This is a genomic window from Microbacterium sp., assembly GCF_026393345.1.
In the GTDB taxonomy this organism is placed as follows: domain Bacteria; phylum Actinomycetota; class Actinomycetes; order Actinomycetales; family Microbacteriaceae; genus Microbacterium.
Window position 1 is genome coordinate 1 of sequence record NZ_JAPLAI010000037.1, and the last position, 54,164, is coordinate 54,164.

Genomic DNA, 54,164 nt, shown 5'->3' on the forward strand with positions numbered 1-54,164 from the left:
GGCGATCATCGCCGCGCTCCTCGCGCCGGATCACCGCGGCGGCGTGAATCCGGGCGGCATGCTGCAGGTGGCGGTCGGGCCCGCCGGGGTGCACTCGGACGCGGAGGCGACGTTCCGGCTGCTCGGCGAGGTCGCGGCGCGCCACGGACTGCGCCGGCGCACCCAGGCGAATGAGCAGGTGGACACCGAGATCGCCCTCGAGCGGTACGGCCGGCGGCCGCTGGACCTGCTCGAGGAGTGGGGGTGGCTCGCACCGGACGTCACGATCGCGCACCTGTGCGACGTCACCCCCGCCGAGATCGACCGGCTCGCCGCGGCGGGGGTCACCGGCACCCACGCGCCCGGATGCGATGTGCCGATGGGGTGGGGGATCGCGCCCGTCGCCGCGTTGCGGGACGCGGGCGTGGTTGTGGGGCTCGGTACGTCGGGCGGCGGATCGAACGACGCCGGGCACCTCCTGGCCGATGCCCGGCTCGCGCTGCAGGTGTCGGGGCTCGTCGGCCCGCAGCTCACGGCCCGCGCTGTGCTGGGCATGGCAACCGAGGGCGGCGCCCTCGGACTCGGCCGAGACGACCTCGGTCATCTGCGAACCGGTGCTCGCGGCGACGCCTGCGTCTGGGACGTGTCGGGCGTCGCGGATGCGGGGGTCGCCGATCCGATCGCGGGGCTGCTGTGGGCCTCGCCCGGGCGTCGCCCGCGCCACGTCATCGTCGGCGGACGCGTCGTGGTGCGCGACTACCGCCTGGTCGCCGCGGACGAGTCCACGATCGTCGCCGCGCTTCGCGCTCGCGTCGGCCGCTGAACGCTCGCGTCGGCCGCTGAACGCGCATAACTCAGGCAGAACGGCGTGCGGCCGGTCCCCGTCGCAGGCCTCGGGTCGATCTGCCTGAATTGTGAACGCCCTCAGAGGTCGAGGACGAGACGCGGGCACGCGGCCCGCGAGACGCACACCATCATCACAGTGTCGCCCTCCTGCTCCAGCGGGGTGAGCACCGAATCGCGGTGCTCCACCTCGCCCTCGAGCACGCCCACCTCGCACGTCCCGCAGGTGCCGCGGCGGCAGCTCGACAGCACCATCGCGGCGGGAGCCTGCTCCTCGATCGCCGCGAGCACGGACTGGCCCGGCGACACCGTGACGATGTCACCGCTCAGGGCGAGTTCGACCTCGAAGTCCTCGGTCCAGACCGGCTCGCCGAACTCCTTCGCCTCGAACCGCTCCACATGGAGCTGCTCGACGGGGACGAGGGCGTCCAGGGCGTCGATCAGCCGCGGCGGACCGCACGCGTACACGGCCGTCGTCTCGTCGATGCCGCTGCAGAATGCCGCGACGTCGAACCGGTCACCGGCGTCCGCCGCGTGCACTCGCACCCGGTCCGGGTGGGCCGTGACGAGTTCCTCGACGAAGGCCATGGTGCGGCGGGAGCGCCCGGTGTAGTCCAGGGTCCAGTCCGCCCCGCCCGCATCCGCCGCCGCCACCATGGCGCGAAGCGGGGTGATGCCGATGCCGCCCGCGACGAACCGGTACCGGGTGCCGGGGGTGACCTCGAACGAGAAGTGGTTGCGGGGCCCGCGCACCCGCAGGCGCTGGCCTGCGACCACCTCGTCGTGCACCCGCAGTGAGCCTCCGCGACCGCCGTCCTCGCGGAGCACCGCGACCCGCCAGGTCGACCGGTCGCCCGGGTCGCCGCACAGCGAGTACTGCCGCTCCACCCCGGGCTCGAGGATGAGGTCGACGTGCGACCCTGGCGTCCAGGCGGGCAGGTCGCGGCCGTTGTGCGCGACGAGGTCGAGGGCGACGATCCCGTCGGCGACGGGGGTTCGGGCGGCGACGACCAGGTCGCGTTCGACATCGCTGAAGTAACTCACAGCCGCACACGTTATCCGGGCCGTGTGTCGGGCACGTGACGGCGCCAGCGGGTGTCCGCGTTACCCGGGGGAAACGCACGGGGCCTAGCGTGGGCCCGTTACGAGGAAGGCGGAGCGGATGCAGTCGAACGAACGGGGTCCCCGGCAGCTGCGGCGACTGATCGGGGCGACCCTCCCCGACGGCAGGCGCGTCGACGTCGAGCTCGACGGCGCCACGGTCGCAACGGTCACCCCCGCGGCGGTGTGGGAACCCGAGCCTGACGCGCTCGACCTCACCGGCTTCGTCCTGCTGCCCGCCGCGGCGGAACCCCACGCCCACCTCGACAAGGCCCTCAGCTGGGACGCCATCCGCCCCCCGATGGGCGACCTCCGCGCCGCGATCACGGCCTGGCGCGCCTACGCCGCGACCATGACGGTCGAGGACGTCGCCGCTCGCGCCCGCCGGCAGGCGCTCCGGATGCTGAGCCAGGGCACGACCGCGATCCGCACCCACGTCGACGTGCTCCTGGGCGACGAGCCGCTGCGGGGCATCGAGGCCCTGGTGCAGGTGCGGGAGGAGCTCGCCGCGCTCATCGACATCGAGATCGTCGCGCTCGCCGGGCCCGATATCGCGGATGCCGCGATCGAGGCGGCCCTCGACGCCGGCGCCGACGTGCTCGGCGGCGCATCGCACCTGGCCGACGACCCGCTCGCGGATCTGAACCGGCTGCTCGACATCGCCGAGCGGCGCGGTGTGCCGATCGACCTCCACACCGACGAGGGGCTGTCGGCCGCGGTCACGCTCGACGCGTACGCCCGGCGGACCGCGGGGTGGGCGCAGAACCGGTCGGCCGGGCACTGCGTGCGTCTCGGCACTCTTCATCGCCCCCGCCGGGACGCGGTCATCACGGATGCGGTGGCATCCGGGATCGGGATCATCGCCAACCCGATCACCAACCTGTACCTGCAGGGGTGGGATGACGACATCGCCATGCCCCGCGGCATCGCCCCCGCCCGCGCGCTGCTGCAGGCCGGAGCCCGGTTCGCGGCCGGCGCCGACAACGTCCGCGACCCGTTCAATCCGCTTGGCCGCGGCGACGCGCTGGAGACCGCCATGCTGCTGGTCGCCGCCAGCCACCTCACGGTCGACGAGGCCTACGCCGCGGTGTCCACGGGGGCTCGCGAAGTCATGGGGCTTCCGGTCGCGGGGGTCGTGCCCGGTGCGCAGGCCGACCTCCTCGCCCTCCGCGCCGACTCGCTGGTGCAGGCGGTCGCCGAGGCCCCGGCGGAGCGCCTCGTGCTGCGCCGGGGCGCCCTCGTCGCCGCGAGCACCCTTGACAGCTGGGTCGCTCAGCCGCGCTGCGCCGCATCCGGTCCGTCCCTGTTTCCTGGCCGAAACATCGACGCGCCATGATGGTGCCGCGCGATGAGTGACTCATCACCCGGCTCGCCGCGCACCGCCTCCGGGAGATGCACCGTGAAGGAGGACACCATGACCGCGCCCGACTATTCCGCCCTCGACGCCGACCTGCGGGAGGTCCTCGGCCCCCGAGGCGTGTCCCGCGACATGCGCCAGCGAGAGAAGGCGTCGGTCGACGGCGCCCGGATGTCGCCCATCATCGCCGAGCTGCTGCCGCTCGGGATCGCCGACATCGTCGCGTTCCCCACGAACGCCGAGGAGATCGCCCGGGTCGTCGGCATCGCCGTCCGCCACGGGGCGCCGATCACCCCGCGCGGCAAGGGCACCGGCAACTACGGCCAGGCCATCCCGATGCCCGGCGGCCTCGTGCTGGACACCTCGCGCGCCCGTGCCGTCATCGAGGTCGGCGACGGCACGGTCACCGCCGAGGCCGGCGCCCCGATGACCGCGATCGAACAGGCCGCCCGCGCGACCGGACAGCAGCTGTGGATGTACCCGTCCACCGTGCACTCCACCCTCGGCGGGTTCCTCGCCGGTGGGTCCGGCGGCACCGGCACGATCGCGCACGGCAGCAACGACATGGGCTTCGTCGTCGCGCTCGATGTCGTGACCCCCGTCTCCGACGGCGAGCTCGTGCACCTCGAGGGGGATGCGGCCCAGGCGTTCGTCCACAACTACGGCACCGCCGGCATCATCGCCCGCCCCACGGTCCGGCTCGAGCCGCTGCAGGACTGGCGCGGCCTGTACGCGTCGTTCCCCGACTTCGCCGGATCGCAGTCGGTGCTCCGCGAGCTCGGGCGGCTGCGTCCGGCCCCCCGCCTGGTCTCCGCCGACACCGTGCACATCACCGCGCAGCTGCCGCCCGACCCCGCCTTCCCGGAGGGCCGCAGCTCGCTGCGCATGATCGCCGACCCCGCGATCGTCGCCGCGGCCACAGCGATCATCGAGGGCGCCGGGGGCCGCATCGAGGATGTGCGGGAGGGCCCGCAGGCCTCCCTCGCCCTCTCGGTGCTCAGCTACAACCACCCGATCGAGTGGCTGCAGAAGTCCGAGCCCGGCGTGTACTTCCACGTCGAGGTGTCCGGCGACGCGCTCATCGACCGGATCGACGAGGTCCACGCCGTCTACCCGGGCGGGCAGCTGCACATCGAGGCCGGGCACACCGTGCCGATCGGGATGCTCGCGGGCATCTACGAGAGCCCGGATGCGGTGTATCAGGGCATCGCAAGACTCGGCGAGCTGGGCGTCGGTGTGCACAACCCGCACCAGTGGAACGTCGACTTCCGGCTGCACGAGACCGTGGCCCTTGCCCGCACCACCGACCCGCACGGCCTTCTCAACCCGGGGAAGCTCAACCCCGACTACGCCGGCCCCACGAAGGGAGCGATCCGATGACGACGCCGTTCGTGCCGCCCGGCCGTGTGTGGGCCGACCTCCCGGGGTCCGCCATCCCGGCCGTCACCTCGGAGCGCTCCCTCGCGGTCGTTCCGGTCGGCGCCATCGAGCACCACGGTCCGCACCTGCCGCTGCGCACCGACGCGCTCATCGCGGAACGGGTGGCGGCCGCCGCCGTGGCCCGCGCCGCATCCGAGGGCATCGACGCGTGGCTCTTGCCGACCATCACCATCAGCAAGTCCGACGAGCACCACTGGGCTCCCGGCACGCTGTGGATCGAGGGCACGACACTCCTCGACCAGCTCGTGCAGCTCGGCCAGTCGCTGCGCATCACCCCGGTGCGCACCGTCGTGTTCGTCAACGGGCACGGTGGCAACGTGGCGTTGCTCGGATGGGCGAACCGTGAGCTGCGGCGCCGGTTCGGGCTCCGGTCGTTCGCCATGCCGGCCGGGATCGTTCCCGCCGGCGACGGCACCGACGGCTCGCCGGACGAGCGCGGGCAGGGCATTCACGCCGGCTGGGCCGAGACGTCGCTCGTCATGCACCTCGCCCCCGAGCTCGTCTCCCCCGACCTGCCGCCACGGAACGTGCCGGAACGGATCGCCGGGATGCGGCACATCGGGTTCAACGGCAGACCGGTGACGTTCGGATGGACGAGCGACGACTTCGGACCGACCGGTGTCATCGGCGACCCCACCGGGGCGACCGCAGCGGCGGGTGCCGCGCTCTTCGACCGGGGGGTCGCATTCGTTGCCGAGGCGCTCGCCGAGATCGACGGATTCGAGTTCGCCTGATGCCGCGCCCGATGCTCCTCACCATGGAAGGACCCCGCTGATGACCGCCACCCTCCCCGCAGCCGCCGTTCCGGTGCTGGGCGACGCCCCGATCGATGACCCCGCAGTGCTCGCCGCATCCTGGCTCCCGCCGCTCGGGGCGGAGCCGCTGCGCATGACGCTGTCCACGATCGATGCGGACGGGTTCCCGCGTGCGCGCACCGTCCTTCTCAGCGAGTTCGATGGGGAGCGGTTCTTCTTCCACACCGATGCGCTCAGCCGGAAGGTCGCCGATCTCGCCGCGAACCCCCGGGTCGCGCTGACCGTGCTGTGGCCGGACTTCTCGCGGCAGCTCGTCGTGCAGGGCACCGCGACGCCCGCGCCCGCGGCGGAGCTCGCCGATGCGTTCCAGCGCCGCTCGCCGTACCTCAAGCAGCTGGCGTGGCAGAACACCGACGAGTATGCGCAGCTGCCGCTCCCCGAGCGGGAGGACGAGTGGGCGCGGTTCCACGCCGAGGTCCCCGAGCCCGCCCAGCCGCAGGGGTGGGCCGGGTACGGGGTGCTGCCGCACCGGATGCTGTTCTGGGCGGCGCATCCGGCCGGAGAGTCCGCGGCACGGCGCGTCGAGTACGTGCGCGACGGCGCCGGCTGGGCGCGACGCTACCTGCCCGGCTGACCGGTGCCCGCGGAGCTGGCGAGGCCCGGCGGCGCGTAAGATCGGTGGGGCGCGACAATTCGTTCGTGTCCGGAAGGGAAACGTCGTGCGCGTGACATCAGGGGCCGACTGGCGGGAGACCATCCCGTTCGAGACGCCGGTCAACCTGGCTGAGTACGCACCGGGGGAGCCCGCCCGCTGCTTCGGCTGCGGCACCGACTCCGAGCCGCTGCCCCGCGAGGAGCTGCAGGCCTACAAGCACCGGCATCCCGGGAACCACGACGGCTACGTCCGGTTCTACTGCGCCTACCACGCGCCCGCCGCCCCGGCGAAGCCGATCGAGCCGGCCGCAGCCGCGCCGACGTCCCGCAAGCTCAAGGCCTCCTCGAAGCGCGTTCCCGGCGCCCCGCGTCGCGAAGAGACGGGGCCTCGCCCGGCCTTCACGCCGGAGCGCGCCCGCCCGGTGTGCCCGGACTGCTTCATGGAGATCCCGCCGACGGGCCTCTGCGGCAACTGCGGCAAGACCATCGCCCTCGACTGACGCTCCCAGGCCGACAGCGGCCGCAGCGGTCTCAGTACGAGGCGCGGGTGGTGTCGTCGGATGCGGGGAGGTACGTGCGCGCGAGGTTCTCGGCGCCGCGGGCCACGAGGCCCACATCCGCGCCTACCAGCAGGAAGTCCGCACCGGCGGCGGCGTATCCCTTCGCGGTCGACTCCACGAAGGCGTTGACGCCGACGGGGACGCCGGCCTCCTGCACGCCCGCGAAGGCCCGCTCGACGGCGGCGACCACGTCGGGGTGCGTCTGCTGACCGATGAGGCCCATGGATGCGGCGAGGTCACTCGGTCCGACGAACACGCCGTCCACACCCGGCACGGCGGCGATCGCCTCGGCGTTCTCGACGCCCTCGGCCGTTTCGATCTGCACGATCACCGAGGTGTACTCGGCCGCGTTCGCGAGATAGTCGTCGACCCGGTTCCAGCGGCCGGAGCGGGCGAGCGCGTTGCCCACGCCGCGGTGGCCGCGCGGCGGGTAGGACGCGTGTGCGACGGCCTCGGCGGCCTGCGCGGCGGTCGACACCATCGGGACCATGATCGTCTGCGCGCCGAGGTCGAGCACCTGCTTGATCCACACCGCGTCGTTCGCGGGGACGCGGACGATGGTCGTGATGGGGTAGCCGGCCGTCACCTGCAGCAGCACCTGCACGGTCTCGAGCGAGACCGCACCGTGCTCCATGTCGATCATCAGCCAGTCGAGCCCGGAGCCGGCCATAATCTCGGCCACGACGGGGGAGCCGGAGCAGATCCAGCCGCCGAACAGCGCCCGATCGGATGCGGCGATGTGGTCGCGCAGGGTGGGGGTCAGAGGAAGCGGCATGAGATGGTCCCCATCGGTCCGTAGTCGCACAGCACGCTGTCGCCCCGGGACACCCACATCGGCCGGGTGAAGGACCCCGCCAGGATGATCTCGCCGGCTTCGAGGCGTGCGCCGTGCTGGTGGAACTTGTTCGCGAGCCAGGCAACCCCCGTGGCGGGGTGGTTGAGAACGCCCGCGGCGACCCCGGTCTCCTCGATCGTCTCGTTGCGGTACAGCAGCGCGGAGACCCAGCGCAGGTCGATCTGTTCGGGGCGCATCGGCACCCCGCCGAGGACCATGCCGCCGTAGGCCGCATTGTCGCTGATGGTGTCGACGATCGTCCGGCCCTCGAGCTCGATGTGCGAGTTCAGCACCTCGAGGGCGGGGGTGACATACTCCGTCGCCCGCAGCACATCGAACAGGGTGCAGTTCGGGCCCTCGAGCGGGGCGTTCAGCACGAACGCCAACTCGACCTCGATGCGCACGTTCGAGAAGTCGTCGAACGGGATGATCGACCCGTTCTGGTAGACGGTGTCGTCGAACATGACGCCGTAGTCGGGCTCACTGATCCCCGTGGCCTGCTGCATGGCTTTCGACGTGAGGCCGATCTTGCGACCGACCAGGCGCCGGCCTGCGGCGACCTGCGCGTCGCGCCACAGCCCCTGGATGGCGTACGAGTCTTCGACCGTCGCGTCGGGGTAGCGCGCGGTGATGCGCGGGATCACGCCGTGCGTGCGGTCGGCCTCGGCGAGTTCCGCGGCGATCGTCGCAATCGTGTCGGCATCCAGCATCCGGTGTCTCCTCAGGGTCGGGGTGGGGGCGTTCCGTCTCGCCTCGCCCGCTCAACGACCGTAGCGGGTACGGTCGCGAGGCGACGAACGAGGCGAGACGAAACGCAGACGGGACGGGGTCTCAGAGCTGGTTGCCGAGCTTGTATTCGCCCTGCTTCCACTCCGGCATCGACTCCTCGCCCTGGTCGGGGCGGGTGTAGGAGAAGCCGTCGGCGCCGATCGTGACCGCCATCTCGCTCGAGTCGGTCCGTGCGATGACCGGCTGCGGGTTGCCGTCGAGGTCGAGCACCAGGCTGCCGTCGGTGTACCAGCTGGGGACCACCGGGTTCCCCCACCAGTCACGGCGCTGGTTGTCGTGCACGTCCCAGGTGACGACCGGGTTGTCCGGGTCGCCGGTGTAGTAGTCCTGGGTGTAGATCTCGACGCGGTGACCGTCGGGGTCGCGCAGGTACAGGTAGAACGCGTTCGAGACGCCGTGACGGCCGGGGCCGCGCTCGATCGCGTCGGAGCGGCGGAGCGCGCCGAGCTTGTCGCAGATCGCGAGGATGTTGTGCTTCTCATGCGTCGCGAAGCACACGTGGTGCATGCGGGGTCCGTCGCCGCCGGTCATGGCGGTGTCGTGCACGGTGGGCTTGCGGCGCATCCACGCCGCGTAGACGGTGCCTTCTTCGTCCTGGATGTCCTCGGTCACCCGGAAGCCGAGGTCCTGCATGTACTTCACGGCACGCGGGACGTCGGGGGTGATCTGGTTGAAGTGGTCGAGGCGCACGAGCTCGCCGGGGATGTGCAGGTCGTAGCGCCACGACATCCGCTCCACGTGCTCGGTCTGATAGAAGAACTCGTACGGGAACCCGAGCGGGTCCTCCACGCGCACCGAGTCGCCGATGCCCTTGGTGAATCCGCCCGGACGGCGCTCGACGCGGCAGCCGAGCTCCTCGTAGAACGCGACCGCCAGGTCGAGATCCTCGGGGGTGCGCACACGGTACGAGAACGCGGCGACCGCGGCGACCGGGCCCTTGCGCAGCACGAGGTTGTGGTGGATGAACTCCTCCGTGGAGCGGAGGTAGATCGCCTCGTCGTCCTCTTCCGTCACGTACAGGCCGAGCACGTCGACGTAGAACTGACGGGATGCGGCCAGGTCGGTCACCACGAGCTCCATGTAGGCGCAGCGCAGGATGTCCGGGGCCGGCGCCGAGGGCGAGGGGATCGGGTTGTCGGTCTGGATAGGCGCCTCCTGTGAGACGTAGAAGCCCGAGGAGGTCAGGGTGCGGTCGTTCATGGCGGTCATGTCAGCGTCCTTGCTTTCTCAGTTCTTGCCGAAGGTGGGGTTGTGCACCTCGCCGAGCGTGATGTGCACCGCCTGCTGGTCGGTGTAGAAGTCGATCGAGCGGTAGCCGCCCTCGTGGCCGAGGCCGGACGCCTTCACGCCGCCGAACGGGGTGCGCAGGTCACGCACGTTGTTCGAGTTCAGCCACACCATGCCGGCCTCGATGCTCTGCGCGAAGTTGTGTGCGCGCTTGAGGTCGTTGGTCCAGACGTAGGCGGCCAGGCCGTAGCGGGTGTTGTTCGCCAGGGCTAGTGCCTCTTCCTCGGTGTCGAACGGCGTGATCGCGACGACCGGGCCGAAGATCTCCTCCTGGAAGATGCGGGCGTCCGGCGACACGTCGGCGAACACCGTGGGCGCCACGAAGTTGCCGAACTCGAAGCCCTCGGGCTGGCCGCCGCCGGCGACGAGCCGCGCCTCGGACTTGCCGATCTCGACGTAGCTCATGACCTTCGCGTAGTGCTCGGGGTGCACGAGCGCGCCGACCTCGGTGTCCTTCTCGTGCGGGTAGCCGACCTTGACGCGCTTCGCCTGCGCGGCGTAGCGCTCCACGAACTCGTCGTACACGTCACGCTGGACCAGGATGCGGGACCCGGCGGTGCAGCGCTCGCCGTTGAGGGAGAACACGCCGAAGATCGTCGCGTCGATCGCGGCGTCGAGGTCGGCGTCGTCGAAGACGATCGCCGGGCTCTTGCCGCCGAGCTCCATCGACAGGCCCTTGAGGAAGGGGGCGGCGTTGCCGAAGATGATCTGCCCGGTGCGGCTCTCACCCGTGAAGGAGATGAGCGGCACATCGGGGTGCTTCACCAGCGCGTCGCCGGCGTCCTCGCCGAGGCCATTGACGAGGTTGAACACGCCCTGCGGCAGGCCCGCCTCCTCGAAGATGCCGGCCCACAGTGAGGCCGACAGCGGGGTGAACTCGGCGGGCTTCAGCACGACGGTGTTTCCGGTCGCGAGGGCGGGACCGAGCTTCCACGACTCGAGCATGAACGGGGTGTTCCACGGGGTGATGAGCCCCGCGACGCCGATCGGCTTGCGGTTGACGTAGTTGATCTGGCGGCCCGGCACCTTGAAGGTGTCGTCGGCCTGCGCGACGATCAGGTCGGCGAAGAACCGGAAGTTCTCGGCGGCGCGGCGGGCCTGGCCGAGGGCCTGCGTGATCGGCAGCCCGGAGTCGAAGGACTCCATCTCGGCCAGCTGCGCGTCGCGCGCCTCCACGAGGTCGGCGATGCGGTGGAGGATGCGGGAACGCTCGCGCGGCAGCATCCGGGGCCAGGGGCCCTCGTCAAACGCGCGCTTCGCGGCGGCGACGGCGAGGTCGATGTCGGCTTTCTTGCCGGCCGCGGCCTGCACGTAGACCTCGTTGGAGACGGGTTCGAGCACATCGAACGTGTCGCCGTCGATCGAATCCACGAAGGCACCGTCGATGTAGTGCTGGATGCGGGAGGGCAGGTTCTCCGGCACGTGGCGGCCTGCGGCGAGGATGGTGGTGTCGGTCATGATTTCTCCGAATCGGTCGGGGCGGCAGAGTCGTGGTGGCGGGCGGCGAGGAACGCGTCCATCGTGCGCCAGCGGTGGTTGCGCGCGGCCAGCTCGATCTCGAGCGGGTCCGCGCCGGAACGGATGAGGTCGATGATCTCCACGTGCTCCTCGACGGAGTGGTTCGCGCGCCCTGGCACGAACGCGAACGTGCTGTCGCGGATGTTGGCCATCCGGCCCCAGCCGCGGTGCACGAGATCGAGGATGTGGGGGTTCGGGCACGGCTCGAACAGCACGGAGTGGAACTCCTGGTTGAGCCGGGTGAACTCGTGCGGGTCGAGGTCATCGAGCATCGCGACCATGCGGTCGTTGACCGCGCGGGCACGATCGAGGTCGGCGGGGGTGAGCAGCGGCGCCGACAGTGCGGTCGCGGAACCCTCCACGAGACCCAGCGTCTGCATCGAGTGGACGTACTCCGTCTCGTCGAGGTACACGACGCGGGCGCCGACGTTGCGCTCGAAGCTGACCAGCCCCTCGGCCTCGAGGCGCCGGATGGCCTCTCGCACGGGGACCACGCTCATGTCGAGCTCCTCCGCGATGGCACCGAGCACGAGCCGGTGACCGGCGGCGTACTCGCGCTCCGCGATCCGGCCGCGCAGCCACGCGTACGCCTGCTCGGACTTGCTGGTGCTCCCGTCGGTCATGAGCGTTCGGCCTCGTACCGCTCGCGCCACTGCGCGTTCATCGGGAACAGCCCGTCGACCGGGTTGCCCTCGGCGACCCGCGCGGCGACCCAGGCGTCCTCGACCTCCTGGGCGAGGGCGGCGTCGGCCACCTCTTCTGCGATGGCCGGCGGCAGGACGATCACGCCGTCCGCGTCGCCGACGATGATGTCGCCGGGCTGCACGGTGGTGCCGCCGCATCCGATCGTGACGTCGACATCCCACGGCACATGCTTGCGGCCGAGCACCGCGGGGTGCGCGCCCTGCGTGTACACCGGGATGCCGACGGCGGCGACGGCGTCGTAGTCGCGCACTCCGCCGTCCGTGACGATGCCGGCGGCGCCGCGGGCGTGGGCGCGGATCGCGAGGATGTCGCCGAGCGTGCCGGAGCCGGCCTCGCCGCGCGCCTCGATGACGATGACCTCGCCCGCGGTGACGGCGTCGAACGCGCGCTTCTGCGCGTTGTAGCCGCCGCCGTGCGAGACGAAGAGGTCTTCCCGGCCGGGGACGAACCGCAGCGTCTTGGCGGTGCCGACGAGCTTCGCGCCCGGATGCATCGGGCGCACGCCGTCGATCGTGACGTTGTTCAGGCCGCGCTTGCGCAGCTGCTGCGAGAGACCGGCGACCGGGACCTGCTCGAGCTTGGCGCGCAGCTCCGGCGAGAGCCCGGAGGCTGCGGGCTCGACAGGGGGGAGTCCGGCGGCTTCGCGGGAGCCCCAGGCGTCCTCGCGCTGCGCGTCGTCCGCGGCGGGGAGGGAGCCGAGCTCCGGGTCGAAGGGCTGCTCGCCCTGGACGACCGTGGTCGCGAGCCGCCCGGAGGTGGGCCCGCCCGGCACGTCCACCTCAACCTCGACGAGGTCGCCCGGCACCGCGACGGAGGACCCCGCGGGGGTGCCGGTGAGGATGACGTCACCGGTTTCGAGGGTGAAGTGCTGCGCCAGGTCGGCGACGATCTGCGGCAGCGAGAAGATGAGCCCGGCGGTGGTGTCGTCCTGCATCAGGACGCCGTTGACCCAGGTGCGCACGCGCAGGGTGCCGGGGTCGACCGCGCGGGCGTCGATGAGCGCGGGGCCGATCGGGGTGAAGCCGTCGCGGCCCTTCGAGCGCACGTTCGAGCCCTTGTCGTTCGCGCGCAGGTCGTAGACGCCGAAGTCGTTGGATGCGGTCACCCAGGCGACGTGGTTCCACGCGTCCTCGAGTGACACGTGCCGGGCGGGCTCGCCGATGACAAGGGCGATCTCGCCCTCGTAGGCGAGGAGCTCCGTGTCGGCGGGACGCTCGATCGTGCTGCCGGTCGCTGCGACGGAGCTGGCCGGCTTGAAGAAGTAGGAGGGGTGGGCGGGCCTGCGGCCACGCTGGTCGGCGCGGGACGCGTAGCTCAGATGGACGGCGATGATCTTGCCCGGCCGCTGGGGGAGTCCGGCGAAACGCGGGTCGGCCGCATCCGTCGTGCTGGTGTCGATAGTCATGAGCTCCCTCGCTCTTGCGTGATGGCTCAGATCGTATATGATCTGAGCATCCACGGCAAGCCTCCCGGCGGCGCCTGGGCCGTATCCATGAGACGAAGGAGTCCCCGCGCATGAGCGCATCACCATTCACGACACCGGTTGCGACCGGCGCAGACATGAGGAAGGTGGCGGTCGCGACCGTCATCGGCACCACGATCGAGTGGTACGACTTCTTCCTCTACGCCAACGCGGCGGGTCTCGTCTTCGCCACCCTCTTCTTCCAGCCCGCGGGACCCCAGGCCGCGGTCCTGCTGTCGTTCGCGACGGTCGGCGTCAGCTTCCTGTTCCGTCCGCTCGGCGCATTCCTCGCCGGCCACTTCGGCGACCGCATCGGCCGTAAGGCGATGCTGGTGTGGACGCTGCTCCTCATGGGTGGCGCGACCACCCTCATCGGTGTCCTCCCGACGTACGCGCAGGTCGGCATGCTCGCGCCGATCCTGCTGGTGCTGCTGCGCGTGCTTCAGGGCCTGTCGACCGGCGGTGAGTGGGGCGGTGCCGTCCTCATGGCCGTCGAGCACGCCCCGCAGGGCCGCCGTGGCCGGATGGGCGCGTTCCCGCAGATGGGTGTCCCGCTCGGCATGCTGCTGGCCTCGGGGGTGCTCGCCCTGATGACCGGTGTCATCTCTCCTGGCGACGCGTTCCTCGAGTGGGGCTGGCGCATTCCGTTCCTGCTCAGCTTCGTGCTGATCATCGTGGGCATTATCGTCCGCCGCACCGTCGAGGAGAGCCCGGTGTTCGAGGAGCTCGCTCAGAAGCGCGAGCGTACCCGGATGCCGATCGTGCAGGTGTTCCGCAAGCACTGGCTGCTCGTGATCCTCGCCGCCCTCACGTTCGCCGGCAACAACGCCGCGGGATACATGACCACCGGTGGATTCCTGCAGAGCTATGCGACGACCCCGATCGCCGACGGCGGCCACGTCGGCATGGAGCGCACCCCGGTGCTGCTCGCCGTCGCCGCCTCCGCCGTGGTGTGGCTGTTGTTCACCTTCCTGGGCGGGGCGCTCTCGGATCGGATCGGCCGGCGCAACACGTACATCATCGGGTGGATCGTCTTCCTCATCACGGTGTGGCTGCTCTTCCCGCTGGTCAACACGGGTAACGCCTGGCTGTTCTTCGCCGGTATCGCCCTGTTCACGATCGGGAACGGCCTCACGTATGGTCCGCAGGCGGCCTACTTCACCGAGCTGTTCCCCGCATCCATCCGATACTCGGGGGTCTCGATCGCCTACGCCATCGGCGCGATCCTGGGTGGCGCATTCGCGCCGCTCATCTCGACCTGGCTGGTCCAGGTCACCGGCACCAGCTGGGCGGTCGCGTGGTACATCGCGGGGGTGATGGTGATCGCCTTCATTGCGACACTGCTGCTGCGTGACCGTACCAACATCCCGCTGGGGCTGAGCGCCGAGAAGGAGCAGTCCGCGAGCCCGATCTACGGGATCCGCAACAGCTGATCATCCACCCTCGAGGGCGTCGCACCGGTCCACCGGTGCGACGCCCTTCGTCGTCGGGGGCTCACGGCATCCCCGGGGCGGGCCAATGGATCGACTGCGCGAACTCGATGAGAGCGCGCACCCGCGGCGGCGGTGGGGTCGCGGCGGACCAGATGACATCTATGCCGACCGGGGGCACCGCGGGGGAGATCTCCTTCATGACCACCGGGTAGCCCTCATAGCTCGACATGTTCGCCGGCCGCTGCACGAGCACGCCGTATCCCAGCCCGCGGCCGACGAGTGTCCGCACGGCCTCGTAGCTCGTCGTGCGATGACGGATGCGGGGGGTGAGGCCCCGCAGAGCGAAGAGCGACAGGGTGTGCTCGCTGGACGGCGGCGCATCGAGCAGGATGAGGTCGCGGTCCACGACGTCCTCAAGCTCCACCACGGGTGCCGAGGCCAGTGGATCGTCCGCCGCGAGCAGTACGTGCGCGGGAAGTTCGAAGAGCTTCTGGCGTCGGGGGTTCCCCGGGATGAGCGTGTCGTAGACAAACGCGACGTCGACCTCGCCTGCTTCGATCCGCCCCTCCAACAGGTCGTGCGTCGTCTCCATGATGTGGAGTTCCACCCGCGGGTGCGCGGCGCCGAAGTCATGCAGGAGCGGTGGCAGCACCGTGGGCGCGAGGGTGGGATAGCACCCGATCGTGATCGGCCCGACGAGCTCGCCGTCCGTGCTGCGCAGGGACACGGACAGTTCGCGCGCTGCCGCAAGGAGTGGTCGAGCCTGCTCCACCACACCGGCGCCCGCGCTCGTGAGGGTGAGGCCGTGCGCCCGCCGCCTCACGCAGAGCGCGCAGTCGAGCGTCCGCTCCAGCTCCGTGATGGCGTCCGAGATCGCGGACGCCGACACGTGGAGCCGCGATGCGGCGGCGGCGATCGTTCCGGCATCGGCGGCGGCGACGAGGTAGGAGAGCTGTCGCAGGGTGAAGGCTGGCGGGTCCACGGCATCCATACATCGATTCTGCCGTGGATGAACCGCGGATGTCTCCGCTTTTCTCGGGCTATAGCGGGACCGCATACTCGGAGAGCGTACGAACTCTGACCACGAGGAAGTGTCATGTCGACCATCACCGCTCCCGTCGCCGACTGGGTGACGATCCCGGACCTCTATCGCGATCCGTTCCCCCTCTACGAGCGGCTCCGGGCCGAGGGGGGCGTGCACTGGGTGCCCAGCGTCGGCCGTTACCTGATCACGAGCTACGACGCCGTGCACGCCACGGAGCAGGATCAGGAGACCTTCTCCGCGAACGAGGAGGGCTCGCTGCAGATTCGGGCGATGGGCCACTCGATGCTGCGTCGCGACGACCCGGAGCACTATCCGGAGCGGAAGGCCTGGCAGCCGGTCCTGCGTCCGGGCGCGGTCAAACGCACGTGGACCGCGGTCTTCGAGCGGAACGCGGCGCGCTACCTCGATGAGACGATGGCGAAGGGGGCGGATGCGGACCTCATCTGGGACTTCGCCGCGCCCTATGCGGCGGAGAACCTGCGGGAGATCCTCGGTTTCCACAACGCCACGCAGCAAGACCTGCAGCGCTGGTCGCAGACGATGATCGACGCGACCGGCAACTATGCCGACGACCCGCAGATCTGGGCGAAGGGTGAGCGATCCTTCGCCGAGGTCGACATCGCGCTCGATGAGATGCTCAGCTGGCACGCGAAGAACCCGGACCATTCGCTGATCTCGGCGCTGCTGGCCATCCCGGATTACCGGATGCCGATCGAGCGGATTCGCGCCAACATCAAGATGACGATCGGCGGCGGATTGAACGAACCGCGTGACGCGCTCGGCGTCGCCGCCTGGGCGCTTCTGACGCACCCCGAGCAGCGGCGCGCGGTCGAGGCCGACCCCTCACTGTGGTCGGCCGCCTTCGACGAAACGATCCGTTGGATCTCACCGATCGGCCTCTACTCGCGTCAGACGACCCGCGAGGTCGAGCTGGCGGGGGTGACCCTCCCGGCGGGTGCGCGGCTGGGGATCTGCGTCGGTTCCGCCAACCGCGACGAACGGGTCTGGCGCGATGCTGATCGGTTCGACATCCGCCGTGAGGTCAAGCCGCATCTGGCCTTCAGCAAGGGCGTTCACGTGTGCCTGGGTGCGTGGGTCGCCCGGGCCGAGGTCGCGGAGGTCGGTCTTCCTCGCCTGTTCGAGCGGTTGCGCGGCGTCGAGCTGGATCCCGCCCGCCCCGCCCAGATCGGCGGCTGGGTGTTCCCCGGAATGCTGCGCCTCCCCGTGCGGTGGGACACCGCCGGCGTCACGGAGCCCGCCTCGGCTGCCCCGCAGCCGCCGGCGGCACCGCGGATCGCCGTGGTCGGCGCCGGCCCCAGCGGCTGCTTCGCCGCGCAGGCGCTCCGCCGCGCGATGCCCGGAGCTGTCCTCGAGGTCATCGACCGACTCCCCGTCCCTTACGGACTCGTGCGCTACGGGGTGGCCGCCGACCACCCCGGGACGAAGTCCGTCGCGCGTCAGTTCGAGCGGATGTTCCAGCGTGAGGGTGTGGCCTTCCGCGGCAACATCGCCGTCGGCGCCGACGTCACGGTCGCGCAGTTGCGCGACTCCTACGACGCCGTGATCCTGGCGACCGGGCTGCACCGGGATCGGACGCTCGACGTGCCGGGTGCGGATCTGACCGGCGTCGTCGGCGCCGGTCGCCTCACGCGTGCGCTCAACGGCCACCCGGAAGAGGCCGACGAACCGCGAGTGAGACGGTCACCGTCGTCGGCCACGGCAACGTCGCCGTCGACGTCGTGCGCCTCATCGCCCGGCACGCCGATGACTTCGACGGAAGCGATATCGACGACGCCGTGCGCGAGCGCATCACGGGCGGCGTTCGCGTCGTCCACGTGGTCGGGCGCTCCCGGCCCGGGCAGGCGAAGTTCGATCCGGTCATGGTGCGGGAGCTCGCCACCCTCCCCGGCGTGGCGCACGTGGTGCACGGCGCCGACCTCGACGACGTGCCGGTGGGAAAGGACGCACGGTGTGACGCCGTCCGCGCCCTCGCCGCGTCGGACGCTGCCGACCCGCGAGTGCGGGTCGAGTGGTGGTTCGGGCTTCAGCCCGAGGCCATCGAGGGGGATGTCTCGGTCACGGGCCTCCGCCTCCGCGGCACGGACGGCACGAGCCTCCGGCTCGCCACCGACACGGTAGTCACCGCGATCGGCTTCACCGCCGACCCCCATACGCCCGCCGTGGCGGCAGCGTCCGCGGACGGCCGCATCGAGCCGGGTCTCTACGTCGCCGGATGGCTGCGCCGGGGCGGCCGCGGCACGATCCCCGACCAGCGGACCGATGCGCGCGCGCTCGCGGCGACGGTCGCCGCCGACCTCGCCGGCGTCGGATCCCCGCGGCCGGGTCTCGAGCTCTCCGCGTCCGAGGTGGGCTTCGACGGCTGGCGCCGGATCGACATGCGCGAGCAGCTCGGCGCCGCGCCCGGACGCACCCGCGCGAAGCTCCGTACGCACGAGGATCTGCTGGCGGCGGCTCGAGACACCGCGATGGCGCTGCCGGACGCGGACCGCGCACAGGGTGCGAGCGCCGCCGACGGCGGGGGACAGCCCGTCACGGTGCTCTTCGGCACGGAGTCGGGCGGGGCAGAACTGGTCGCCGATGACCTACGGACCTATCTCGCCGGGCGCGCAGACGTCGAGGTGCGAGACCTCGCCGAGACGGAGCCGGACCAGCTCGATCCGGCACGGCTCCACCTGATCGTGTGCTCGACGTACGGCGACGGGGAGGCGCCGACCGCCGCGCGTCCATTCCTCGCGTCGATCTCCCGGGCACGCCCCGATCTCTCCGAACTCCGGTACGCCGTGTTCGGCATGGGGGACCAGAGCTACGCGCGCACCTATTCGCGGGGAAGCGAACTCGTCGACGAGGCGCTGGCCGCCTGCGGTGCGCGCCGGATCGGGGAGTATGGCCGGCATGACGCCGGCGGGCCCATGGATGCGGTGGAATCGGCACACGACTGGGTGGACGGCGTGCTCGCCGAGACCGAAGCGCTCCTCGCCGGACCGCGCGCCCAGGCCTGAGGCACCCTCCCGCTGTCTCTTCGCGGGCGTGCGCGTCAGTCGCGCACGAACGGGTCGTCGAGCGGCGTGCCGGCGGTGTACGGGCCGAAGAACAGGTCGGCACCGTCGGCGGTCAGCGTCGTCCCCGAGGCGATGAGGAAGCCGGCCTGCGGCGTGAGGGTGTCGATCCGCGCGAACGGGAGCCGCACCGCGGCGTCAAACGGGTCGGCGACCGTCAGCAGCCAGTGGTCGCCGTCCGGCACCAGCGCCGGGTCGGCGAGTGTGACGTCCATGAGGCCGCCGTGCGCGCTCAGCGACACCGCGCCGGTGAAGGAATGGCCGTCGCCGCCCGTATCCGGGAACGCGAAGCCGGACGGCTCCTGCGTCGCGCCGTCGAGGCGGACGTCGCCGTCGCCCATGCCGCGGACATACGCCAGGAGCGACTCCTTGATTCCCCACACCAGCGTGCTCATCGCATCCCCGTTTCTCGGCGCGCCGTGCGCCGGGCCCAGGTTAGCGTGCCAGTTCACCCCTCGAGGGCGGTGCGGATGGCATCGGCGGAGCGCTGCAGGCGCGCCGCGATGGCCGCCGGGTCATCGGCGCTCGCCACGTGCACGACCGCGATGGCGGCGGGCCGATGGCCGCGGAGGGGGAGCGGCACCGAGACCGCCTGCACGGTGGGGATGACCTCATCGTGACTGGTGGCATAGCCGCGCTCGGCGATCTCGGCGATCTCGGCGCGGAGCCGGTCCGAGACGCCGGCCGGCCACTGGTCCGGGGGCAGGAGCGAGAGGATCGCCTTGCCGGGTGCGCCGACCGTGACGGAGTGGCGGGCGCCCGGACGCTGCGCCACCGAGGCGACCGCGTGCCGCGGCTCGACGCTGGCGAGGGTGATGCACTCGTCCCGGTCGAGTACGCCGAGGAAGCACGTCATCCCGAGTTCGTTCGCGACCGCTGTCAGCTCGGGCAGCGCCTCGGACTGCAGGTCGGCGGCGACAGCTCCGGCGAGGGCGGCCATGCGGGCGCCGAGTGCCGCGCGCCCCGCCGAGTCGCGGACGACCAGCGCGTGGTCCTCCAGGGTGCGAAGGAGCCGGTAGGCGATGGACCGGTGCACCTCGAGCCGCCGGGCGATCTCGTCGATTGCCAGCGGCGCGCGTGCCTCGGCCAGGATCTCCAGGATCCGGATGCCGCGGCTCAGGGTCTGCGAGCCGGCGGCCCCCTTCCGCCCCGCATCCGACTGAGGCTCCACGAATGTCACGTTTTCGACCTCCGGACGGGACATCCGTGAGGTCTCGGCGCGCGGGGTCCTTGCCGGAGCGCACGAATGTCGTATACGATCTGTTCAATAGTAGAACGGTGTGTTCGAATATAGAACGCACCGGCCGCCATCGCAACACACCTCGACATTGCAGTCCGAGGAAAGGATCGACGTCGATGCAGTTCCACCACCACGGTTACATCTCGACGGACCCCCGGGTCCGTCCCGCCGCCGGCACCGGCATCGACCGCCCCGCGGACGTGCCCGACGAGGTCGACGTGCTCATCGTCGGCTCGGGTCCCGCCGGCATGCTCCTCGCAGCGCAGCTCTCCCAGTACCCCGGCATCACGACCCGGATCGTCGAGAAGCGCGAGGGACGCCTCGCGATCGGCCAGGCCGACGGCATTCAGGCGCGCAGCGTCGAGACGTTCCAGGCGTTCGGGTTCGCCGAGCGGATCGTCGCGGAGGCCTACACGATCAGCAGCATGAACTTCTGGACCCCCGACCCGCAGAACCCGCAGCACATCATCCGCACCGCTCGCGCGGCGGACGACCCGCACGGCATCAGCGAGTTCCCGCACCTCATCGTCAACCAGGCGCGGGTGCTGGACTACTTCGCCGAGGTCGCAGAGATCTCGCCCGCCCGCATCACGCCGGACTACGGCATCGAGTTCGTCGGCCTCACGGTCGGCGAGGGCGAGTACCCCGTCTCCGTATCGCTGCGCTACGTCGGCGGCGAGCGGGCGGGGGCGGAGCGCACGGTCCGCGCGAAGTACGTCGTCGGGTGCGACGGCGCCCGCAGTGGCGTGCGCGAAGCCATCGGCCGCAAGCACATCGGCGGCCAGGCCAAGCATGCGTGGGGCGTCATGGACGTGCTCGCCGTCACCGATTTCCCCGACATCCGGATCAAGTGCGCGATCTCGTCGCAGGCCGGCAGCATCCTCCACATCCCCCGCGAGGGCGGGTATCTCTTCCGCATGTACGTCGACCTCGGCGAGGTCCCCGAGGGTGACAACGGCAACGTCCGCAAGACGCCGCTGGAAGCCATCGTCGCCAAGGCGAACGAGATCCTCAGCCCCTACACGCTCGAGGTCAAGGACGTCGCCTGGTCGAGCGTCTACGAGGTCGGCCACCGCGTCACCGACAAGTTCGACGACGTCGACCCCGGCTCGGACCGTGCGCCGCACGTGTTCATCTGCGGCGACGCCTGCCACACGCACAGCGCGAAGGCGGGCCAGGGCATGAACGTGTCGATGCAGGACGGCTTCAACCTCGGCTGGAAGCTCGGCTCGGTGCTCACCGGCCGCGCGCCCGAATCACTGCTGGCCACCTACTCCGCCGAGCGCCAGGTCATCGCGCAGAACCTCATCGACTTCGACCGCGAGTGGTCCACCCTCATGGCCAAGAACCCGGAGGACTTCTCCAGCCCCGAAGAGGTCGCGGAGTTCTACACCCGCACCGCCGAGTTCCCCGCCGGGTTCATGACGCAGTACACCCCGTCGATGATCGTCGGCGAGGCGGCGCACCAGAACCTGGCCGAGGGCTTCCCCATCGGCAAGCGATTCAAGTCGGCTCCCGTCGTCCGTCTCGGTGACACCGTCCCCGCCCACCTCGGTCACCATGCGCGGGCCGACGGACGCTGGCGCATCTACGCGTTCGCGGATGCCGACGCCACCGCCCTCGGGGAGTGGGCCGAGTGGCTCGCGAACAGTGCCGACTCACCGGTGCGGACGTTCACGCCCGCGGGCGAGGACATCGACAGCGTCTTCGACGTCAAGGTCGTGTACCCGAAGGCGCACACCGAGATCGAGGTCGGCGACATCCCGGACATCTTCCTGCCGCGGGTGGGTCCGTTCGGTCTGATCGACTACGAGAAGATCTACGCCGTCGACCCTGCCCAGGACATCTTCGAGCTGCGCGGCATCGACCGCGCCGGCACCGTCGTCGTGGTCCGTCCGGACCAGTACGTCGCGCACGTGCTGCCGTTGACCGCGACCGAGGAGCTGGCTGCGTTCTTCGCGCAGCACATGGTCCCGGCCGCCACCGGGGCCTGACGCAGGTCAGCCGAGCTCTCGCGCGTCGGCGAGCCGGAGCTCCTCGGCGTCGAGACCGTGCTGCACCCGCCGGGACACCAGATCGTCGATCGCGCCCTCGCGGCGAAGCCGCAGCAGCACCTCGCGCTTCCGGTCCAGGAGCGCGAGCTTCAGCCGGTTCGCCTCCTCGAAGCGGATGAGCGGGGAACGCTGCGTCATGTCGATGTCGTCGCTGGTGGCGAGCATCTGCAGCGCGACCGGGCGCACCTCTCCCGCCTCCCCGTCGTCCGACACGGTCGCGATGGCGCCGGACGTGGGCGATGTCGCGTCAGGTCCGCTCAGTACCGTCTCGAGGTCGTCGATCTCGTCGTCGATGGCCGACCGCTGCCGGGCGAGGGCGCGCGCGTTCGCGAGCTCCAGCCGGTCGTAGCCCTCGCGCCGGGCCTGGTCGCGCACCTCGTCGCTGATCCCGTGCTCGGTGGCGAGGTCGTCCAGGGCCGCCAGCGCCGCGCCGGAGATCGTCCGCTGCGCCAGTTCGAACTCCTCCCGCTCGGTGTCGTCGTTCGGCAGCTTCGCCCACTTGATGACCGCGGGAAGAAGCGGACCCTGAACCAGCAGGGTGAGCACGATGACGCCCGCGGTGACGAACACGATCGCGTCGCGGCCGGGGAGATCCGTTCCGGCATCCGTCGTCATCGGCACCGAGAGGGCGATGGCCAGCGACACCGCGCCGCGGAATCCGGCGACCGTGCTGACGATCCGGCCGCGGTTGCGGGACTGTCTCGTGGTGTTCGCGAGGTGTTCGGGCGAGGGCCGGGAGAACGGCGCCATGAGCAGCTGGAACAGGTAGCGCACCACACCGAGCGCCGCCCACGCCGCGACCGATACCAGGAGCAGCCAGCCGATCTGCCGCCCCGGGATCTCGTGCACGACGTTCTGCACCTCGAGCCCGATGAGAACGAACAGCGCGCCGTTGAGCAGGAACACCCCGAACGGCCACGCCGCCTGCGCCTGCTGGCGGGACTGGGCCGTGGTGATGCGCGGGGCGAGCCACGCGACGATGAGGCCCGCGAACACGACGGCGAGCACGCCGGAGCCGTGGATCAGCTCCGCGACGAGGAACGCCAGGAACGGCACGAGCAGCAACGTCACGTTGATCGCGAGCGTCGCCCGCATCCGCCGGAGCGCCAGCCAGGCGATCGCCGCGATGCCGATGCCCGCGACGGCGCCGCCGAGGTAGGAGAGAACGACGGTGCCGGTGATCGTCCACGGCGTGACGTCGCCGCCGACCGCGAGCGAGACGGCGATCGCGTAGACCACGAGCGCGGTCCCGTCGTTCGTGAGGCTCTCGGCCTTGAGCTTCATGAAGGTGCGCTGTGGCAGCAGTCGGCCGAGCGCGGCGACCGCGGTCGCGTCCGGCGGTGCCACGGCGGCGCCGAGGATGAGCGCGGCCTCCCACGGCACGCCCATGGCGGTGGCGATCCCGGCCACCGCGAACGCGGAGGCGACGACGAGCAGCGTGCTCATCGGCACGATGTAGCGCAGCGCCCGCTTCACCGAACGCAACGACGTGGTGAAGCTCTCCCAGAACAGCATGACGGGCAGGAAGAGGAGCAGCATCGTCTCCGGGGGCAGCTCGATCTCACGCAGCTCCGGCACGAAGCCGAGCAGCAGCCCGATGACCACGAGCACGAGCGGCGTCGCGAGGCGGAGCCGCGGGGCGAGCAGGGTGCCCGTGAGCACCGCCAGTCCCAGCAGGACCGTGACTTCAAGACCTTCCATGGGCACCTCCGGGTCTGCGCTGCCGCCTAGTCTGCGCCCCACACACAGCGCAGCGACAGGCTCTGGCATTCCCTGGTTCGGCGGTCACCCCTCCGGATGCGGCTGATTCGGGTGCCTCAGGAGTTCACGCGGATGACCTCATGCTGGTACGGGGCGATGACATCGCCCGAGATCCGCAGATCGAGCAGCAGGAAGGGCCGCTCGCGCGCAGGGGTTGCCGCCCACTCCGCGAGTCGGTCGAGGTCGGACAGACGCTCGACGACGACGCCCTCGGCGCCGACCGCGCGCGCGAGGCCCGCGAAGTCGACGGTAGGGATGCGCATGGGCTCCTGTGCCAGGCCCTTGAGGCCGTACAGGTTCACCTCGGCGCTATATGCCCCGTCGTTCCACACGACGGCGAGGCCGCGGCCGCCGGCGACCCGCACCGCGGATTCCAGGTCGGCGAGGGCCATGAGGCCTCCGCCGTCGCCGGTGGTGAGCACGATCGTGGACTCCGGCTTCGCCAGGGCGGCGCCGGGGACGCTGGGGAACCCCAGGCCGATCGACTGGTACGCCGTGCCGATCATCAGCATCCGGTCGGGCGAGGCGACGGGCCAGTACATGTTCGCCCAGGCGATGAAGTGGCCGCCGTCGGAGACCACCACGCGGTCTTCCGGCAGCAGCTCACCGATGCGGACCGCGGCCGCGCGCGGGTCGAGACGCCCGTCCGGGGCGACCTCGTCGGTGACGTCGTAGGCGCGGAGCGGCGCCACGTCGACGGACTCGCGCCAGCCGCTCGGCGCAGCGCCGAGGGCGCGCAGCTCTTCGACGAGGGATGCGGCGACCACCGCCGCGTCGCCCCGCAGGTATCCGCCGACGTGGGGGTGGGTGGCGGCGGGGGCGATGTCGACCTGCACGACCTGCGTGCCCGGGGCGAACAGCTCGCCGAACCGCATCGTGAACTGGTTGAGCGAGGCGCCGAAGACGACGGCGACGTCGGCCTCCCGGATGAGGTCCATCGCTCCCTCCGCGCCGAAGCCCCCGGTGACGCCGAGGTCGAACTCGGCACGGGGGAAGACGCCGCGGCCGAGCGCGGTGCTGGCGGTGATCGCCCCCGTGGCATCCGCGAGGGCGCCGAGTGCGTCGGCCGCGCCGGAGATCCAGGCGCCGCGGCCGGCGAGGAGCAGGGGCCGCTCGGCGCTCGCGAGGGCGACGGCGAGCCGGCCGATCCCGGCGGCCGCGAAGGGCGCCGGCTGGAGCGGTGCGGGGAGCGTGGGGGCGGGTGCAGCCGGGACCGGGCCCGCCTCGAGCTTCGCCACGTCGTAGGGGATCGCGAGCACCGCGGGCACGCGGTACGCCAGCGCGTGCTCGATCGCGATGACCGTGGTGGCCGCCGCATCCGCGCGCCCGACCGTGTAGGTGCGGGCGCCGACGGCCGAGGCGAGTGCGATCTGGTCGACGTCCCACGGGCGGGGCCCCGAGGTGGGCTCGTCACCGACGACGAGGAGCAGCGGCACATTCGCCTGCACCGCCTCGGCGAGGGCGGTCAGGGTGTTGGTGAACCCGGCGCCGTAGGTGGCGGTCGCGGCGGCGAGGCGCCCCGAGGCGCGGTAGTACGCGTCGGCCGCGACGACAGCACCGGCCTCGTGGCGGAGTGCGGTGTACTCGGCGTCGGTCTGACGCTCGAGCGCATCGAGGAAGTAGGCGTTGCCGTTGCCCATCACCCCGAACACGTGATCGATGTGCTGGGCGAGGGTGAGCGCGACGTGTGCGGAGACGGTGGGCATGGCGAAGCAGTCCTTCGAGACGGTGACGGGGATGAGGCCGTATGTGTCTCGCGCATCCCGGGGGATGGCTGCGTGCCCATTTTTCGAGCACCGGCGGGCGTGCCTGCGCCGGACACGCCCGAGTATACGACGGCAGTGGCGGTATCCGTGCGGGCGGTCACCGTACGGAGGATTCGCCGACATGTCCGGTGACAGCACGTGCCTGCGGTGGAGAGAATGAATGCGATCCGACCGTGGATCATATACGATCTGTGTCGAGGGATGCTGCGGCATCCGGAGACGACGAGGGAGTCCTGATGACCGAGAACCGTGAGAGCGCACTGCTGGCCGATGTGCCCGAGGGACTCTTCATCGGCGGGGAATGGCGTGCGGCCGAAGCCGGCGCCACGCTGACCGTGTCCGACCCCGCGACGGGCGCGACGATCAAGACCATCGCGAGCGCGTCGGTCGCCGACGGCAAGGCCGCGATGGACGCCGCCGCCGACACCTTCCCCTCCTGGGCCGCGACCCCGGTGCGTGAGCGCGCCGAGATCCTGCGCCGCGCGTTCGATCTGCTGCAGGAACGCAAGGAGGACTTCGCCCTCCTCATGACGATCGAGATGGGCAAGCCGCTCGCCGAAGCCCGCGGCGAGGTCGCCTACGGCGGTGAGTTCCTCCGCTGGTTCAGCGAGGAGGCAGCCCACGTGCAGGGCCGCTACGGCGCGAACCCCGAGGGCACCGGCCGCATGATCGTGACCCAGCATCCGGTGGGCCCCGCGTTCCTCATCACCCCGTGGAACTTCCCGCTGGCCATGGCGACTCGCAAGATCGCTCCGGCGCTCGCCGCCGGCTGCACCGTGGTCATCAAGCCCGCCGCCCTCACGCCGCTCACGACGCTCTACTTCGCGAAGCTGCTGCAGGATGCGGGCCTGCCCGCCGGTGTCGTGAACGTCGTCACCACCGCCACCTCCGGCCCCGTGTCCGAGGCGCTCATCCGCGACCCGCGGCTGCGCAAGCTCTCGTTCACCGGGTCCACTCCGGTCGGCGTCGCACTGCTGAAGCAGGCGGCGGACGGGGTCCTTCGCACCTCGATGGAGCTCGGCGGCAACGCCCCGTTCGTCGTCTTCGAAGACGCCGACCTCGATAAGGCCGTCGAGGGCGCGATCGCCGCGAAGTTCCGCAACATCGGCCAGGCCTGCACCGCCGCCAACCGGTTCATCGTGCACCGCTCGGTCGCCGACGAGTTCGCCCGCCGCGTCACCGAGCGCGTCAACGGGTTCCGCATCGGTCGCGGCACCGAGGATGGCGTCACCATCGGACCCCTCATCGACGACCGCGCCGTGGCCAAGGCCTCGCAGCTGGTCGAAGACGCCGTCTCCCGCGGGGCGACGCTCCGCACCGGCGGCAAGGCCATCGAAGGCGAGGGGTCGTTCTACGAGCCGACCGTGCTCACCGAGGTGCCGCAGGGCAGTGAGATCCTCCGCGAGGAGATCTTCGGACCCGTGCTCGCGATCGTCCCGTTCGACACCGAGGACGAGGCTGTCGACCTCGCCAACAGCACCGAATACGGTCTCGTCTCCTACGTCTTCACCGAGAGCATCGCCCGCGGCCAGCGGATGATCGAACGGCTCGAGACCGGGATGATGGGCCTCAACGTCGGCGTCGTCTCGAACGCAGCCGCGCCATTCGGCGGCTGGAAGCAGTCGGGCCTCGGACGCGAGGGCGGTGCCGAGGGTATCCACGAGTACCTGCAGACCAAGTACACGCTCACCCCCAACCCGTTCGCCTGACCTTCTTCCCGCGGTGCCCGCCGTGTCGGTGCCGCAGGGCACAATGGCGGCATGGACGATGCGGCCCTCCGCGCCGAGCGGCTCCGCTCGCACCGGCTGAGTGCTCCGGCCACCACCGTGCTCGCCGCGGCGCGCCACATGGGCGCCGTGCAGTCGCAGGAGTTCTGGGGCGGCCGGTGGGCGCTCGCGGTTCGCAGCCGCGGCGTCGTCGGTCTGCGCGACGTGGACGGGGCGTTCGACCGCGGCCGGCTGGTGCGGTCGTGGACGCAGCGTGGCACGATCCACATCTGCGCCGCCGAAGACCTCGGCTGGATGCTGCGGCTCACTGCCGAGCGTCAGCGACGCCTCGCTGCGGGACGGCTCCGGCAGCTCGGGCTGGACGACGAGGTGCTGCGCGAAGCCGAGCGGGTCGTGCGCGGCGCCCTCCGGGGCGGCGACCGGCTGGATCGTGCCGCGGTCGCGCAGGTGTGGGAGGCCGCCGGTATCGATACCGCCGGGCAGCGCGGCATCCACGTGCTGCAGGTGCTGAGCTGGCGCGGCGTCCTCTGCCACGGACCGGTCGTGCGGCGCGCGGCGGGCATCACGCGCGAGCAGTACCTCGTGCTCTGCGAGGACTGGATCACGGATGCGGCGGCCCCGGCGGATCCGGTCACCGAGTTGTTCGTCCGCTTCATCGAGGGGCACGGTCCCGCCACCGCGGGGGACTTCGCGTGGTGGTCGGGCCTGCCGGTGACGGCGTGCCGTGCCGCAGCGGAGGCGGCAGGCGACCGGGTGCGGGTGATCGACGGTGAGCGCGATCCGTTGTACGTGTCACGGGGTCGTCCGCGCGTGCAGGCCGACGCGCCGTCCGTGGTCGCACTGCCCGCGTTCGACGAGTACTACCTCCCGTACCTCGATCGGGGGCGGGTCTGCGCCGTGCCGCATCAGTCGCTCGTCGGGCCCGGCGCGAACGGGATGGTGAGCCCGCTGATCCTCGCCGACGGGGTGGTGGCGGGCCGCTGGACGCACTCCCGTGCCGTCGGGCGGCGAGAGACGGCACGGGCGGAGATGTTCGGCATCCCCCCGGTGCCGGACGAGGCGGTCGCGGCCGCGCTCGACCGCTACGCCGCCTTCGTGGCGGCGTGAGCCTCGCGCCAGTAATGGTGTGGGCTCAGCGGACCGCGCCGCTCGTCAGCCCGCCCACCAGCCAACGCTGGAAGAACACCGCGGCTGCGAACACGGGCAGCACCCCGATGACGGATGCGGCGGCGATCTTGCCGTAGTGCGGGGTGCGCTCGCCGTAGAACATCGACAGCACGACCGGCAGGGTCTGCGCGTCCGGGCTCTGGGTGAGGAAGGTCGCCAGCAGGAACTCGTTGTAGTTCAGCACCGCCACGATGATCCCGATCGCGGCGAGCGCGGGCGCGACGAGCGGGGTGACGACCGAGAACAGCAGCCGGAACGAGCCGGCGCCGTCCAGGCGTGCGGCCTCCTCGATCTCGATCGGGAGTTTCCGGACGAAACCCTCCAGGAGCCAGATCGCCACCGGGATATTCACCAGGGCGTACAGCAGAGTGAGCCCGAGCAGCGTGTTGCTCAGTCCCAGGACGCGTAGCAGCGTGAACAGGGGCACCACGGCGACGATCGGCGGCAGCAGCCACGGGCTCATGATGGTCGCCGCGAGGGTCTTCCCGCCGGTGCGGAACCGGGTGATGGCCCACGCCGCCGGCAGCGCGAACACGAGGCTGAGGATGGCCCCGCCGATCGCGGCGACGAGCGAGTTCGCGATACCGCGGAGGAGATCCGACTGAGTCAGCACGTCCGACCAGTTCGACCACTGCGGCACCGCGGGGATCAGCACTCCCTGGCCGGTTTCGTTCCGCCCCATGAGGGAGACGGACAGCAGGTAGAGCAGGGGGACGGTGAAGAACAGCAGCAGCACCGTAAGCACCGTGGTAGCCAGGATGCCCCGATGGTCGAGGCGCCGGGGAGCGCGGAGGAGGTCACTCATGATTGGCCTGCAGCTTTCGGGTGATCGCGACGACGGGGATCGTGACGACGGTGACGACGAGCGCGAGCAGAAGCGTGATCACCGCGGCCTTGCCGACGTCGAACTCGCGCAGCGCGGCTTGGTAGATCACATACGAGGTGGTGGTCGTCGCCTGCCCGGGGCCGCCGGAGGTCATCATGAACACCAGGTCGAAGACCTTGAACGAGAGCACCAGGCGGATGAAGAACGCGGCCGCCACGACACCGGAGATCGCCGGCAGCGTGATGGAGCGGAACATCCGCCAGCCGTGGGCGCCGTCGAGCCGTGCCGCCTCGATCGTCTCCGGGTCTTGCGCCAGCAGCGCCGTGAACACGAGCAGGGCGATGAGCGGCGTCCATTCCCAGACGTCGGCGAGGGCGATGCCGGGCAGGGCCCACGTCGTCGACGACAGCGGGGCGATGGCTTCGCGCGGTGCACCCAGGAAGCCGAGCACGGTCGCGAGAAGCCCGCCGCCCGGGTTGTAGATCAGCTTCCACAGCGTGCCGACGATCACCGGCGGCGTGATGAGCGGGAGCAGCAGGAGGGTCCGGACGAGCGAGCCGCTGCGGACCGCTCCCTGCAGCGCGAGCGCCGCCGCGACACCGAGGATGAGGCTGGCGGCGGACACCGCGACCGCGTACAGCACCGAACGGACCAGGGATGCGGTGATGTCGGCGTCTGCGAGCACCGACTGGACCGTCTCGACCCCCACCCACGACTGGAACGGTTTCCCCAGTGAGGAGTCGGTGAACGCCGCCGCGACGATGAACCCGAGCGGGTACAGGCCGAGCACGAGGAGGGCCAGGACGCTCGGGGCGACGAACAGGCGGTGCGCCCACGCCGCCCCCGGGAGGGAGCGGCGCGAGCGCACCGTCGTGGCGCGGCGAACCGCGGGCAGGGCGATCTCAGCCAAGGAGCTCTTCCCATTCGGCCTGTGTGGCATCGAGCGCTTCCTGTGCGGTGACCTCGCCGGCGACGAGCTTGGCCAGCTCATCGGTGAGGATCTCGGCGGCCTGGGTTGCGTTCTCCCCGGTCGGCCAGGCCAGTGCGCCATCGAGCGTGGCACGGTTGACCCGCTGCAGGTCGGGGTACTTCTCCCCGTAAGCGGCGCTCTCCAGGGCGGAGATGCGGTTGGGGTCGATGCCGGTCTGCGGCTCGGCGACGAGCAGCGACTGGTTCACGTCGCTGGAGGCGGCCCACTCGATGAAGTCGCGCGCCAGCTCGGTCTTCTTCGTGTTGGCGGCGACCACCCAGGTGAAGCCCGCCACGAGCGACGCCCGCGACTGGGTGTTGTCGCCGCCCGTCGGGAGCAGCGTCACGCCCCACTTGTCGGCCACGGTGGAGTCCTCGTTGATCTGCGAACCCACACCGAGGTCGGTCCAGTTCTCGATGAAGGCGGCGTTGCCGGCGTACCAGGCGGAGTTACCCTCGCCGAACGCGGTCTCGGCCGGGGTGGGGTACGCGGAGGGCAGCGCGTCGGCCAGCGACTGTGCCGCGGCGACCGCCTCGGGGGAGTTGATGACGGGCTTGCCGTCCTCGTCCACGAACTCGCCGCCGAATCCGGCGAGCCGGTTCGCGAAACTGGCGCCGAGGATGAGCGGCGACTTCTGCCCGAAGATCACGTTGCCGTACACGCCGTTCGCACCCTCGTTCGCGGTGATGAGCGCGGAGTCGGCGATGTACTCGTCCCACGTGGCGGGCGGCTCGGTGATGCCGTTCCGCTCCAGGATCTCGGTGTTGTAGAACAGCACGTGCGTGTCGCCGTCGAAGGGCAGACCGTACCGCTTGCCGTCGTACAGCGTGTACGCGTCGTAGATCGACGGGATGAAGTCGTCCGGGTCGATGTCGGGGTTCTCGTCGATCCAGTCGGTGAGGTCCTGGATCGCGCCGTCCGCGGCGAGGTCGCCGATGGAGACGTACCACGGCGCCGCGACATCGATCGTGTTTGCGCCGGACTGCTGGTCGAGCGCGAGCGTGTTGCCGATCTCGTCGTACGGCACGATCACCGGGTTGATGGTCACCCCGGTGAGCTTCTTGTAGTCGGCGGCGAGCTTGTCGGCGGCGCCCTGGTGCGAGGTGATGAGCAGCACGGTCAGCGACTCATCGCCGCCGTCGGCGTCTGCGGCGGCGCCGGCGCAGGAGGTGAGGGCGAGCGCGGATGCGGCGGCGACGGCGGTCGCGACGAGCGGCCGACGCCAGCGGCTCGGGGCGGGAACGGATGCGGGCATGTCAGGGGCCTCTCGGGTGCGGGTCTCGGCGGCCGCTGTGAGGCCGCCGGGTCGCCATTGTCCGGACGCGGGACACCCCGGCGCGCGCCCGCTCGTAAGAAGCGTTCACACGGCGTCACGATCCGTCACCGAGTGACGCCGTGTGTCGGTGGGCCCCGAAGCGGCCGCCGCATCCGCGATACGTTTCCGGCTCGGCGCTTCCTGGCGCGGAAGGGACTCCCATGACATCGCGCATCATCCTGAACGCGTTCGACATGAGCTGCGTGACGCATCAGGCGCCCGGGCTGTGGCGGCATCCCGACAACCGGGCCGACGAGTACAACCGGCTGGGCTACTGGACGGAGCTCGCCCGGCTGCTGGAGCGGGGCACGTTCGACGCCCTGTTCCTCGCCGACGTCGTCGGCGTCTACGACGTGTACCAGGACTCGGCTGCGCCCGCGCTGCGCGACGCCGCGCAGATCCCCGTCGGCGACCCGCTGCTGCAGATCCCCGCGATGGCCGCGGTGACCTCGCGCCTCGGCTTCGGGGTGACGATCGCGTCGACCTACTCACAGCCCTACACGCTGGCGCGCACCCTCTCCACGCTCGACCACTTCACCGAGGGTCGGGTCGGCTGGAACGTGGTCACCTCCTACCTCGCGAGCGCTGCGCGGAACCTCGGACTCGGCGACCAGATCGCTCACGACGACCGCTACGGCATCGCCGACGAGTTCCTGGACGTGACCTACAAGCTCTGGGAGGGGTCGTGGGAGGACGGCGCGGTGCATCGCGACCGCGCCGCGGGGGTATTCACGGATCCGGAGCGGGTACACCCGATCGCCCATCACGGGGAGCACTTCGACGTCCCCGGCATCCACCTGTCCGAGCCGTCGCCGCAGCGCACGCCCGTCATCTTCCAGGCCGGTGCGTCGCCGCGCGGCCAGGAGTTCGCCGCCCGCCACGGCGAGGCGATCTTCATCAACGGCCTGGCCCCGGAACTGACCCGCAAGACCACCGACTCGATCCGCGCGAAGGCCGAGGCCATCGGGCGCCCGCGCGACTCGGTCAAGATCCTCACGCTCGCCACCGTCATCGTCGCCCAGACCGACGAGCTGGCGCAGGCGAAGTACGACGACTACCGGCAGTACGTCTCGCTCGAGGGTGCGCTGGCGCTCTACGGCGGCTGGTCCGGCATCGACCTGTCCGCGCTCGATCCCGACGAGCCGCTGGAGTACGTGGACACGGATGCGGCCCGCTCCGCGCTGTCGATCTTCACCAGGGCCGATCCCACCCGGCAGTGGACCCCGCGCGACATCGCCGACTACGTCGGCATCGGCGGCATCGGCCCGGTCATCGTCGGGAGCCCCGAGACCGCCGCTGACGAACTCGAGCGGTGGATCGAGGTGGGCGGCATCGACGGGTTCAACCTCGCCTACGTCATCACCCCCGGCACCTTCGAGGACATCGTCGACCTCCTCGTCCCCGAACTCCGCCGCCGCGGCCGGGTGTGGGAGGACTACGAGGGCACGACGCTCCGCGAGCGCCTCTCCGGCAGTGCCGTCGTCCCGTCCTGGCACCCCGCCCACTCCTACCGCGGCGCGTACGCCGACGCCCGCAGCGCCGCCGACGGCAACGCGTCCCTCGCTCCGGCCTGATCCCAAGGAATCCTCATGACCACGCTCGACACGGCACCCCGCACCCACTTCTCCGGCACCGCATCCGAGGACGAACTCGCCCAGTGGGATGCGGTCGCCGAGGGCGTCGCCGAACGCCTCGGTGCCGACGCGCTGGAACGCGACCGGCGGAACGCCCAGCCGTTCGCCGAGGCGAAGCTGCTGCAGGAGTCGGGACTCGTGACCCTTCTCGACCCGGCCGAGTACGGCGGCGGCGGCGGGCACTGGGAGTCCGCGTTCCGGGCGGTGCGGACGCTGGCCCGCACCGACGCGTCGATCGCGCAGCTGCTCGGCTACCACTACGTCAACGAGGCCAACATCGCGCTCGTGGCGCCCGCAGCCGAGCGCGAGCGGTGGTTCCGTGCCACGATCGCCGGGCGCTGGGTGTGGGGCGACTCGGTCAACCCGGTCGACCCGAATCTCACCCTGACCGACACCCCGGAGGGCCTCCGGCTGAACGGATTCAAGCGTTTCTCCACCGGCTCCGGGGTCGGCGAGGCGCTGCTCATCAACGCGGTGGTCGACGGCGGCGAGCACGACGGTGAGTTCGCCTACCTCGTGCTGCCGTACGGACACCCCGGGGTGGAGCTCGTGGACGACTGGGACAACCTGGGGCAGCGGCTCTCGGCGAGCAACACCGTCCGCTACCACGACGTGGTCGTGGCCGCCGATCAGGTGCTCGGCTACGGCACCGATGAGCCGATCCAGAGCTACGTGACGCCGGCGATCCAGCTGGTCTTCGGGAATCTGTACCTCGGCATCGCGCAGGGGGCGCTCGCGCAGGCGCGGGAGCTCACGAACGCCCGCCCGAACGCGTGGTTCCTCAGCGCCGCCGACCGGTACCGCGAGGACCCGTTCGTGCAGCGGCTGTACGGCGAGCTCGTCTCCCGCGTCGCCGCCGTCGAGGCGCTCGCCGATGCCGTGAACCGCGAGTACGACCGCTCGATCTCCCGCGGGGATGCGGTGACCGCCGGCGATCGCGCGGAGCTCGCGATCCGCATCGCGCAGCTGAAGGTCGTCTCCAGCGACACCGCCGTGGATGTCGCGAACCGCGTGTTCGAGGCGACGGGGTCGAGCTCCACCGCATCCCGGGTCGGTCTCGACCTGCACTGGCGGAACGTGCGCACCCACTCCCTGCACGACCCGGTGGATTACAAGAAGCTCGAGGTCGGTGCGAACTTCCTCACCGGCGCCGTGCAGCCGATCTCCCTCTACACCTGAGCGAGGAATCCATGACCCTCTCCGACGAGCAGCGGTGGGCGGGCCTGCCCGCCGACGTGGTGGCGCGGTTCCGCCCCGTCGTCGAGGCCATCGCGAGCGGCGCCGCCGACCGCGACCGTGACCGGGAGTTGCCCGCCGAGCAGCTGGCGGCGCTACGCGCCGCCGGGTTCACGCGTGCGCGCCTCGCTCCCACGGACGGCGGCCTCGGCCTCGATTGGCGCACCTTCACGCGGCTGCTCATCGCAGTCGCGGCGGCCGATGCCAATGTGCCGCAGATCCTCCGCGGGCACATCGCGCTGGTCGAGCACACCCTGACGACGGCGGACGGCGCGTTCGCGGACCGCTGGCGCGGCCGGATCGCGGCAGGGGACATCGCCGGGAACGCGTGGAGCGAAGCGGCAGGGTCGACGACGGCCCGCGCGGCCACCGAACTGCACGAGGATGCGGACGGGACGCTGCGGATCACCGGGCGGAAGTTCTACACGACCGGCAGCATCTTCGCCGAGTGGACGGACACCGTCGCGCACCGGCTCAGCGACGGCACGGATGTCGCCGCGCTGGTCGCGCTCGACCAGGCCGGAGTGCAGATCCTCGACGACTGGGACGGGTTCGGGCAGCGCCTCACCGGCACCGGCACGATCGTCTTCGACGGAGCCGTGGTCGACCCGGGCGACGTGCTGCCGGTGCCGGAGCGGTTCGGTTACCAGACTGCGCTGTATCAGCTGGTGCTGCTCGCCGTGCTCGCCGGCATCGCGCACGCCGCCGTGGCGGACGCCGCCCAGGCGGTCCGTTCGCGCGCGCGGGTGTACAGCCACGGCACCGCCGCCGCAGTCCGTGACGACCCGCAGATCCAGGCGCTGATCGGTGAGTTGTCCGCATCCGCCTTCGCCGTCGAGGCGACGGTCCTCGCCGTGGCCGACGCGGTCGAGTCGGCCTATCGGGCTGCGGTCGCCCTGCGGGACGATCCCGCGGATGCGGGGCTTCGCGATGCCGGGCGGATCGCGAATGGGCTCGCCGAGATCCGGGCTGCACAGGCGCAGTCGTTCGCGACCGACGAGGTGCAGCGGCTCACCTCACGTCTCTTCGACGCGCTCGGCGCATCCGCCACCGCACGCGGCGGCGGACTCGACCGGCACTGGCGGAACGCGCGAACGGTGTCCAGCCACAACCCGGTGCTGTTCAAGAACCGATGGATCGGGGCGTGGGAGCTGAACGACGAGCTGCCGCAGCCGCTGTGGGCCGTCGGCACGCCCGCCGCCGCCCGCTGACCCACCCGGGGATCAGGAGGTGGCGTGCCGCTCCAGGAACGAGTACACCTCGTTGTCGTCGACGCCGGGGAACGCGCCCCGCGGCAGCGGCGAGAACATCTGCATGTGGACTCGCGCGCTCGGCCACGACTTGCCCGCCCAGCGGGCGGCGGCATCACCCGAGGGGCGGCGGCAGCACGACTCGTCGGGGCACGTCGAGATGGCGCGCTTCTGGGTCTCGCGTCCGCGGAACCACTTCGCGTCGTCGAAGGGCACGCCGACGGTGATCGAGAACTCGCCGTCGGAGGTGGTGCCCGTCTGCGACGAGCACCAGAACGTCCCCGAGGGGGTGTCGGTGTACTGGTAGTGCTCGATCGTGCGGTTCTGCTCCTCGAACGCGGACCGCGCGGAGAACCACTTGCAGACGATCTGGCCCTCCACGGCGCCCGTGACATCCATCGGCAGCGGCAGCTCGTCGTTCTCGTACACCCGCGAAATGGCCCCCGACCCGTCAACGCGGAGGAAGTGCAGCGGGATGCCGAAGTGCTCCGTCAACAGGTTCGTCATCCGCATCCCGGCCGCCTCGTGGGTGACCCCGAACGCGTCGCGGAAGTCTTCGACGGCGAGGTCGCGGTCACGCTTGGCCTGGGTGAGGAAGGCGACGGATGCGGTCTCCGGCATGAGGCAGCATGCGGCGTAGTAGTTGATCTCCAGCCGTTGCTGCAGGAACTCGCCGTAGTCCGCCGGTGGCTGGTGCTCGAGGAGCCGGTGGGCCATGGCCTGCAGTGCCATCGAGCGGAGGCCATGGCCGCCGGGGATGGATGCGGGCGGCAGGTAGATGCGGCCGTTCTCCAGGTCGCTGATCGAGCGGGTCGAGTGTGGCAGGTCGTTGACGTAGATGAGCTCGAAACCGAGCTTCTCTGCCATCACGCTCACCGTGCGGTGGGTCAGGGCGCCGGAGACGTGACCGGCGGCTTTCAGCTGCTTCTCGGCGAGCTTCTCGATGTCGCCGAGGTAGTTGTTGTGCTCCCGCATCCGCAGTCGCAGGTCGGTGTTCGCGCGCCGCGCCTCCTCGGGGGTGGCGATCGCCTCGCTCTCGCGCCGCTGCAGTTCGCGGTGGAGGCCGAGGATCGACTCGATGGTCTCATCGCTGACGCCCTTGGAGACCTTGACCGGGGGGATGCCGAGCCGGCGGAATACCTGGCTCGCCTGCACCCGCTCCAGTTCGATCTCCAGTGCCGCCCGCCGGTTCGGCGGCTCGGACGACAGCAGCTGCGACAGCTCGATCCCGGTCGCGGTGGCGATCTCCTGCAGCAGTGACAGCTTCGGCTCGCGCTTGCCGTTCTCGATCAGGCTCAGGTGGCTCCCAGCGACCCCCACCTTGCTCCCGAGTTCGTCGAGGGTGAGCCCACTCGCCACCCGGAAGTGACGGATGCGGTGACCCAGTGTGGTGAGTTCGATCGTGGCCTGCGGCATTCCTTGATCATAGCGAAAGATTTGCCAGTCTTTCATCGACAACTCCGGGAAAGGTGGGTGCTGGTGGCCGATAGTGAGAGAGAACACACGTTCTGACCGTTGATTCTCTGACAAGGAGCAACCATGGCCCTCGCTGACACCTTCACGCGAACCCTCACCGGCCCCGTCCGGACCGCTCCTGCCTCCTATGGCGCCGCTCCCACGATCGACGGCCCCGGCATGGCCGCCCTGGTCGCGTGGGTCGACGAGATCGCCGCGCTCACCCAGCCGGCCCGCATCCACTGGATCGACGGCTCCCGGGGCGAGAACGAGGCCCTCCTGCGCGAGATGGTCGACGAGGGCAAGCTCATCAAGCTCAACCCCGAGTGGCGTCCGGGTTCGTACCTCGCCCGCTCGCACCCGAGCGACGTCGCCCGCACCGAGGGCCGCACGTTCATCGCGTCCGAGAACGAAGAGGACGCCGGCCCCACGAACAACTGGGTCGCACCCGCCGAGATCCGCGGCACGCTGAACGGCCTGTTCGAGGGATCCATGCGCGGTCGCACCATGTACGTCGTGCCGTTCTCCATGGGCGCCGTCGGCGGCCCGCTCTCGCACATCGGCGTCCAGGTGACCGACTCGGCCTACGCGGTCGCGTCCATCGGCATCATGACCCGCGTGGGGGAGGATGTCGTCCGCGAGATCGCGAACGGTGCCCCCTGGGTCAAGACCGTGCACTCGGTGGGCGCCCCGCTCGAGGCCGGTCAGGCCGACGTCGCGTGGCCCTGCAACGACGAGAAGTACATCGTGCACTACCCCGACACGCTCGAGGTGTGGTCGTACGGCTCCGGCTACGGCGGCAACGCGATCCTCGCCAAGAAGTGCTTCGCGCTGCGGATCGCCTCGGTGATCGGCCGCGACGAGGGCTGGCTCGCCGAGCACATGCTGCTCATCCGCGTCATCAGCCCCGAGGGCAAGGCCTTCCACGTGGCGGCGGCGTTCCCGTCCGCGTGCGGCAAGACGAACCTCGCCATGCTGCGTCCCACCATCCCGGGCTGGCGCGTCGAGACCCTCGGCGACGACATCGCGTGGCTGCGCCCGGGCGACGACGGGCGCCTGTGGGCCATCAACCCGGAGGCCGGCTTCTTCGGTGTCGCCCCCGGCACCGGCGAGTCCACCAATGTGACGGCCGTGGAGACCCTGTGGGGCAACACGATCTTCACGAACGTGGCGCTCCGCCCGGACGGCGATGTCTGGTGGGAGGGGCTCACCGATGAGGCGCCCGCACAGCTCACCGACTGGGAGGGCAACGACTGGACGCCCGCGTCGGGCCGTCCTGCCGCGCACCCCAACTCCCGGTTCACCGTGGCTGCCGCGCAATGCCCGCAGATCGCCCCCGACTGGGACACCCCGGAGGGGGTGCCGCTGGATGCCATCCTGTTCGGCGGCCGTCGCGCGACGAACGTGCCGCTCGTCGTCGAGGCCACCGACTGGGCGCACGGCGTGTTCCTCGGCTCGACGATCTCGTCCGAGCGCACCGCCGCCGCGGAGGGAACCGTCGGCGAACTCCGCCGCGATCCCTTCGCCATGCTCCCGTTCTGCGGCTACAACATGGCGGACTACTTCGGCCACTGGATCTCGGTGGGCCAGAAGCTGCGCTTCGACCGCGCCCCCCGGATCTTCCAGGTCAACTGGTTCCGCAAGGGCACCGACGGCCGCTTCCTGTGGCCCGGATTCGGCGACAACGCCCGCGTCATCGACTGGATCATCCGCCGCATCGAGGGCGGCGTACCGGCGATCGACAGCCCCATCGGCCGTCTTCCCCGCCTCACCGACCTGAACCTCGACGGCATCGAGGTCCCCGAGGCCGACCTCGAGGAGCTCTTCGCGATCGACTCGTCGTCGTGGCTGACCGAGGCCGACCTCACCGAGGAGTTCTACAACACCTTCGGCGACCGCATCCCGTCCACGCTCCGCGCCGAACTGTCGTCGCTGCGGTACCGGCTGAATCACGCCCCGCAGGCCTGACCCGAACACGAGAACGCCCCCGGACCGTCAGGTTCCGGGGGCGTTCTCGTGTTTCGCAGTCGGGATGCGGGTCAGACGAGTAGCTGGTGCTTCGCCAGGTCGCGGTACAACGGGGTGGAGGCGACGAGCTCGGAGTGCGTTCCCTGACCGACGACGCGGCCGTGCTCCATGACGACGATCAGGTCGCTGTCGACGACGGTCGACAGGCGGTGCGCGATGACGATGAGCGTACGGCCGGTGGCGACGGCGTCGATGGCCTCCCGCATCCGCTGCTCGTTGAGGCCATCGAGGGATGACGTCGACTCGTCCAGCAGCAGGATCGGGGGTGCCGCCAGCAGGGCGCGGGCGATCGCGAGCCGCTGACGCTCGCCGCCGGAGAGCATGACCCCGCCCTCGCCCACGGGGGCGTTGAGGCCCAGCGAGCTGCGGTCGAGCACCTCGCCGAGGTTCACCTCGCGCAGCACCCGCTCGCACTCCGCGTCGGTGGCGTCGGGCGAGGCAAGGCGCAGGTTGTCGGCGATGGTGCCGGCCAGGGTCGGCGCGTCCTGCTCCACGTAACCGAGCTGGGCGCGGAGCGCGTCGCGGTCGAGCGCGCGGATATCTCGGCCGCCGAGCAGGACCGCACCGCCCGTCGGGTCGTAGAACCGCTCGATGAGGGCGAGCGTGGTGCTCTTGCCGGCGCCGGACGGCCCGACCAGCGCCACCCGCGACCCCTGCGGCACGCGGAACGAGACGCCGCGGAGCACGTCGTCGTCGTCCGTGTCGACCGCATCCACCGCGGCGGTGTCGAGCCGTGCGGTCTCGAGCGCGGCACGCGCCTCCGACTCGGCCTTGTGCCGGGCCTCGACCACACTGTCCGGGTAGCGGAAGTGCACGTCGCGGAACTCGATGGCGGCCGGCGACGGGTCCGCGGTGACGTCGGTCACGCGTGCGGCGATCGCCGCATCCTGCTCCGTCTCGGTGGGCAGGTCGAGGATCTCCTGGATGCGGCCGAGCGCGCCGAGGGCCTGGTTCACCGAGGTGATGGCGCCGAAGAACGACCCGAGCGGCTGCACCAGGAAGAAGAGGAACATGACGAACGTCACGAGCGAGGCGATCGTGATCGCGCCGCTCGCGACGCGGAACCCGCCGACGCCGAGGACGACGAGGAGGGACAGCTGGAGGGCGATCCCGGCGACGGGCACCACGAGCGCCGACACCTTGGCGATGCGCACCCCGATGACGAATGTCTCGTCGGCGGTGGCGGTGATGGCCGCCTGTTCACGCTCGCCCGCACCGGCGGCGCGGACGGTGCGGATGGAGCCGATCGCGCGCTCGACACTGGAGGCCAGCTCGCCGACCTTCTCCTGCTGGGCGCGGGTGGCCCGACGGATGCGGCCACTGAGCAGACCCACCGCCGCGATGGAGAGTCCGATGACCACGAGGATGAGCAGCAGCAGGATCGGGTCGATGAGCAGCATCGCGATGAGGGCGCCGGCGAAGATGAGCACATTGCCGATGGAATCCGCGAGGCCCTGCGTGAGGACCGCGTACAGCAGTGTCGTGTCGGTGCCGACACGGGAGACGAGGTCGCCGGTGCGGCGGGCGTCGAACTCGCGGATCGGCAGATGCAGCAGGCGCGCGATGAGACGGCGACGACTGGAGAAGACGACAGCGGCGCCCGTGCGCTGCAGCAGGTAGTGCTGGTAGCCGGAGATCACCGAGGAAACGAGGACGAGCGCCACCAGCACCCACACCAGGGTGCCGAGCGCCCCACCGCTCTGCACCCGGGAGATGATCTCGCCCACCGCGAGCGGCTGGGCGAGGGTCGTCCCGGCGGCGAGGATGCTGAGCACGGCCACCCAGACGAGCACCCCCTTGTTCTCGAAGAGGTGGGGGAGCAGCTGGCGGAAGCTCGCCCGCGGGCCGTCGGTGGCGGTCGGTCGGGCGAACGGACTGCGGCGCGGGGGAGCGCTCGTGGACATGCGTACCTCGGTTCGGGAAGGGCGGTCCCTCAACGCTACGCCTCGCGCGGCCGCATCCGCCCCGCTCGGCACACCTCCCCGTTTCGGCGTCAGGGGAGGCGAACTACAGTTCCGCGGACACCTCGGCGCCCAGGTCGCCGGTGTAGTCCACGTCCCTGGTCTCCTTGGACAGGATGAGCGCAATGAGCGTCAGCACGCCCGCGCCGGAAAGGTAGATGCCGACGAGCCACGGCTCGCCGCCCGCCGCGGCCCACAGTGCGACCGCGATGATCGGCGCGACCGCCGCGCCGAGGATCGACGAGACGTTGTACGAGATCGCCGAGCCGGTGTAGCGGACGTTCGTCGGGAACAGCTCCGGCAGGATCGCGCCCATCGGCCCGAACGTGGCGCCCATCAGCAGGAACCCGAGGATGAGGAAGGCCTGGCTCAGCACCTGGGTCACGGCCGGATCGGTGTGCGGCAGCAGGAACAGGTTGAAGGTGAACCCGAACAGGATGATCGCCGCGGTCACCCCGATGAGGAGTTTCCGGCGGCCGATCCGGTCGGCGATGGGTCCCGACAGCAGGGTGAAGATGCCGAAGAACACCACACCGATGATCTGCATGATGACGAAGTCGGTGTACGCGAACCCGAGGCCGGGCACGTACGTGCTCGCATCGAACGGAGTGCCCGCGGCCTCCGCGGCTGCTTCCGCGCCGGTGAGGGTCGCCTTGGTGCCGTACGAGAGCGTGAAGCTCGTCATCAGGTAGAAGAGCACGTAGGTCGCCAGCATGATGAAGGTGCCGAGGATGAGCTGCCACCAGTTGCGCCGCAGCACTTCGCCGAGCGGGAACTTGCGGATGACCCCGCGCTGCTCCGCCTTGACGAAGGTGTCGGATTCGACGAGCTTCAGACGCACCCAGAGGCCGATGATGACCATGACCGCGGAGAACCAGAAGGGCACGCGCCAGCCCCACGACAGGAACTCCACGGACCGCTGCGCCGTGCCATCCGGATGCGGCAGTGCGAAGTTGATGATGAGGAACACGCCGTTGGCGATGATGAACCCGATCGGGGCGCCCAGCTGCGGGAACGTGCCGTACCAGGCGCGCTTGCCGGCGGGGGCGTTCTCGGTCGCGACGAGCGCCGCGCCGGACCATTCGCCACCGAGCGCGAAGCCCTGGGCGAGGCGGAGGAAGAGCAGCAGCAGGGCCGCCCACCACCCGATGTTCTGGTAGGTGGGGAGGCAGCCGATGAGGAACGTCGCGATACCCATCGTCAGCAGGGAGGCGACGAGGGTGGCCTTGCGGCCGAAGCGGTCACCGAAATGGCCGAAGATCACGGCGCCGATGGGGCGGGCGACCATGGCGGCACCGAAGACGGCGAACGACGACAGCAGTGCCGTCGTGTCGTCGCCGGTGGGGAAGAAGAGCGCGGGGAAGACGAGGACCGCCGCCGTGGCATAGGCGTAGAAGTCGTAGAACGCGATTGTGGTGCCGACGAGGCTCGCCAGGATGACGCGCGAGCGGGGGTTGGCGGGGGCGGAGGGGGCCGAAGTGGCGGAGGGGGCAGACATTCGCAACCTAGAACGGGGACGACGGGGGGAGGGTCCGGGGTGGGGGCCTGCCGGTGACGAGCTCGGAGGTGCGGGTCGCGCACGGGCGGTCACGGAGTCACCGGAACGTCGGTGTGTCGCCGACGCATAAACGCCCAGTCTACTCCCAGGAAAACGCCGAACGCCGTGCCCCTCGGGGTACACGGCGTTCGGGATACGGCTGATCAGCGCCAGATGACGGCGATTCCGGCATTCACGAGGGTGAGCGCGCCGATGCTCCAGAACAGCGCGGGCGCCAGGGTGCCGGTGCGCTTCTGGCGGGCGGAACCGATGCCGAGCAGGGCGCCGATGACGAGCAGGACGACGAGCTTGATGCCGAGCTTGACGTAGTTGAGGTCGTACTCGATGCCCCAGGGTGCGGCGAGCGTGAGCCCCGCCACCGCCGCGATCACCATGCCGACCGTCATCAGCCGGGTCACGCGGATGCGGCGGCCCACCGCTTCGACCAGCCAGGCGCCGAACAGCACGGCGAAGCCGATGAGGTGGACGAGAACGACGATGTGGCGCAGGATCTCCATACCCTCAGTGTACCTGAAGGTTGGCGACGCGCCGGATCAGGCGCGGAGGGTGCGCAGCGCGAGGGCGGTGCGCAGGGCCGCATCCGCCGCCTCGGCGCCCTTGTCCTCGGTCGAGCCGGGCAGGCCCGCCCGGTCGAGTCCCTGCTGCTCGTCATCCAGCGTGAGCAGGCCGAAGCCGACCGGCTTGCCGGTGTCCAGCGCGACGCGGGTGAGGCCGTCGGTCGCGGCGGACGAGACGTACTCGAAGTGCGGGGTGCCGCCGCGGATGATGACGCCGAGAGCCACCACCGCATCCGCCCCCTGCTCCAGTGCCACCTTCGCGACCACCGGCAGCTCGAACGAGCCGGGCACCCGCACCAGGGACCAGTCGGCCCCCGCGGCATCCAGAACCCGCGCCGAGCCCGCGATGAGGCCGTCGGTGATCACCTCGTGCCACGTGCCGGCGACCACGACGACGCGGAGTCCGGATGCGGTGACCTGCTGCGCCTCCGGCGCTCCCTTGCCGCTCATTCGGCGTGCTCCTTCATCTGCTGCAGTGCGTCGGCGAGGTCGGCGTCGGGGATGAGGTGGCCCATCCGGTCGCGCTTGGTCTCCAGGTACTGGTGGTTGTTCGGGCCGATTCCGACGAGCAGCGGCACCTGTTCGACGACCTCGAGGCCGAGTTCGCGCAGCTGCGTAACCTTGTCGATGTTGTTGGTCAGCAGGCGCACCTTCTCCACGCCGAGATCGGCGAGGATGCCGGCCGCGGCCGCGTAGTCGCGTGCGTCGGCGGGCAGGCCGAGCGCCAGGTTGGCGTCGACCGTGTCGAGGCCGCGCTCCTGCAGGCCGTAGGCGCGGAGCTTGTTGATGAGGCCGATGCCCCGGCCCTCGTGCCCGCGCATGTAGACGACGATGCCGCCGTCCTGCTCGATCGCGTCGAGCGCGGCCTCCAGCTGCGGGCCGCACTCGCACTTGAGCGAGCCGAACGCCTCACCGGTCAGGCACTCGGAGTGCACGCGTACGAGCGGCGCCTCGTCGGTCAGCTCACCCGACACGACCGCCAGGTGGTCGGTCCCGGTGGTGCGGTCCTTGTACGCGAGGAAGCGGAAGATTCCGTGCGAGGTGGGCACGGTCGACTCGGCGCGCAGGCTCACCCGGCGCCGGTGCGGGCCGGATGCGGCCGCATCCCGCGGCTCGTGCTCGTCGAGGTAGGCGATCAGCTGCTCGATCGTGATGACCGGCAGTCCGTCCCGTTCGCCGAGTTCCAGCAGGCCCGGCAGACGCATCATGCTGCCGTCCTCGGCGACGAGCTCGGCGATCGCGCCGACCGGTTCGAGGCCGGCGAGGCGGGTCAGCTCGACCGCGGCCTCGGTGTGGCCGCCGCGCTCGCGGACGCCGCCCTCGACAGCTCGGAGGGGGAGGACGTGACCGGGGCGGATGAGGTTCGTCGGCACAGAGGCGGGGTCGGCCAGCACGTTCAGGGTGTGCGCGCGGTCGGAGGCGCTGATGCCGGTGGTGACCTTGTCGGCGGCGTCGACGCTCACCGTGTAGGCCGTGGACCGGGCGTCCTCGTTGACTGCCACCATCGGCGGCAGGTCGAGACGGTCGGCCCATTCGGCGGGCATGGGTGCGCAGATGAAACCGCTCGAGTGGCGCACGGTCCAGGCGATCCACTCGGGGGTCGCGAGGGCCGCCGACAGGACGACGTCGCCCTCGTTCTCGCGGTTCTCGTCGTCGGCGACGATGACGGGGCGACCGGCGCGTAGGGCGTCGAGGGCCTCCGGGATGGTGGACAGGCTCATCGTGAGCCTCCTTCCGGGGTGAAAGCGAGCAGGCGCCGCACGTGGCGGGCCAGGATGTCGGTCTCGAGGTTCACGGCGTCGCCGACGGCACGCGAACCGAGAGTCGTGGCGGTCAGCGTCTCGGGGATGAGGGACACCTCGAACCAGGGCGAGGAATCGGCCGCGTCGCTGACGGCGCTGACGGTGAGGGAGATGCCGTCGACGGCGATCGAGCCTTTATCGACGACGAGCGGGGCGAGGTCTTCGGGCAGTGCGATGCGCACGACCTGCCACTGGGCCCCGGGCCGGATCTCGAGGATGCGGCCGGTGCTGTCGATGTGCCCCTGCACGATGTGGCCGCCGAGGCGTCCATCGGCGGCGGTGGCGCGTTCGACGTTGACGGCGGACCCGGGGGCGAGGGTGCCGGTGGTCGTCATCGTCAGGGTCTGCTGCATGACGTCGGCGGTGAACCAGTCGTCGCCGCGGTCGACGACGGTGAGGCACACGCCGGAGATGGCAATCGAATCGCCGTGACCGGCGTCGGTGACGGCGGTCGGTGCCTGCACGGTCAGCCGGATGCCGTCGCCGGCCGGGGCGACGGCGGTGACCGTGCCGATCTCTTCCACGATTCCGGTGAACATCAGCGATCTCCGTTCCAGGGGCGGGGGTGGGCGACGACGAGGAGGTCATCGCCGAGGCGGTCGATGGCGGCCACGGTGAGCCGGCGTGCGGCGTCGATGGTGTCCACCCCGATATCGGTGAGGGCGAGACGGTCTCCGCCGAGGAGTACCGGGGCGACGTAGGCGAGCACTTCGTCGGCGAGCCCCGCACGGAGGAACGCGCTGGCGAGCGTGGGGCCGCCCTCGACGAACACCCGGTGCGCCCCGGTCTCGCCGAGGGCGGCGAGCACGGCGGCGAGGTCGTGGGTCGCGAACGTGCGCGGGGAGCGCGGGTGGCGGCGAAGCGCCGCATCCGCGGGAAGCGGGGTGTGTCCGATGACGACCGGTGCCGGCTGGTCCGGCAGGAGCGTGCCGTCCGCGTCGCGGGCGGTGAGCGACGGATCGTCGGCGATGACCGTGCCGGTTCCGACGACGATCGCATCCGCGGCCGCGCGACGGCGGTGCACGTCGGCGCGCGCCTCGGGCCCGGTGATCCACTGGCTCGTGCCGTCAGCGGCGGCAGCGCGGCCGTCGAGGCTCTGCGCCCACTTCACGGTCACATGCGGACGACCGAGCCGCTGCACCTCGATCCAGGACGCGAGCAGGGCGCGTGCGTCGTCGGCACGGACGCCGGAGACCACATCGATCCCCGCGGCGCGAAGGCGGTCGGCACCGCCGGCAGCCACCGGGGTCGGGTCGTCGAGGGCGTAAACGACACGGGCGACGCCGGCCTCGATCAGCGCGGCGGCGCAGGGCCCGGTGCGTCCGGTGTGGTTGCACGGCTCGAGGGTGACGACGGCGGTCGCCCCGCGGGCCGCGCCCGGGGCGAGCCGGGCGAGCGCGTCGACCTCGGCGTGGGGGGTGCCCGCGCCGCGGTGCCAGCCCTCGGCGAGCACCTCGCCCTCGGGGGAGAGGAGGACCGCTCCCACCTGGGGGTTCACGCCGCGGCGGCCGCGCGCGGCGAGCTCGAGCGCGCGCTGCATGGCGGCTCGTTCTGCGTCGTTCGCCGACATCCGTTCTCCCAGTTCCGCTCCGAGGGCAGGGAAGGCGTCGACGCGTACGGCGGTACGCGCGTGCTGCCTCCCATCCGGACTTGCGAGGCTCTCACCCCACATCACCGTCGGTCCCGGAATTCCACCGGGTCAGCACCGGCTGCCGAAGCAGCGCGACGCTCGCGGACTGTCACCGCCGGTTCGGATTCTCACCGACCCCGGAGCACGTTGTTGCACTGATCCTACTCAACGCCCGGCCTTCGGTTTCATTCCCGGGTGTTCCGCCGTTCATGCCGGGTCTCAGACGGCGGTGGACGCGAGGGCGCGGGCGGTCGGCTCGTCGATCACGAGGTCGGTCACGAGGCCCGCGGCGAGGGCACCGCGGACGCTCGCGAGCTTCGATTCGCCGGAGACGACGCAGATGCGCCGCCGCACCGCCGCGAGCTGTGCGAGAGCAGGGCCCGACGCCCGCGCGTTGAGGGCGATGTCGGCGCTCGACCCGTCCGCGCGGTAGAACACGGTGGCGACGTCGCCCACCACCCGCTGCGCGGAGAGCTCCGCGAGTTCGGACGGTTCCAGGTAACCGCCGGTGTAGACATGGCTCGGCACCGACGATTGTGCGGCGCCGACACTGAAGACGACCGCATCCATGGCCGCCTGCACGTCGAGGATGCGGCGCATGCTGCGTTCGCGCCACAGCGCGGTCTTCGTCGCGGGGTCGTCGAAAAAGGCCGGGACCGGGAACTGCTGCACCTGCGCGGCGAAGGCGCGGCCGAAACGGCCGAGGATGTCGCTGGCGTAGCCGAGTCCGGTGGTGCGGGTGTTCCCCGACCCGTTGAGCTGCACGAACATCGTGCCGGTGGTCGGCTTCGGGGTGAGGTGACGGCTGACCGCCGCCACCGTCGATCCCCAGGCGATGCCGACGGTCTCGTGCGACCCGATCCGGGCACCGATGAGGTCGGCGGCGGCCGCTGCCACCAGGTCGAGCCGTTCCACATCGCTCGCCTCCTCCGGTACCGGCACCGGGTGCACGGTGACGTGGAGCTGCCGCCGCAGCTGCGCGGCCAGCAACCGCGGGGCCTCGAGCGGGGACCGCACCCGGATCTCGACGAGCCCGCTCTCCCGTGCCTGCTTGAGCAGTCTCGACACGGTGGACCGCGACACCCCGAGCCGGCGGGCGATCGCCTCCATGGTCTCGCCGTGCAGATAATGCGCGGTCGCCGCCGACAGCGCGGTGGAGGTCTCTCTGCTGAGCGCGGTGTCCGTCACCAGACCAGTGTGCACGTTCGTGCATCGAGCTTGCAACGATGCGCACCCGTGACCACGATGAAGGGGTGGCGTGCCCGACGCCCCGAGAAGGAGACCATTCCATGAGCACGGATGCCACCCGCGCCCCCTGGCGTCGACTGACCGAGCGGCCGGAGGCCCAGGTACTCGTCATCGGCGGTGGCATCAACGGCATCGCCACCTTCCGCGACCTCGCGCTGCAGGGCGTCGACGTCGCGCTCGTGGAGCGCGGCGACATCGTCTCCGGCGCCTCCGCCGCCTCGTCCCACATGATCCACGGGGGCGTCCGGTACCTCGAGAACGGCGAGTTCCGGCTTGTCCACGAGGCCGTCGTGGAGCGCAACGATCTGCTGCGCACCGCCCCGCACTACGTGAAGCCGCTGCAGACGACGATCCCGATCTTCTCCACGTTCTCCGGCGTCCTCTCCGCGCCGCTGCGGTTCCTCCGCCACGGTGCCGGCGCTCCCAAGGAGCGCGGCGCCGCGCTCATCAAGATCGGGCTGGAGATCTACGACTCCTTCTCCCGCGGCGGCGGTCGCGTGCGCCGGCACGTGTTCCACGGCCGGCGTCGTTCCCTTGAGATCCTGCCCGACCTGAACCCCGGCATCCGGTACACCGCCACGTACGAGGACGCCTCTCTGCGCGACCCGGAGCGCCTGGCGCTCGACGTGCTCCGCGACGGACTGGATGCGGGCGGCGACCGTGCCCGCGCCGCCACCTACGTCGCCGTGGTCGCGGCGACGGCCGACGGCGTCGTCCTCCGCGACACCGAGAGCGGCGAGGAGATCGAGTTCCGCGCCTCGGTCGTCGTCAACGCGACGGGCCCGTGGACCGACCTCACCAACGCCGCCCTGGGCGAGCCGACCCGGTTCATGGGCGGAACCAAGGGGTCCCACATCGTGCTGGACCACCCGGAGCTGCTGGCCGCCACCGGCGGACGGGAGATCTTCTTCGAGCACAGCGACGGTCGCATCGTGCTCGTCTATCCGCTGAAGGGCCGGGTGCTCGTGGGTACCACCGACCTCGAGCACACCATGGGTGACCCGATCGTCTGCACTGATGCGGAGGTCGACTACTTCATCGACCTCGTCGGTCATGTGTTCCCGACGATCCCCGTCACCCGCGAGCACATCGTGCACCGCTTCGCCGGGGTGCGTCCGCTCCCCGGACACGGCGACATGGCTCCCGGTTTCGTCTCCCGCGACTACCGCATCGAGGCGCAGCACCTCACCGGCGGCACGCCCGTGCTCAGCCTCGTCGGCGGCAAGTGGACCACCAGCGCATCTCACGGACCGGGTGCTGGACCTCCTCGGCACCCCCCGCCGCATCTCGACCGCGGGCCGCGCCATCGGCGGCGGCCGGGGATACCCCACCACCGCGCGCCGCACCGCCCAGTGGATCGGCGACCATGCCGGTCACTTGCCGCGGACGCGCGTCGCGCAGCTGCTCGAGCGCTACGGCACCGAGGCCACGGCCGTCATCACGGCCATCGAGGCGGATGCGGACGACGCGCCGCTCGCATCCGCCCCCGCGTACTCGACCGCGGAGCTGCGCCACCTCGCCGCGACCGAGGAAGTCGTGCACCTCGCCGACCTGCTGCTGCGCCGCACCAGCCTCGCCTTCACCGGCGGTGCGACCCCGGAGGCCACCGCGGAGGTCGCCGCGGTCATCGCCCCCGTCCTCGGCTGGGACGAGGCCCGCGTGGCCACGGAGATCCCGACCGCGCTCGCCGCCGTGCACGCCGCGGATCCTGCCGGTGCGACCGAACCGGCTCCGGTTCCGGCCGCCGCATCCTGACCCGCCATAATCGACGACGGGGCGGAGATGCCGCCCCGGCAGGGAGCACGACGACGTGGCCAACCATGTGATCGCCCTCGACCAGGGCACGACCTCCACCCGCGCGATCATCTTCGACGCGCAGGGCCGGATCGTGCAGAGCGCGCAGCGGGAGCACGAGCAGGTCTTCCCGCGGGCCGGCCGCGTCGAGCACGACGCGACCGAGATCTGGGCCAACGCGGCATGGGCGCTCGAGACCGTGCTCACCGAGTCGGGGCTTTCCGCCACCGACATCGCGGCGCTCGGCATCACGAACCAGCGTGAGACGGCGATCGTGTGGGATGCCCGCACCGGCGAGCCGATCCACAACGCCCTCGTCTGGCAGGACACGCGGACCCAGCCCGCGATCGACCGGCTGGCCGGTGAGGATGGCTGGTACGACCGGTACGCGGACATCACCGGGCTGCCGCTGGCGACCTATTTCTCCGCATCCAAGATCGCATGGATCCTCGACAACGTGACGGGCGCCCGGGCGGATGCCGAGGCCGGCCACCTGCTGTTCGGCACGCCGGACAGCTGGCTGGTGTGGAAGCTCACCGGCGGCGCCCGGCACGTCACCGATGTCACCAACGCCAGCCGCACGCTCCTCATGGACCTGCGTACCCTCGACTGGTCCGACCAGATGCTCGAAGTGTTCGGCATCCCGCGCGCCATGCTGCCCGAGATCGTGCCGTCCTCCGGCGTCATCGCTCCGATCCAGGAGCCGTCGGTCCTCGGCGGGGTGCCGATCGCCGGTGTCCTCGGCGACCAGCAGGCGGCGACGTTCGGCCAGGTCGCCTTCGATGCCGGCGAGTCGAAGAACACCTACGGCACCGGCAACTTCCTGCTCACCGGGACGGGCGAGGAGATCGTCCGCTCGCAGCACGGCCTCATCACCACGGTGGCTTACCAGCGCGAGGGCGAGTCGCCGCGGTACGCGGTCGAGGGATCCATCGCCGTGACCGGGTCGCTGGTGCAGTGGCTGCGCGACAACCTCGGCATGTTCACCGAGTCTGCCGACGTGCAGACCCTCGCCGAATCGGTGGAGGACAACGGTGGCGCCTACTTCGTGCCGGCGTTCTCCGGCCTGTTCGCCCCGTACTGGCGGCCCGACGCCCGCGGCGCGCTCGTCGGACTGACCCGCTACGTCAACCGTGCCCATATCGCTCGTGCCGCGCTCGAGGCCACCGCGTTCCAGACCCTCGACGTCATCGAGGCGGTCGTCGCCGACACCGGCAAACCGCTGCAGGAGTTGCGCGTCGACGGTGGGATGACGCGGAACGGCCTGCTGATGCAGTTCCAGGCCGACATCCTCGGCATCCCGGTGGTGCGCCCGGAGGTCGTGGAGACCACGGCGCTCGGTGCCGCCTACGCCGCTGGCCTTGCGACCGGGGTGTGGCAGGACGTGGACGAGCTGCGCGCGCACTGGCGCGAGGGGGAGCGGTGGGTGCCCCGGATGGACGCCGACGAGCGAGCGCGCCGCATCCGGATGTGGCACAAGGCCGTCCGCCGCTCCTTCGACTGGGTCGACGACGACGCCCGCATCCTCATGGGCACCACCGGCTGACCTACTTCAGCAGGCGCGATAGACGGCGGTCGGCGAGGAGCTTGCCGCCGGTCTGACACGTGGGGCAGTACTCGAGGCTGTTGTCGGCGAAGAACACCGACCGCACCTCGTCGCCGCACACCGGGCACGCCTCACCGCGGCGCCCGTGCACCCGCATCCCGCGCCGTTTCGCATCCTTGAGGTCGGCGGGCGGGCGGCCGGATGCGGCGGCCACCGCCTCCGCGAGCGTGTCGACGAGCGCACGGTACAGGCGGTCGATCTCGTCCGGCGTGAGGCCCGCGGCCAGGGCGTAGGGCGACATCTTCGCCGCGTGCAGGATCTCGTCGGAGTACGCGTTGCCGATGCCCGCGATGATCGACTGGTCGCGCAGGACGCCCTTGATCTGGGTGCGCCGGCCCGCGAGCAGGCCGGCGAACGCGTCGCGGTCGAAGCCGGGATCAAGCGGGTCGGGTCCGAGCCGGGCGATGCCCGGGACGTCCGCGGGGGAGCGGACGACGTACACCGCGAGCGACTTCTTCGTGCCCGCCTCGGTGAGATCGAACCCGGATCCGTCGTCGAAGCGGACCCGGAGCGCGGTGGCGCTGCGCCCCGGTTTCACCGGGGTGTTCTGCGCCTCCTCGTACCAGCGCAACCAGCCGGCCTTGGCGAGATGGAACACCAGGTGCAGCTCGCTGTCCGCGTCGCCGCGCAGCGCGAGGTCGAGGAATTTCCCGTGGCGGGACGCGGCCTCGACGACCGTGCCGCGGAGCGCCTCGATCGGCGGGTCGTACGTCTTCAGCGCCGAGATCGCGAGCACCTGCGCCCGATCGACGCGCAGGCCGACCACGCGCCCGGCGAGGAACTCGACGAGCCCGGTGACCTCCGGCATCTCGGGCATGCGCCCATCCTGCCACCGCGCTGCGGCCATGGGGTGGGTGGGTTGCGGTCGGCGCCCCGGCGTGCTTCGCGGGGCGGGTGCGGCGGCTTCACGGGGCGGGTGCGGCGGCTTCGCGTCGGCGGATGCCGCGTGTTGCGACACGCGAAGGGGCGTGGCTCAGGCGTCGATCGGCCAGGCCGCGGGGGTGCGAGGATCGCGGGGGAGCAGATCCGCGATCCATGCGTCGCTGCGGTCCCCCGAGCCGTTGCGGAGCGCGCGGCGCAGCATCCCGCCGTACGTGAAGCCGAGCCGTTGCGCGATGCGCGCCGAACCGGTGTTGCCGACGACGGCGCGCCATTCGATGCGCGCCAGACCGAGCGGGCCGGTGAAGCCCCACTCCACGACCGCTCGTGCGGCTTCGGTCATGAGTCCGGTGCCGCGGAAGCCGGGGGCGAGCCAGTACCCGAGCTCGCCCTCACCTCCGCCGAGCCGGTGCAGGCCCACCATGCCGGCGAGCGTGCCGTCGTGGCGGAGCGCCCAGACGGCGTCGGTCCCGTCCGCCCAGCCGGCGGCCGCCTTCACCGGGAATCCTGCGGCGTGCTCGCGGGTGTAGGGCGTGGGGACGGTCGTGAACCGTTGGATGTCCGGGTCCTGGCAGGCGGCGTACAGCGCATCCGTGTCGGATCCGCGGGGGACCGAGAGGAGCAGCCGCTCGGTGCGCAGCTCGACGGGTTCCATGCGCTCACCCTAAAGGAGGCCGCGCTCGAGGTCCGAACCCGCGTTCGCAATTCAGGCAGAACCGCCGCCTGACGCGGTCGGAGGCCGGTATGCGGCAACTCTGCCTGAGCTACGAGCGGTGTCGATCGCTCCTCCCCACGTGCTCGACCGGCGGAACCATCCACCGATCGAACGCCGCCGGCGAAGCTCCGGTGGTTGCCATCGCAGGGTGGCGGCCATGGATATCGATACGGATCTCGTGGTGACGCGCGCGGACCTCCTGAGTGCGGGCATGACGCCGCGTGCCATCACCCGCGCGGTACGGGAGGGGAGGATGCGGCGGCTTCGTCGAGATCGCTACCTTCTCGCGCCGCAGGACGAGATCGAACGGGCGGTCCGGATCGGCGGCCGGGTGGCGTGCACCTCTCTCCTGGCCATGTACGGGGTCTTCGTCCTCACCGCCGGCGGACTGCACGTCCATCTCGAGCACACGATGTCGCGGCTGCGCTCGCCCTTCGATGCCACCCGCAGACTCTCCGAAGCCGAGCGCGACGGGCTCCACCTGCACTGGTGGCCGCTCACGTCCCCGTCCGGCTTGGCCGTCGTGGACATCCGGGATGCGGTTGCACAGTCTGTCCGGTGTCAGACCGTGCGTGCGGCGGTCGCGACGGTGGACAGCGTCCTGTACCTCCGTCTGCTGACCTGGGACGATCTCCGCGACGTGTTCGCCGGCCTTCCGCGGCGGTACCAGGCGATTCTGGCGGTCGCGGACGGATCGGCCGAGTCGGGCCCCGAGACCCTCATGCGCCTGCTGTTGCGGCAACTGGGGCTGCGCTATCGCACGCAGGTCAGCATCCCCGGTGTCGGCCGCGTCGACTTCGTCGTGGAGGGATGGCTGATCATCGAGTGTGACAGCCGCGCCCATCATGAGGGGTGGGACAAGCAGCGCGAGGACCGGCGCCGGGACCTGGCAGCGGCTGCCCTCGGATACAGCACCCTCCGTCCGCTCGCGGAGCATCTGTACTTCGACACCGGCTTCGTGCTGAACGCCCTCCGGGGCATCGTCAGGGCACATCACTCCTGAAACGCCGGCGCGGACCGGCGCATGCACGCTCATCGGTGCGCACAACTCAGGCAGATGTGGCCGCGCAGCGGCCAGCGGCAGCCGAAACCTCCGATCTGCCTGAGTTGCGCGCGGCCGGCGGCGCACGCACGCGGCGCACCCA

General features: G+C 71.0%; 44 protein-coding genes and 1 pseudogene. 19 read left to right on the top strand and 26 right to left on the bottom strand.

Going from position 1 to position 54,164, the window contains the following annotated elements:
- Positions 1 to 802 (top strand): amidohydrolase family protein (locus NT132_RS05725; protein ID WP_297786162.1); only part of this gene is annotated, 802 nt, incomplete at its 5' end.
- Positions 803 to 903: 101 nt separating this feature from the next.
- Here the strand turns inward: NT132_RS05725 and NT132_RS05730 are convergent.
- Positions 904 to 1,866, bottom strand: a complete 963-nt coding sequence (locus NT132_RS05730; RefSeq protein WP_297786165.1) for a PDR/VanB family oxidoreductase — start codon at positions 1,864 to 1,866, stop codon at positions 904 to 906.
- Between the two features lie 118 nt (positions 1,867 to 1,984).
- On the opposite strand from NT132_RS05730, the gene NT132_RS05735 reads away from it, so the two are divergent.
- From NT132_RS05735 to NT132_RS05755, 5 genes are all read left to right on the top strand, one after another.
- Positions 1,985 to 3,259: an amidohydrolase family protein gene (locus tag NT132_RS05735; protein ID WP_297786168.1), complete on the top strand. Its 1,275-nt coding sequence runs from the start codon at positions 1,985 to 1,987 to the stop codon at positions 3,257 to 3,259.
- A gap of 78 nt (positions 3,260 to 3,337) precedes the next feature.
- On the top strand, positions 3,338 to 4,660 hold the full coding sequence (locus tag NT132_RS05740; protein ID WP_297786171.1) for an FAD-binding oxidoreductase: 1,323 nt from the start codon (positions 3,338 to 3,340) through the stop codon (positions 4,658 to 4,660).
- On the top strand, positions 4,657 to 5,454 hold the full coding sequence (locus NT132_RS05745) for a creatininase family protein (protein WP_297786173.1): 798 nt from the start codon (positions 4,657 to 4,659) through the stop codon (positions 5,452 to 5,454). The genes NT132_RS05740 and NT132_RS05745 overlap by 4 nt, the downstream gene beginning before the upstream one ends.
- A 40-nt stretch (positions 5,455 to 5,494) precedes the next feature.
- Complete coding sequence (locus NT132_RS05750) at positions 5,495 to 6,109, top strand: pyridoxamine 5'-phosphate oxidase family protein (protein ID WP_297786176.1); 615 nt, start codon at positions 5,495 to 5,497, stop codon at positions 6,107 to 6,109.
- A gap of 85 nt (positions 6,110 to 6,194) precedes the next feature.
- A complete protein-coding gene (locus NT132_RS05755; protein ID WP_297786179.1) occupies positions 6,195 to 6,629 on the top strand; it encodes a glucose-6-phosphate dehydrogenase in 435 nt (144 codons plus the stop codon).
- Positions 6,630 to 6,660: 31 nt separating this feature from the next.
- On the opposite strand, the gene NT132_RS05760 is transcribed toward NT132_RS05755, so the two are convergent.
- The 6 genes from NT132_RS05760 to NT132_RS05785 all read right to left on the bottom strand — a co-directional run bounded on the left by NT132_RS05760 (position 6,661) and on the right by NT132_RS05785 (position 13,228).
- Positions 6,661 to 7,464: an aldolase/citrate lyase family protein gene (locus NT132_RS05760; RefSeq protein ID WP_297786182.1), complete on the bottom strand. Its 804-nt coding sequence runs from the start codon at positions 7,462 to 7,464 to the stop codon at positions 6,661 to 6,663.
- Positions 7,449 to 8,234 carry a 2-oxo-hept-4-ene-1,7-dioate hydratase gene (hpaH, locus tag NT132_RS05765; protein ID WP_297786185.1) on the bottom strand — a complete coding sequence of 262 codons (786 nt, stop codon included), beginning with the start codon at positions 8,232 to 8,234 and terminating at the stop codon, positions 7,449 to 7,451. Before hpaH ends, NT132_RS05760 begins: the two co-directional genes overlap by 16 nt.
- A 121-nt stretch (positions 8,235 to 8,355) precedes the next feature.
- Complete coding sequence (gene hpaD / locus NT132_RS05770; RefSeq protein ID WP_297786188.1) at positions 8,356 to 9,522, bottom strand: 3,4-dihydroxyphenylacetate 2,3-dioxygenase; 1,167 nt, start codon at positions 9,520 to 9,522, stop codon at positions 8,356 to 8,358.
- Positions 9,523 to 9,540: 18 nt separating this feature from the next.
- On the bottom strand, positions 9,541 to 11,058 hold the full coding sequence (gene hpaE / locus NT132_RS05775) for a 5-carboxymethyl-2-hydroxymuconate semialdehyde dehydrogenase (protein ID WP_297786191.1): 1,518 nt from the start codon (positions 11,056 to 11,058) through the stop codon (positions 9,541 to 9,543).
- Positions 11,055 to 11,741 (bottom strand): GntR family transcriptional regulator, encoded by a 687-nt coding sequence (locus tag NT132_RS05780; protein WP_297786194.1) that lies wholly within the window; start codon positions 11,739 to 11,741, stop codon positions 11,055 to 11,057. Before NT132_RS05780 ends, hpaE begins: the two co-directional genes overlap by 4 nt.
- A complete protein-coding gene (locus NT132_RS05785; protein WP_297786197.1) occupies positions 11,738 to 13,228 on the bottom strand; it encodes a fumarylacetoacetate hydrolase family protein in 1,491 nt (496 codons plus the stop codon). The genes NT132_RS05780 and NT132_RS05785 overlap by 4 nt, the downstream gene beginning before the upstream one ends.
- A 110-nt stretch (positions 13,229 to 13,338) precedes the next feature.
- On the opposite strand from NT132_RS05785, the gene NT132_RS05790 reads away from it, so the two are divergent.
- On the top strand, positions 13,339 to 14,718 hold the full coding sequence (locus tag NT132_RS05790) for an MFS transporter (RefSeq protein ID WP_297786200.1): 1,380 nt from the start codon (positions 13,339 to 13,341) through the stop codon (positions 14,716 to 14,718).
- Between the two features lie 61 nt (positions 14,719 to 14,779).
- Here the strand turns inward: NT132_RS05790 and NT132_RS05795 are convergent, their stop codons facing one another.
- The gene (locus NT132_RS05795; RefSeq protein ID WP_297786203.1) at positions 14,780 to 15,709 is read right to left on the bottom strand and encodes a LysR substrate-binding domain-containing protein; all 930 of its coding nucleotides are present in this window, start codon (positions 15,707 to 15,709) and stop codon (positions 14,780 to 14,782) included.
- Positions 15,710 to 15,814: 105 nt separating this feature from the next.
- Between NT132_RS05795 and NT132_RS05800 the strand changes: the two genes are divergently transcribed.
- Positions 15,815 to 17,902, top strand: a complete 2,088-nt coding sequence (locus tag NT132_RS05800; protein ID WP_297786206.1) for a cytochrome P450 — start codon at positions 15,815 to 15,817, stop codon at positions 17,900 to 17,902.
- Positions 17,903 to 18,249: 347 nt separating this feature from the next.
- A complete protein-coding gene (locus tag NT132_RS05805; RefSeq protein ID WP_297786395.1) occupies positions 18,250 to 18,783 on the top strand; it encodes a flavodoxin domain-containing protein in 534 nt (177 codons plus the stop codon).
- 35 nt (positions 18,784 to 18,818) lie between these two features.
- On the opposite strand, the gene NT132_RS05810 is transcribed toward NT132_RS05805, so the two are convergent.
- On the bottom strand, positions 18,819 to 19,235 hold the full coding sequence (locus NT132_RS05810) for an HtaA domain-containing protein (RefSeq protein WP_297786209.1): 417 nt from the start codon (positions 19,233 to 19,235) through the stop codon (positions 18,819 to 18,821).
- 53 nt (positions 19,236 to 19,288) lie between these two features.
- Positions 19,289 to 20,020 carry a helix-turn-helix domain-containing protein gene (locus NT132_RS05815; protein WP_297786213.1) on the bottom strand — a complete coding sequence of 244 codons (732 nt, stop codon included), beginning with the start codon at positions 20,018 to 20,020 and terminating at the stop codon, positions 19,289 to 19,291.
- A 176-nt stretch (positions 20,021 to 20,196) separates the two neighbouring features.
- Between NT132_RS05815 and NT132_RS05820 the strand changes: the two genes are divergently transcribed.
- Positions 20,197 to 22,074 (top strand): FAD-binding monooxygenase, encoded by a 1,878-nt coding sequence (locus tag NT132_RS05820; protein ID WP_297786216.1) that lies wholly within the window; start codon positions 20,197 to 20,199, stop codon positions 22,072 to 22,074.
- Positions 22,075 to 22,080: 6 nt separating this feature from the next.
- Here the strand turns inward: NT132_RS05820 and NT132_RS05825 are convergent, their stop codons facing one another.
- Both NT132_RS05825 and NT132_RS05830 read right to left on the bottom strand, forming a co-directional pair.
- Positions 22,081 to 23,835 (bottom strand): Na+/H+ antiporter, encoded by a 1,755-nt coding sequence (locus NT132_RS05825; protein ID WP_297786219.1) that lies wholly within the window; start codon positions 23,833 to 23,835, stop codon positions 22,081 to 22,083.
- Between the two features lie 116 nt (positions 23,836 to 23,951).
- Positions 23,952 to 25,601 (bottom strand): thiamine pyrophosphate-binding protein, encoded by a 1,650-nt coding sequence (locus tag NT132_RS05830; RefSeq protein WP_297786222.1) that lies wholly within the window; start codon positions 25,599 to 25,601, stop codon positions 23,952 to 23,954.
- A 296-nt stretch (positions 25,602 to 25,897) separates the two neighbouring features.
- On the opposite strand from NT132_RS05830, the gene NT132_RS05835 reads away from it, so the two are divergent.
- Entirely contained in the window at positions 25,898 to 27,370 is a 1,473-nt protein-coding gene (locus NT132_RS05835; protein WP_297786225.1) for an NAD-dependent succinate-semialdehyde dehydrogenase, read from the top strand.
- A 51-nt stretch (positions 27,371 to 27,421) separates the two neighbouring features.
- A complete protein-coding gene (locus tag NT132_RS05840; protein ID WP_297786228.1) occupies positions 27,422 to 28,495 on the top strand; it encodes a winged helix DNA-binding domain-containing protein in 1,074 nt (357 codons plus the stop codon).
- 25 nt (positions 28,496 to 28,520) lie between these two features.
- On the opposite strand, the gene NT132_RS05845 is transcribed toward NT132_RS05840, so the two are convergent.
- The 3 genes from NT132_RS05845 to NT132_RS05855 are packed head-to-tail and all read right to left on the bottom strand — an operon-like array spanning position 28,521 to position 31,606.
- On the bottom strand, positions 28,521 to 29,360 hold the full coding sequence (locus tag NT132_RS05845; protein WP_297786231.1) for a carbohydrate ABC transporter permease: 840 nt from the start codon (positions 29,358 to 29,360) through the stop codon (positions 28,521 to 28,523).
- On the bottom strand, positions 29,353 to 30,291 hold the full coding sequence (locus NT132_RS05850; RefSeq protein ID WP_297786233.1) for a carbohydrate ABC transporter permease: 939 nt from the start codon (positions 30,289 to 30,291) through the stop codon (positions 29,353 to 29,355). The genes NT132_RS05845 and NT132_RS05850 overlap by 8 nt, the downstream gene beginning before the upstream one ends.
- Positions 30,284 to 31,606 (bottom strand): sugar ABC transporter substrate-binding protein, encoded by a 1,323-nt coding sequence (locus NT132_RS05855; RefSeq protein ID WP_297786235.1) that lies wholly within the window; start codon positions 31,604 to 31,606, stop codon positions 30,284 to 30,286. The genes NT132_RS05850 and NT132_RS05855 overlap by 8 nt, the downstream gene beginning before the upstream one ends.
- 221 nt (positions 31,607 to 31,827) lie before the next feature.
- On the opposite strand from NT132_RS05855, the gene NT132_RS05860 reads away from it, so the two are divergent.
- Genes NT132_RS05860 through NT132_RS05870 form a run of 3 tightly spaced genes read left to right on the top strand, consistent with a single transcriptional unit; the run spans position 31,828 to position 35,747 of the window.
- Positions 31,828 to 33,240, top strand: a complete 1,413-nt coding sequence (locus NT132_RS05860; protein ID WP_297786238.1) for an LLM class flavin-dependent oxidoreductase — start codon at positions 31,828 to 31,830, stop codon at positions 33,238 to 33,240.
- Between the two features lie 15 nt (positions 33,241 to 33,255).
- Complete coding sequence (locus NT132_RS05865; RefSeq protein WP_297786241.1) at positions 33,256 to 34,479, top strand: acyl-CoA dehydrogenase family protein; 1,224 nt, start codon at positions 33,256 to 33,258, stop codon at positions 34,477 to 34,479.
- Positions 34,480 to 34,490: 11 nt separating this feature from the next.
- A complete protein-coding gene (locus tag NT132_RS05870; RefSeq protein ID WP_297786244.1) occupies positions 34,491 to 35,747 on the top strand; it encodes an acyl-CoA dehydrogenase family protein in 1,257 nt (418 codons plus the stop codon).
- 12 nt (positions 35,748 to 35,759) lie between these two features.
- On the opposite strand, the gene NT132_RS05875 is transcribed toward NT132_RS05870, so the two are convergent.
- Positions 35,760 to 37,202 (bottom strand): XRE family transcriptional regulator, encoded by a 1,443-nt coding sequence (locus NT132_RS05875; RefSeq protein WP_297786247.1) that lies wholly within the window; start codon positions 37,200 to 37,202, stop codon positions 35,760 to 35,762.
- Positions 37,203 to 37,325: 123 nt separating this feature from the next.
- Between NT132_RS05875 and NT132_RS05880 the strand changes: the two genes are divergently transcribed.
- On the top strand, positions 37,326 to 39,209 hold the full coding sequence (locus NT132_RS05880; protein WP_297786250.1) for a phosphoenolpyruvate carboxykinase (GTP): 1,884 nt from the start codon (positions 37,326 to 37,328) through the stop codon (positions 39,207 to 39,209).
- 71 nt (positions 39,210 to 39,280) lie between these two features.
- Here the strand turns inward: NT132_RS05880 and NT132_RS05885 are convergent, their stop codons facing one another.
- From NT132_RS05885 to NT132_RS05920, 8 genes are all read right to left on the bottom strand, one after another.
- Positions 39,281 to 41,173 carry an ABC transporter ATP-binding protein gene (locus NT132_RS05885; protein WP_297786253.1) on the bottom strand — a complete coding sequence of 631 codons (1,893 nt, stop codon included), beginning with the start codon at positions 41,171 to 41,173 and terminating at the stop codon, positions 39,281 to 39,283.
- A gap of 103 nt (positions 41,174 to 41,276) precedes the next feature.
- On the bottom strand, positions 41,277 to 42,728 hold the full coding sequence (locus NT132_RS05890) for an MFS transporter (protein WP_297786256.1): 1,452 nt from the start codon (positions 42,726 to 42,728) through the stop codon (positions 41,277 to 41,279).
- Between the two features lie 203 nt (positions 42,729 to 42,931).
- Complete coding sequence (locus tag NT132_RS05895; RefSeq protein ID WP_297786259.1) at positions 42,932 to 43,285, bottom strand: Fe-S protein; 354 nt, start codon at positions 43,283 to 43,285, stop codon at positions 42,932 to 42,934.
- A gap of 36 nt (positions 43,286 to 43,321) precedes the next feature.
- Positions 43,322 to 43,795 (bottom strand): 6,7-dimethyl-8-ribityllumazine synthase, encoded by a 474-nt coding sequence (ribH, locus tag NT132_RS05900; protein ID WP_297786262.1) that lies wholly within the window; start codon positions 43,793 to 43,795, stop codon positions 43,322 to 43,324.
- Complete coding sequence (ribA, locus tag NT132_RS05905; protein ID WP_297786265.1) at positions 43,792 to 45,066, bottom strand: GTP cyclohydrolase II; 1,275 nt, start codon at positions 45,064 to 45,066, stop codon at positions 43,792 to 43,794. The genes ribH and ribA overlap by 4 nt, the downstream gene beginning before the upstream one ends.
- Entirely contained in the window at positions 45,063 to 45,686 is a 624-nt protein-coding gene (locus NT132_RS05910; protein WP_297786268.1) for a riboflavin synthase, read from the bottom strand. The genes ribA and NT132_RS05910 overlap by 4 nt, the downstream gene beginning before the upstream one ends.
- Complete coding sequence (gene ribD, locus NT132_RS05915) at positions 45,686 to 46,717, bottom strand: bifunctional diaminohydroxyphosphoribosylaminopyrimidine deaminase/5-amino-6-(5-phosphoribosylamino)uracil reductase RibD (protein ID WP_297786272.1); 1,032 nt, start codon at positions 46,715 to 46,717, stop codon at positions 45,686 to 45,688. The genes NT132_RS05910 and ribD overlap by 1 nt, the downstream gene beginning before the upstream one ends.
- A 279-nt stretch (positions 46,718 to 46,996) precedes the next feature.
- Positions 46,997 to 47,968, bottom strand: coding sequence for a sugar-binding transcriptional regulator (locus NT132_RS05920; RefSeq protein WP_297786398.1), 972 nt, complete (start codon positions 47,966 to 47,968; stop codon positions 46,997 to 46,999).
- A gap of 98 nt (positions 47,969 to 48,066) precedes the next feature.
- Here NT132_RS05920 and NT132_RS05925 point away from each other — a divergent pair.
- Both NT132_RS05925 and glpK read left to right on the top strand, forming a co-directional pair.
- Positions 48,067 to 49,780, top strand: a pseudogene (locus NT132_RS05925) (glycerol-3-phosphate dehydrogenase/oxidase).
- Between the two features lie 55 nt (positions 49,781 to 49,835).
- The gene (gene glpK, locus NT132_RS05930; protein ID WP_297786275.1) at positions 49,836 to 51,365 is read left to right on the top strand and encodes a glycerol kinase GlpK; all 1,530 of its coding nucleotides are present in this window, start codon (positions 49,836 to 49,838) and stop codon (positions 51,363 to 51,365) included.
- A 1-nt stretch (position 51,366) separates the two neighbouring features.
- Here glpK and NT132_RS05935 read toward each other — a convergent pair whose 3' ends face one another.
- Positions 51,367 to 52,242 (bottom strand): DNA-formamidopyrimidine glycosylase family protein, encoded by an 876-nt coding sequence (locus NT132_RS05935; protein ID WP_297786278.1) that lies wholly within the window; start codon positions 52,240 to 52,242, stop codon positions 51,367 to 51,369.
- A 156-nt stretch (positions 52,243 to 52,398) separates the two neighbouring features.
- A complete protein-coding gene (locus tag NT132_RS05940; protein WP_297786280.1) occupies positions 52,399 to 52,959 on the bottom strand; it encodes a GNAT family N-acetyltransferase in 561 nt (186 codons plus the stop codon).
- Between the two features lie 217 nt (positions 52,960 to 53,176).
- On the opposite strand from NT132_RS05940, the gene NT132_RS05945 reads away from it, so the two are divergent.
- Positions 53,177 to 54,022, top strand: coding sequence for a type IV toxin-antitoxin system AbiEi family antitoxin domain-containing protein (locus NT132_RS05945; RefSeq protein ID WP_297786283.1), 846 nt, complete (start codon positions 53,177 to 53,179; stop codon positions 54,020 to 54,022).
- Positions 54,023 to 54,164: the final 142 nt, after the last annotated feature.

Excerpts from the sequence above, each read along its gene's own strand:
- NT132_RS05735 (WP_297786168.1), top strand. The coding sequence starts at position 1,985 with ATGCAGTCGAACGAACGGGGTCCCCGGCAGCTGCGGCGACTGATCGGG.
- NT132_RS05740 (WP_297786171.1), top strand. The coding sequence starts at position 3,338 with ATGACCGCGCCCGACTATTCCGCCCTCGACGCCGACCTGCGGGAGGTC.
- NT132_RS05745 (WP_297786173.1), top strand. The coding sequence starts at position 4,657 with ATGACGACGCCGTTCGTGCCGCCCGGCCGTGTGTGGGCCGACCTCCCG.
- NT132_RS05750 (WP_297786176.1), top strand. The coding sequence starts at position 5,495 with ATGACCGCCACCCTCCCCGCAGCCGCCGTTCCGGTGCTGGGCGACGCC.
- NT132_RS05760 (WP_297786182.1), bottom strand. The coding sequence starts at position 7,464 with ATGCCGCTTCCTCTGACCCCCACCCTGCGCGACCACATCGCCGCATCC.
- hpaH (WP_297786185.1), bottom strand. The coding sequence starts at position 8,234 with ATGCTGGATGCCGACACGATTGCGACGATCGCCGCGGAACTCGCCGAG.
- hpaD (WP_297786188.1), bottom strand. The coding sequence starts at position 9,522 with ATGACCGCCATGAACGACCGCACCCTGACCTCCTCGGGCTTCTACGTC.
- hpaE (WP_297786191.1), bottom strand. The coding sequence starts at position 11,058 with ATGACCGACACCACCATCCTCGCCGCAGGCCGCCACGTGCCGGAGAAC.
- NT132_RS05780 (WP_297786194.1), bottom strand. The coding sequence starts at position 11,741 with ATGACCGACGGGAGCACCAGCAAGTCCGAGCAGGCGTACGCGTGGCTG.
- NT132_RS05785 (WP_297786197.1), bottom strand. The coding sequence starts at position 13,228 with ATGACTATCGACACCAGCACGACGGATGCGGCCGACCCGCGTTTCGCC.
- NT132_RS05790 (WP_297786200.1), top strand. The coding sequence starts at position 13,339 with ATGAGCGCATCACCATTCACGACACCGGTTGCGACCGGCGCAGACATG.
- NT132_RS05795 (WP_297786203.1), bottom strand. The coding sequence starts at position 15,709 with ATGGATGCCGTGGACCCGCCAGCCTTCACCCTGCGACAGCTCTCCTAC.
- NT132_RS05800 (WP_297786206.1), top strand. The coding sequence starts at position 15,815 with ATGTCGACCATCACCGCTCCCGTCGCCGACTGGGTGACGATCCCGGAC.
- NT132_RS05805 (WP_297786395.1), top strand. The coding sequence starts at position 18,250 with ATGGCGCTGCCGGACGCGGACCGCGCACAGGGTGCGAGCGCCGCCGAC.
- NT132_RS05810 (WP_297786209.1), bottom strand. The coding sequence starts at position 19,235 with ATGAGCACGCTGGTGTGGGGAATCAAGGAGTCGCTCCTGGCGTATGTC.
- NT132_RS05820 (WP_297786216.1), top strand. The coding sequence starts at position 20,197 with ATGCAGTTCCACCACCACGGTTACATCTCGACGGACCCCCGGGTCCGT.
- NT132_RS05825 (WP_297786219.1), bottom strand. The coding sequence starts at position 23,835 with ATGGAAGGTCTTGAAGTCACGGTCCTGCTGGGACTGGCGGTGCTCACG.
- NT132_RS05830 (WP_297786222.1), bottom strand. The coding sequence starts at position 25,601 with ATGCCCACCGTCTCCGCACACGTCGCGCTCACCCTCGCCCAGCACATC.
- NT132_RS05835 (WP_297786225.1), top strand. The coding sequence starts at position 25,898 with ATGACCGAGAACCGTGAGAGCGCACTGCTGGCCGATGTGCCCGAGGGA.
- NT132_RS05840 (WP_297786228.1), top strand. The coding sequence starts at position 27,422 with ATGGACGATGCGGCCCTCCGCGCCGAGCGGCTCCGCTCGCACCGGCTG.
- NT132_RS05845 (WP_297786231.1), bottom strand. The coding sequence starts at position 29,360 with ATGAGTGACCTCCTCCGCGCTCCCCGGCGCCTCGACCATCGGGGCATC.
- NT132_RS05855 (WP_297786235.1), bottom strand. The coding sequence starts at position 31,606 with ATGCCCGCATCCGTTCCCGCCCCGAGCCGCTGGCGTCGGCCGCTCGTC.
- NT132_RS05860 (WP_297786238.1), top strand. The coding sequence starts at position 31,828 with ATGACATCGCGCATCATCCTGAACGCGTTCGACATGAGCTGCGTGACG.
- NT132_RS05865 (WP_297786241.1), top strand. The coding sequence starts at position 33,256 with ATGACCACGCTCGACACGGCACCCCGCACCCACTTCTCCGGCACCGCA.
- NT132_RS05870 (WP_297786244.1), top strand. The coding sequence starts at position 34,491 with ATGACCCTCTCCGACGAGCAGCGGTGGGCGGGCCTGCCCGCCGACGTG.
- NT132_RS05875 (WP_297786247.1), bottom strand. The coding sequence starts at position 37,202 with ATGCCGCAGGCCACGATCGAACTCACCACACTGGGTCACCGCATCCGT.
- NT132_RS05880 (WP_297786250.1), top strand. The coding sequence starts at position 37,326 with ATGGCCCTCGCTGACACCTTCACGCGAACCCTCACCGGCCCCGTCCGG.
- NT132_RS05885 (WP_297786253.1), bottom strand. The coding sequence starts at position 41,173 with ATGTCCACGAGCGCTCCCCCGCGCCGCAGTCCGTTCGCCCGACCGACC.
- NT132_RS05890 (WP_297786256.1), bottom strand. The coding sequence starts at position 42,728 with ATGTCTGCCCCCTCCGCCACTTCGGCCCCCTCCGCCCCCGCCAACCCC.
- NT132_RS05895 (WP_297786259.1), bottom strand. The coding sequence starts at position 43,285 with ATGGAGATCCTGCGCCACATCGTCGTTCTCGTCCACCTCATCGGCTTC.
- ribH (WP_297786262.1), bottom strand. The coding sequence starts at position 43,795 with ATGAGCGGCAAGGGAGCGCCGGAGGCGCAGCAGGTCACCGCATCCGGA.
- ribA (WP_297786265.1), bottom strand. The coding sequence starts at position 45,066 with ATGAGCCTGTCCACCATCCCGGAGGCCCTCGACGCCCTACGCGCCGGT.
- NT132_RS05910 (WP_297786268.1), bottom strand. The coding sequence starts at position 45,686 with ATGTTCACCGGAATCGTGGAAGAGATCGGCACGGTCACCGCCGTCGCC.
- ribD (WP_297786272.1), bottom strand. The coding sequence starts at position 46,717 with ATGTCGGCGAACGACGCAGAACGAGCCGCCATGCAGCGCGCGCTCGAG.
- NT132_RS05935 (WP_297786278.1), bottom strand. The coding sequence starts at position 52,242 with ATGCCCGAGATGCCGGAGGTCACCGGGCTCGTCGAGTTCCTCGCCGGG.
- NT132_RS05940 (WP_297786280.1), bottom strand. The coding sequence starts at position 52,959 with ATGGAACCCGTCGAGCTGCGCACCGAGCGGCTGCTCCTCTCGGTCCCC.
- NT132_RS05945 (WP_297786283.1), top strand. The coding sequence starts at position 53,177 with ATGGATATCGATACGGATCTCGTGGTGACGCGCGCGGACCTCCTGAGT.